Raw genomic sequence first — 55,716 nt, 5'->3', positions numbered from 1 at the left:
GACCCGCCGTACGCGCTCGGCCAAGCCGAGCTGGCCGCCGTGCTGACCGCGCTGGTCGGGAACGGCTGGGCGGCCGACGGCGCGACCGTCGTCGTCGAGCGCGACCGCCGCTCCGGTGAACCCGCCTGGCCGCCCGGCTTCGAGTCGACCAGAACGCGCGCGTACGGCGACACCGAACTGCACTGGGCGGTGATCACCGCCACCCGGTGACGGGGGTGTCCGGCTGCTACCGTCCGCGACATGACCCGCGCTGTGTGCCCCGGCTCATACGACCCGCCCACCAACGGTCACCTGGACGTCTTCGAGCGCGCCGCGAGCCTGTTCGACGAGGTCGTGGTCGTGGTCGCGATCAACAAGAACAAGCGCGGCCTGTTCACCGTCGACGAGCGCATGGGCCTGCTCGCCGACATCACCGGCCACCTCGACAACGTCCGCGTCGACTCCTGGCACGGCCTGCTGGTCGACTACTGCGCCACCCACGACGTCCAGGCGATCGTCAAGGGCGTGCGGGTCGCGGGCGACTTCGACTACGAGCTGCAGATGGCTCAGATGAACAAGGGCCTCACCGGCGTGGAGACGCTGTTCATGCCCACCAGCCCGGTCAACAGCTTCCTGTCGAGCTCGCTGGTCAAGGAGGTCGCCGCGCACGGCGGCGACGTCTCCCACCTGCTGCCCGAGCTCGTCCACAAGCGACTGCTGCGCAGGCTCGCCGAGAACGCCTGACAACCTTCCCCGCCCGGTGCGCGTCGATCTTCCCGACCGACCGAGACAAAGGGGAGAACATGCGCATTTCCACACGCGCCGCCGTGGTGGCCGCCGTGCTCGTCGGAACCGTGGTCCCCGCGGGGACGGCCCAGGCGGCGGGCGCGCGGGGCGCGGGCTACGTGTGGGCCGACCAGCCGACCGCCGCCTCGTACACGCCGTCGGCCGGGTACCAGATGAACAGCACCGGGCCCGCGGTGCGGAACACCATCAGGAGAGCGGGGACCGGCGTCTACGAGGTCCGCTTCACCGCCCTCGGCGTGACCGGCGGCATCGCCCACGCCACCGCGTACGGCACGGGCACCAACCACTGCAAGGTCAGCGGATGGCACGTGTCCGGGTCCGACCAGCTGGTGACCGTCCGGTGCTTCACCCTCGCGGGCGCGCCCGCCGACACCCGGTTCACCGCGAGCTACACAAACCGCACGTCGTGGGCGGGCTTCGATTACGGCCGCACCTACCCTGGCGCCTACGTCTGGGCCGACAACCCGACCGCGGCGGACTACACGCCGACCCGCACCTACCAGTACAACTCCGAGGGCTTCGCCAACCGCGTCACCCGGCTCGGTCGCGGCACGTACAAGGTGCACCTGCCGGAGATCGGCTGGGAGGTGCGCGGCGGGCACGCCGTCGCCACCGCGTACGGCTCGGGGTCCGAGCGGTGCAAGGTCCCGGGCTTCGGCTGGGACGAGGGCTCCCGCTCGGAGATCACCGTCGGCGTCCGCTGCTTCACCGCCGCGGGCGAGCCTGTCGACACCCGGTTCACGCTCACCTTCACCGACCGCACGAACATCCTGGGGTTGGAAAGCTGCTGCAACCCGAACGGCCACCAGTCCGCGCACCTGCTCGCCGACGACGAGGACGCCGCGTCGTACACCCCGGCCGCGTCCTACCTGCACGTCACGCAGGGCGGCGCCGCGACCGGCACGCGCCAGGGCCCGGGCGACTACACGATGCGGCTCACGAACGTGAACCTCGGCGGGGGGACCGTCCACGTCCAGTCGAGCAGCTGGGACGCCGAGTTCTGCACGGTCGGCCACTGGAGCGCGGGCGGGATCAAGGTCCGCTGCCACGACGCGGCGGGCGCCCCGGTCGACACGCCCTACGAGCTGAGCTTCACCGGTCCGTGGCTGCTGGGCTGAGGTCCAGCTTCATCCCGACGTGGCTCGGGACGAAGCCCAGCCGCTCGTAGAAGCGGTGCGCGTCGGGGCGGGACCGGTCGGTGGTCAGCTGCACCAGCGCCGCCGACCGCTCCCGCGCGCGCTCGACGGCCCACTCGACCAGCTCCTGGCCCAGCCCGGCCCCGCGCTGGTCGGACCGCACCCGCACGCCCTCGATGGTCGCGCGCAGCGCGGCGAGCCGGGACAGGCCCGGGGTGAAGGTCAGCTGCAGCGTGCCGACGACCTCGCCGTCGCGCTCGGCCACCACCAGCACCTGGTTGGGGTCGGCGGCGATCTCGGCGAAGGCGGCGGCGTAGCGCGGGTCGCCGGGGCGCTCCCTGGCCGCGCCCAGCGGGTCGTCGGCGAGCAGGGCCACGATGGCGGGGACGTCGGCGGCGCTGGCGGTGCGGATCACGGGCCCGAGCCTGACACACCCCGGCGATCTCCCCGCCCCGGCCCCGCGACCACGGCAGAATCGACGACGGGAGTCCGTCGCGGCGAGGAGGAGTCGATGTACAAGGTCTTCGAGGCCATCGACGAGCTGGTCACCATCCTGGAGGAGGCCAGGGGCGTGCCGATGACCTCCGGCTGCGTCGTGCCCCGAGGCGACGTGCTCGAACTGCTCGACGAGGTCCGCGACGCCATCCCCGCCGAGCTCGACGACGCCCAGGACGTGCTCGACCGCAAGGAGGAGATCGTCGGCGGGGCCGAGCACGAGGCCGAGCAGAAGCTGAGCAAGGCGGCCATGGAGGCCGAGCGGATGGTCGCCGACGCCCGCGCCGAGGCCGAGCGGCTGGTCGCCGAGGCCACCGCGCACGCCGAGCGGCTCGTCGCCGACGCCCGCGCCGAGGCCGACCGCACGGTGGCCGCCGGGCGCGCCGAGTACGACAACCTGGTCGGCCGCTCCCAGGCCGAGGCCGACCGGATGCTGCAGGCGGGCCGGGAGTCCTACGAGCGCGCCGTCGAGGAGGGCCGCTACGAGCAGCAGCGGCTGGTCTCCCAGACCGAGGTCGTCGCCGCCGCGCAGGCCGAGGCCCAGCGCACGGTCGACGCCGCCGCCGACGAGGCCGCCCGCCAGCGCGCCGAGTGCGACGAGTACGTCGACACCAAGCTCGCCGAGTTCGAGGACCTGCTCACCCACACCCTGCGCACCGTGTCCAAGGGCCGCACGCACCTGCGCGGCGCGCCCGTGGCGGCCGTCCCGTACGACTACACCCGCTGAATTTCGCCTCCGGGCGTCCGTCGCGTACCCTGGGCAGGCCGTATCCGGCACTGTCCCGCGTCCGAAAGCCGTGACTCACACAGCCATGTCCGAGTACCGCAAGAGCCACACCCGGCCCGAGGTGTCCAGTTCCTGGGTGATCGACACCCGCGACCTGGGCCGCAGGCCGGGCTCCAGCCGCGCCGTCCGGCGCACGGCGACCGCGGCCCACGACATCGGCCTCGAGGGGGTCATCGCGATCCCGACGGGGGCGTCCGTCGAGCTCGACCTGCTGTTGGAGTCGGTGGTGGAGGGCGTGCTGGTCTCCGGCACCGCCTCCGGCCCGCTGGCTGGCGAGTGCTCGCGCTGCCTCGACCCGATCACCGACGAGGTGACGATCGAGGTGACCGAGCTGTTCGCCTACCCGGACAGCGCCACTGACGAGACCACCGACGACGACGAGGTCGCCCGCCTGGTCGACGACCTCATCGACCTCGAGCCGGTGGTCCGCGACGCCGTCGTCCTCGCGGTGCCCTCGGCGCCGCTGTGCACGCCGGACTGCCCCGGGCTGTGCCCGGACTGCGGTGGCAAGTGGGCCGAACTCGGGCCGGATCACGCGCATGAGACCATAGATCCTCGGTGGGCGGCGCTCCAGGAGCGGTTCCCGCGGGATCAGGGCCACTAGCCCATCGGAAAGCTTCAGGTTTTAGCACGTCAGAGGAGATGCAGTCGTGGCCGTCCCCAAGCGGAAGATGTCGCGTTCGAACACCCGCTCCCGCCGCTCGCAGTGGAAGACCACCGCTGTGCACCTGGTGACCTGCAGCAACCGCGCGTGCAAGGCGCCCAAGCCGCAGCACATCGCCTGCCCGACGTGCGGTCAGTACGACGGTCGTCAGGTCACCCAGCCCGCGTGACCCGTGGGCACTAAGCCGTCCCGCGGTCCGTCGCAGGACCCGCAGACGCTGCTGGCCGCGCTCGGCGTCGAACTCGACGCCGAGCTGCTGCGCCTCGCCCTGACCCACCGTTCCTACGCCTACGAGAACGGTGGGCTCCCGCCGAACGAGCGGCTGGAGTTCCTCGGCGACGCGGTGCTCGGCCTGGTCGTCACCGACCACCTGTACCGCACGCACCCGGACCTGCCCGAGGGGCAGCTCGCCAAGCTGCGGGCCAGCGTCGTCAACATGCACGCCCTCGCGGGCGTGGCACGCACCCTCGGCGAGGGTGGGCTCGGCGCGCATCTGCTCCTCGGCAAGGGCGAGGAGCTGACGGGCGGCCGGGACAAGGCGTCGATCCTGGCCGACGGCATGGAGGCCATCATCGGCGCGGTCTACCTCAGCCACGGCATCGAGGTCGCCCGCGAGGTCGTGCACAAGCACTTCGACCGCCTGCTCGCGGAGGCCCCCCTGCGCGGGGCGGGCCTGGACTGGAAGACCAGCCTCCAGGAGCTGACGGCCGCGCGCGGCCTGGGCGTGCCCGAGTACAAGGTGCGCGAGGAAGGCCCGGACCACCGCAAGGAGTTCACCGCCACCGTCGTGGTGAACGGCCAGGGCTACGGCAACGGCGACGGCCGCACCAAGAAGGAAGCCGAGCAGAAGGCCGCGGAGGCGGCCTGGCGGGAGATCTCCGAGACCCCGCCGCGCCCCGACGATGCCGGAACTGCCTGAGGTCGAGGTCGTCCGGCGCGGCCTCGACGGGCACGTCGCGGGGCGCACGGTCGCAGGCGTCGAGGTCTTCCACCCGCGCGCCGTCCGGCGGCACCTCCCCGGCGCGTTCGACTTCGTCGGCCGCCTGATCGGCCAGACCCTCACGGCCGCGCGCAGGCGCGGCAAGTACCTGTGGCTGGAGCTGGACTCCGGCGAGGCGGTGCTCGCCCACCTGGGCATGAGCGGCCAGATGCTGGTCAGCAGCGCCAAGGCGCCCGCGGAGAAGCACCTGCGGGTGCGGTTCACCTTCGCCGACGGCGGCCCCGAGCTGCGCTTCGTCGACCAGCGCACGTTCGGCGGGCTGTCGGTGGAGGAGATGACGACCGTCGACGGCGCGCTGCTGCCCGTGCCGGTCGCCCACATCGCGCGCGACCCGATGGACCCCGCGTTCGACCTCGACGACGCCGTGCGGGCCGTGCGGCGCAAGCGGACGGAGATCAAGCGGGCGCTGCTGGACCAGACCGTGGTCTCCGGCATCGGGAACATCTACGCCGACGAGGCGCTATGGCGCTGCTCACTGCACTGGGCGCGCCCGACCGACCGGCTGACCGGCCCCGCCGTCGGCCGCCTGCTGACCGCGGCCACCGACGTGATGGCCGCCGCGCTGGCCGTCGGCGGCACGTCGTTCGACGCGCTGTACGTCAACGTCAACGGCCAGTCCGGCTACTTCGACCGCTCGCTGGCCGCCTACGGCCAGGAGGGCAGGCCCTGCCCGCGCTGCGGCACGGCGATCCGCCGCGAGCCGTTCATGAACCGCTCGTCCTTCTCCTGCCCCCGCTGCCAGCCCCGGCCGCGCGCCGCCCGGTAGCGCGGGCGCGCGGCGGAGGCGGGATAGTGGCGTCGTGACCAAGGTGCTGGTTGTCGACGACGAGCCGCAGATCGTGCGGGCGCTGCGCATCAACCTCAGCGCCCGCGGCTACGACGTCGTCACCGCGGCGGACGGCGCGGGCGCCCTGCGCGCCGCCGCCGACACCCACCCCGATGTCGTCGTGCTGGACCTGGGCCTGCCCGACATGGACGGCAACGACGTCATCGCGGGCCTGCGCGGCTGGTCGAGCGTGCCCATCCTGGTGCTCTCCGCCCGCGTCGACAGCGGCGACAAGGTCACCGCGCTCGACGCCGGGGCCGACGACTACGTCACCAAGCCCTTCGGCATGGACGAGTTCCTGGCCCGCCTGCGCGCCGCCGTCCGCCGCTCGGCGGTCGCCGCCGCGGACCAGTCGCCGGTCGTGGAGACCGAGACGTTCACCGTGGACCTGGCGGCGAAGAAGGTGCGCCGCGACGGCGCCGAGGTCCACCTGACGCCCACGGAGTGGGGGATCCTGGAGATCCTGGTCCGCAACCGGGGGCGGCTGGTGGCGCAGAAGCAGATCCTGCGGGACGTCTGGGGCCCGGCGTACGCGACCGAGACGCACTACCTGCGGGTGTACCTCGCCCAGCTGCGGCGCAAGCTGGAGCGCCAGCCGTCGCGGCCCCGGCACCTGATCACCGAGCCGGGCATGGGCTACCGGTTCGAGGGCTAGTAGCCGAACACCTGGGTCCAGTAGTAGCCGTCGGTCTCCAGCCCGATGCCCATCGTCTTGAGGTCGCAGTTGAGGATGTTGGCCCGGTGGCCGGGGGAGTTCATCCACGCGTCCATGACCTGCTCGGGCGTGCGCTGGCCGCGGGCGATGTTCTCCGCGCCCGGGCTGCGGTAGCCCTCGGCCTTGGCCCGGTCCACGAAGGTGCGGCCGTCGAGGCTGGTGTGCGAGAAGTAGTCCTTCTCCGCCATGTCCTCGCTGTGGCCCTGCCCTGCGGCGGCCAGTCGGGCGTCCAGCTTCACCGGGGCGCAGCCGTTCTCGGCGCGCTCGTCGTTGACGATGGCGAGGACCTCGGCGTCGACGGTGAGCGCGGGCTCGGTGGTCGGCTCGGTCGACTCGGCGGCGGCGGTGGTGGTCGTCGGCTTGGCCGACGTCGTGGTCGTGGCCTTGACGGTCGTGGTGCCCGACGGCTTGGCCGAGGTCGCCGCCGTGGTCGGGGACGGCGCCGCGGTGGAGGGCGGGGCTGTCTGGGTGCCTGCCGGGGAGGTCAGGTTCATCGCGACGGGACTGGGCGTGGTGTCCTCGACCGAGGGTGCGGCGAGGACGGTCGTCACGCCCGCGGTGCCCGCGCCCGTTGCCAGGGCGAACAGCACCGCCGGGACTAAGCGGCCACGACTTTTGGTCACGGTTCGGCAACGTACCACGATCGGGTGTAACGCCTACCTCGGGGGTGCGACGGCCGTCACGTTCCGTGGAGCGATCAGGTCAGGGGTCCGACGGCTCGGTCGGCTCGGTGGTCGTCGGCGTGGTCGGGTCGGTGGTCGGGACCGTGGTGGGCGGCTTCGTCGTCGTCGGCTTCGTGGTGGTGGGCCGCGTGGTCGGGTTCGTGGTGGGCGGCTGGCCGCCTCCACCGCCGCCTCCGCCTCCACCACCGGGCGGGGGCTCGTTGCCGCCGCCGGGCGGCGGGTCGACCGGGTCCGCGGAGTCCTCGGTGGTGGTGGATGTCGTGGTCGACGTTCCGGTGGTGGTGCTGGAGGACGTGGGCGTGGTGGTGACCGAGGTGGTCTCGCCGAAGGTGGCGGTCGTGGTCACCTGCACCTCGCCGCCGGGGGTGATCTGCGGGGTCTCGGGGGCCGTCTCGTCGGAGCCGCCCGAGGCGAAGGCGGCCACGGCGGCGAAGACGGTGGAGACGACGACGCCGGACACGCCGAGGACGGCGTACGGGGCGTGGCGGAGGCGTCCGGTGGCGGGCGGGGCGAGTTCGTCCCGGGCGTCAGGCTCGGACATGCAGGCGGACTCCCATCCGCGGGCCGGGGTGCGGCCCGTCTCGGCGCCGGACGGTATCACCCGACCTGGGCACATCCATTCGGGTGTCACACGGTCTCACGCTCCGTTTAGGGCACCATATGTCCTGTGTCGACCGACCACGCCGCGCCCGTGCGCATGACCGCCTTCGTCCGCGGGCACGTGCAGGGCGTCGGTTTCCGCTGGTGGACGCGGTCGCGCGCGCTCGAGTTCGGGCTCACCGGCTGGGCCCGCAACACCGAGGACGGGCGCGTCGAGGTGGTCGCCGAGGGGCCGAGGGAGGCGTGCGACCGGATGCTGGCCGCGCTCACCTCGGGCCGCACGCCGGGCCGCGTCGACGGCGTCGTGGAGCAGTGGGCCGACGCCAAGGGCGACCTGGCCGGGTTCCGCGAACGGTGACCTGGGGCATATTCGACCGGATGGTGAACCGCCGCGCCCGGCGCGGCGTAGAACCGCGCGTGGGACCGCCCGCAGGCGAAGAGGATCTCGTGCGCGAGCTGTACCGCCGGTACCGGCGGCCGCTGCTCGCGTACGCGATGCGCGCCGTGGGCGGGGACCACCAGCGCGCGGAGGACATCGTGCAGGAGACCTTGCTGCGGGCGTGGCGCAACGCCGACACGCTGCACCCGGACCACGCGGGCCCGTGGCTCTACACCGTGGCCAAGAACCTGGTCATCTCCGGGTACCGCAGGCAGAGCGCCCGCGCCACGGAGATCCCCATGGAGGGCTCAGACGCGCTGCGCGTCGAGCACCCCGACGAGTTCGACCGCGTGCTGCAGGGCTGGCAGATCGCCGAGGCCATGCGCAGCCTTTCCCGGGACCACCGCAGCGTCATCGTCGAGCTGTTCTACCGGCGCCGCACGGTCTCCGAGGCCGCCGCCGTGCTCGGGGTGCCCGCGGGCACGGTCAAGTCCAGATCCTTTTACGCCCTGCGCGCCCTGCGCGACGCGCTGGAGGAACGGGGGGTGACCGAGCCGTGAGCTGTCCCATGATCACCAATGTCGGCGCCTACCTGCTCGGTGCGCTCGACCCGGCCGACCGCGCGGTGGTCCAGGCGCACCTGGCGGGCTGTCCGGTCTGCGAGTCCGAGCTGCTGCGGATGGCGCCGCTGCCCGGCCTCCTGCAGCGCGTGCAGGAGGCGGACTTCGCCGAGCCGGAGCCGGACGCGCCGATCACCGAGCCGGTCCCGGTGGCGCCCGCCGCGCCCGCGCGGCGGGCCAGGCTGCCCGTGCTGGTGGCCGCGGTCGCCGTCGTGATCGCCCTCGCCGGGATCGTGGCTGCGCAGACCCTCGGCAGGAAGTCCGACATGGTGACCTGGTCGGCGCACGACCCGGCCAGCGGCATCCGGGCCTACGTCGACCTGACGCAGCGGCCGTGGGGCACCGAGCTGAGCATCCGCATGCGCGACGTGCCGCCGGGCAAGCCGTGCAAGCTCGTCGTGCGGGCCAGGGACGGCAGCCGGGAGACCGCGGGCTGGTGGGCGGCCGGGACCACCGCCGAGGAGGAGATCCCGGGCAGCACGTCGTTCGACCTGTCCGCGATCGCGAAGGTCGAGGTCATCAGCGGCGACAACATCGTGATAGACATCACGCCACCCGATTAGTCGATCGCCACGCGCCGAGGGCGCCTCCCCGGGCGGGCCCGGCGACGCGGGTACGCTCGCCCGAACGCACCCGCACGGACAGGATTCGGCCAGTGCACCTCAAGAGCCTGACGCTGAAGGGCTTCAAGTCCTTCGCCTCGGCGACGACGCTGCGCTTCGAGCCGGGCATCACCTGCGTGGTCGGCCCCAACGGCTCGGGCAAGTCCAACGTCCTCGACGCGCTGCGCTGGGTCATGGGCGAGGGCAGCGCCAAGGGCCTGCGCGGCGGCAAGATGGAGGACGTCATCTTCGCGGGCACCGCGGGCCGCGCCCCGCTCGGCCGCGCCGAGGTGACGCTGACCATCGACAACACCGACGGCGCGCTGCCGATCGAGTACACCGAGGTCTCCATCACCCGTCGAATGTTCCGCGACGGCGCGAGCGAGTACGAGATCAACGGCAGTTCCTGCAGGCTGCTGGACGTGCAGGAGCTGCTGTCGGACTCCGGCATCGGCCGGGAGATGCACGTCATCGTCGGGCAGGGCCAGCTCAGCGCGATCCTGGAGTCCAAGCCCGACGAGCGCCGCGCCTTCATCGAGGAGGCCGCGGGCGTGCTGAAGCACCGCAAGCGCAAGGAGAAGGCGCTGCGGAAGCTCGACGCGATGCAGGCCAACCTGACCCGGCTCACCGACCTCACCGCCGAGCTGCGCCGCCAGCTCAAGCCGCTGGGCAAGCAGGCCGAGGTCGCCCGCCGCGCCCAGGTCATCCAGGCCGAGCTGCGCGACGCCCGGCTGCGCCTGCACGCCGACGACCTGGTCACCCAGCGCGCCGAGATCGCCCGCGAGGAGGCCGACGAGGCCACCGCCCGGCGCAAGCGCGCCGAGGTCGAGCAGGCGCTGGAGATCTGCCAGGCCCGGCAGAACGAGCTGGAGGAGGACCTGGCCACCGACGCGCCGCTGCTGGCCCAGGCCCAGGAGACCTGGTACCGGCTCTCGGCGCTGGAGGAGCGGCTGCGCGGCACGGTCCGGCTGGCCGTCGAGCGCGCCCGGCACCTGTCGGCGTCGGTCGAGGCCCCGCGCGGCGGCCGCGACCCCGACGAACTCGACGCCGAGGCCGAGCACACCGCGGTGCGCGAGGCCGAGCTGGGCGAGGCCGTCACCGAGGCCCGCTACGTGCTGGCCGAGTCGACCGAGCGGCGCGCCGAGCTGGAGCGGATGGTGCAGGCCGCGGAGAAGGCGCACATCGCCGCGGTGCGGGCCATCGCCGACCGCCGCGAGGGCCTGGCCAGGCTGGCCGGGCAGGTCGAGGCGCTGCGCAGCAAGACCAACGCCACGGCCGAGGAGATCGAGCGGCTCTCGGTCGCCCTCGCCGAGGCCCGCGAGCGCGCCGAGGTCGCCGCGGGCGAGCTGGCCGAGGCCCAGGAGGAGACCGGGGTCGAGGAGGGCGACGACGCCGACCTGCGCGAGCGGCTGGCCCAGGCCACCGAGGCCAACGAGGCCGCCAAGGCGCGCGTCGAGGAGCTGGTGCGCGCGGAGCGGACCGCCGAGCGGGAGATCGCGTCCTGGAAGGCGCGGGTCGACGCGCTGTCGCTGGGGCTGTCCCGCAAGGACGGCGCGGGCGCGCTGCTCGCCGCCGCCGACCGGCTGCCCGGGCTGCTGGGCTCGGTCGCGGCGCTGCTGACCGTCGAGCCGGGCGCGGAGGCCGCGCTGGCCGCCGCGCTGGGCCCGATCGCCGACGCGGTCGCCGTCGCCGACCCGTATGGCGCCGTCGCGGCGCTGGAGACGCTGCGCGCCGGGGATTCCGGGCGCGCGGGCCTGCTGGTCGGCGGGTCGAGGACCGAGGTGGACCGCTCGTCGTGGCCCGCGCTGCCCTCCGGCGCGCGCTGGGCGATCGATCTCGTGCACGCCCCCGACGCGCTGCGCCCCGCCGTGCACCGCGCGCTGGACCGCATGGCCGTCGTGGCTGATCTGCGCAGCGCGCAGGACCTCGTGCTGGCTCACCCGGACGTGCGGGCGGTGACCGCCGACGGCGACGTGCTCGGCGCGGAGTGGGCGATCGGCGGCTCGGAGCGCGCGCAGAGCGTCATCGAGGTGCAGGCCGCCGTCGACGAGGCCAGGGCTCGGCTGGGCGCGGCCGAGCGGGCGGTGGAGTCGGCGTCGGCGGCGCTGGCCGGGGCCCGCGCCGAGCAGCAGGCCAGGCGCGCCGAGGTCGGCGCGATCAAGGACGAGATGGGCGAGGCCAAGGTGCGCGCGGCCCGCTCCGCCGAGCGGCTCAACCGGATGCGCCAGGCCCTGCGCTCGGCCGAGGCCGAGGTCGAGCGGGCCGAGCGGCAGCGGGCCAAGGTCGAGCAGGCCCGCGAGGAGGCCCTGGCCAAGCTCGCCGACCTGGAGGAGCGCCTGGCGGTCGTCTCCGAGCAGCCGGTCGACGACGAGCCCGACTCCAGCGAGCGCGACGAGTACACCGCCGCCCTGGCGTCCGCCCGGCAGGAGGAGATGGAGGCGCGGCTGTCGCTGCGCACCGCGGAGGAGCGCCACCGCGCGCTGCAGGGCAAGGCCGAGCAGCTGCGCCGCGCCGCCCGCGCCGAGCGGGAGGCCCGCGAGCGCGCCGCCCGGGCGATGGCCGCCCGCAAGCGCGGCGCCGCGGTCGCCCAGGCCGTGGTGGACGGCGGCGAGCTGGCGCTGGAGCGGATCGCGCTGTCGCTGGCCCGCGCCGCCGAGGAGCGCGACATCGTGCAGGCCCGCCGCGCCGACCGCGAGCGCGTGCTGGCCGAGGTGCGCGCCAAGGTGCGCGAGCTGTCCGTCGAGCTGGAGAAGCTGACCGACGCGGTGCACCGCGACGAGGTCCTGCGCGCCGAGCAGCGGCTGCGGCTGGAGCAGCTGGAGACCCGCATCGCCGAGACGTTCGGCATCGGCCTCGACGACCTGGTCGCCGAGTACGGGCCGGACCAGCCGGTGCCGCCCTCGCCTGCGGAGCTGGCCGAGTACGAGGCCGCCCGCGAGCGCGGCGAGGACGTCAGCGCGCCCCCGCCGCTGCCGTACGACCGCGACACCCAGGCCCGCCGCGCCAAGCGCGCCGAGCGCGACATGGCCACCCTGGGCAAGGTCAACCCGCTGGCGCTGGAGGAGTTCGCCGCGCTGGAGGAGCGCTACAAGTTCCTGTCCACCCAGCTGGAGGACCTCAAGGACACCCGCCGCGACCTGCTCACCGTGGTCAAGGAGGTCGACGAGAAGATCCTGGAGGTCTTCACCTCGGCCTACCACGACGTGGCGCGGGAGTTCGAGGTCGTCTTCGACGTGCTGTTCCCCGGCGGCGAGGGCCGGATGGTCCTGACCGAGCCCGACGACATGCTGACCACCGGCGTGGACGTCGAGGCCCGCCCGCCCGGCAAGAAGGTCAAGCGCCTGTCGCTGCTCTCCGGCGGCGAGAAGTCGCTGGTGGCGGTGGCCATGCTGGTGGCGATCTTCCGCGCCCGCCCCTCGCCGTTCTACGTGATGGACGAGGTCGAGGCGGCGCTGGACGACACCAACATGCGCCGCCTGATCGGCCTGCTCGAGCAGCTGCGGGCCAGCTCGCAGCTGATCATCATCACCCACCAGAAGCCGACCATGGAGATCGCCGACGCGCTCTACGGCGTCTCCATGCGCGGCGACGGCATCACCCAGGTCATCTCCCAGCGCCTGCAACAGCGCCGGGAGGAACCCGTTCCGATCGAGGACTAGGCGGCCGGGCGCTTGGCTGCCTTGAACGACAGGTACGCGCCCGCGACCGACACCCCGGCGGCGAGCAGGGTCAGGAACAGGCCGATGCCCGCCGCGCCCATGAACTCGCCGTAGGTCAGCCAGCGCAGCAGGATGAGCACCGCGGCCGCGCCGGACAGGCCCAGCCACAGCATGGTGCGGTTGCGCACCTCGGTCCCCAGGTGGGGCAGCAGCACCACGACGCCCGCGCCGATCAGCAGCAGCACGGGGAACCAGGCGAGGAAGCCAGCGTTCCACGCCGAGAAGCCGCCGAGGAAGCCGAGCGAGATCCACGGGAAGAAGCTGAACAGGAACGCCGCCGCCCCCGCGCCGATACCGGTCCACTCGATCGGCGTGACGGTCTTGGGGTCGAAGTTGGCCATGGGTGGACCTCTCTGAACTGGGGGTATGACGAAGCGCGCCGTCCGGAGGGCACGCGCGCGCGGCAAGTATGAACCTGATCGTCCCCGGGCGGAATAGCGTGACGGGTAAACCGCTCGCTTCCCGGCGGCGCGACGCGCACGATGCACCCATGTACGCGATCCGCCCAGCATCGGCAGGCGACCGGGACCAGGTCATCGACCTCGTGGTCCGGCTGCAGGCCGACCCCGAGCAGCACATCGGCTACCACGGCGTCACGGCCGAGGAAGTGGCCGACGAACTCGACGGGCTCAAGCCCGACTGGGCGAGCGGCGCCGTCGTGGGGGTGAACGCCGCTGGCGAGATCGGCGCGGTGCTGACCGCCGACGCCGACGCGGAGGTCGGCCGGGCCTGGCTGTTCGGCCCGTACGTCGCGGTGCCGGAGGACCACCCGGTGCGCAGGCAGCTGTGGCACCGCACCGCCGACGAGCTGCTGGACGCCGTCACGGCCCTGCCGCGTCTGGACGGGTTCGCCGACCTGGAGCTGTACGGGCACCGCCAGCACCGCCTGCTCGCCGACTTCGCGGCCCGGCACGGGTTCGCCTCGGGCGAGACGAGTCGGGTGTTCACCTTGTCGGGGCCCGCGCTGCGCGCGGTGCTGGTCAGCGAGGCGGACCCGGACGGGCCGCGCAGGCTGGAGCCGGGCGATCCGCTGCGCGCCGAGGTGATCGACCTGCACGAGCGGTGCTTCCCCAACCGCACCGCGACCGGACGCCAGTTGGTCGACGGCGACCGGGGGCACACCGTGGTCGCGCTGTCGGGCGCGGACGGCCTCATCGGCTACGCCGCGGGCTTCACCCAGCCGGGCGAGTTCTATGTGGACTATGTGGGTGTCGTCCCCGGCATGCGCTCGGCGGGGGCGGGCCGGGCCGTTGTGCGCGGGCTGCTGCGCGAGTTGGCCGTCGTGAATGGTCCCAACCAGCGCGCCGCCGCGGTGATCATGTTGGGCAACGACGCGTCCGAGCGGATGTTCACCGCGCTCGGGTTCGAGCTGCACCTGGAGTTGGTGGGTTACCGGCGGCGCGCGATCACCGGATAGGGTGAATCTGCCTGGGGGACCCTTCTGCACCTGGAGTGTCCGCATGAGAGTGGGTCGGCGTCGATTCCTGGTCACCGGGGCGGCCGCGGTGGTCGCGTTCGATCCGCTGGGGCTGCGGTGGGTGGCGCAGGCGACGCCGGGGACCGTCGCGGTCCCCGACCTCGACGGCGAGCTGCTGACGGACCCGGCGGCGCTCGCCGAGGCGGCCGAGGACTACGGCCAGCTCGTCCACCGGTCCCCGCGCGCGGTGCTGCGGCCCGGGTCCACCCGGGACGTCGTCAGGATGGTGCGGTTCGCCAACCGGCACCGCATCGCCGTCGCCATGCGCGGCCAGGGGCACTCGACGTTCGGGCAGGCGCAGTCGGCGGGCGTGGTCATCGACTCGCGCCCGCTGTCGGACATCGCCGTCCGCGGCACGACGGCCGTCGTCGGCGCCGGGGCGACGTGGGGATCGCTGGTGGACGCCGCGCTCGCGCTCGGCATGACCCCGCCCGTGGCGACGGACTACCTGGGCCTGTCCATCGGCGGAACGCTGTCCGTCGGCGGGATCGGCGGGGCGAGCCAGCACCACGGGTCGCAGGTGGACACCGTCCGGTCGCTCGAGGTCGTCACCGGCACCGGGGACCTCGTCCGCTGCGCGCCCGGCGACCGGCTGTTCGACGCCGTCCTCGGTGGACTCGGCCAGTACGGCCTGATCGTGCGCGCCTGGCTCGACCTGGTCCCCGCCGCCGCGACGGCCCGCGTCTACAAGCTGACCTACGACCACCTGACCGACCTGACCGCCGCCCAGCGCATCGCGGTCCGCGACGGCCGCTTCTCCTATGTGGAGGGCCAGATCGTGCCAGCGGAGGGCGGCTGGGCGTATGTGCTGGAGGCGGCGTCCTACCACGACACCGAGCCCGACGACGCGAAGCTGCTGGCCGGTCTGCCGCCCGCCGACGCCGAGATCACCGACCTGCCCTACCGCGCGTGGCTGAACCGGATCACCGACGTGGTCGACCAGATCCGCCCGCTGCGGCTGCCCAACCCGTGGGTCAACCTGTTCCTTCCCGACGCCGGGACCGACGCCTTCGTCGCGGACGTGCTGTCCCGGCTGACCCCGGCCGAGGTCGGCGGCGGCCCGATCCTGCTGTACCCGGTCCACCGCGCCCGCATGACCCGCCCCATGGTCCGCCTCCCGGACACCGACCTGGTGTTCCTGCTGTCCATCCTGCGCGCGCTCCCGGCCGACGACGCCACCGTCGACGCCCTGCTCGCCGACAACCGCGCGATGTACGACGACGCCGTCCGGATCGGCGGCACGCAGTACCCCATCGGCTCGATCCCGGTCACCCCGGCCGACTGGCAGCGGCACTACGGCGCCCGGTACCGCCGCGTGCTGGCCGACAAGGCGACGTACGACCCGCGCCGCGTCCTCACCCCCGGCCAGCACGTCTTCGGCTAGGCGGCGGGCGCCCGCTCGGGGACGGGGGCGGTCTCCTCGGGACTGCGGCGGCGCAGTGCCAGCAGACCGCCCACCACCAGCGTGATCAGCACGCCGATCGGGGTGTACCAGGGGAAGGCGAGGGCGACGGCCTTGTCGGGGGCGGCGACGAGGCCCGGGTCCGGCTTGCCGAAGTCCACGCCGAGGAACGCGCCGGTCTGCGCGCTGAACTTCAGGCCGAGGATGACGAACGCCATCACCGCCACGGTCGTCACGAACGCCACGATGGCGTCGGACTGGCGGGCGCGGCGGAACAGCAGGCCCAGCAGGAACGCGCCCAGCAGCGCGCCGTAGGTGTAGCCGGTGATCGCCAGGGCGGTCTCCACGATCGGGTTCTTCGTCGTGGTGAACATCGACGCGAACACCACGAGCGCGCCCGCCCAGACCACCGTCCAGATGCGGCCCTGGCGCAGCAGGTCCGCGTCGCTGAGCTTGCGCTTGCTGATCCGCTGGTAGACGTCGGTCACCGTCGAGGAGGCGAGCGCGCCCAGCGACGAGCTCAAAGCGGCGGCGAGGATGCCCGCGATCACGAAGCCGGACAGCCCCGAGGGCAGCTCGGTCACGATGAACGTGGCGAACAGCTCGTCGTTGGCCGCCAGGCCCAGCTCGGAGACCGGGTCCAGTCCCTTGTAGAACGACCACAGCATGGTCCCGATGAACAGGAACAGCGCGAACTGCAGGAACACCACCACGCCGGAGGCGATGAGCGCCTTCTGCGACGCGCGGACGTCGTTGCACGCCATCAGCCGCTGCACGATCAGCTGGTCGGCGCCGTGCGATGCCATCGACAGGACCGCGCCGCCCAGGACCGCCGTGATGAACGCGTAGGCGTTGCTGACCGGCGCCGAACCGAAGTCCAGCAGCTGCGTCTTGCCAGCGTCGACCGCAGCGCCGAACCAGCCGTCCGGGAGTTTGCCCGACAGGACCACGATCACCGCGACCCCGCCGACGACGTACCAGAGCATCTGGATGGCGTCGACCCAGACGACCGCGCGCACGCCGCCGAAGAAGGTGTAGACCACCATCGCCACGCCCAGCACGGCGACGATCTGCCAATAGGCGGCGTCGACCCCGTACGCGTCGAGCACGACCTTGATCGGGATCGCGGTGGCGAACAGCCGCACGCCGTCGGCCAGCAGGCGGGTCAGCAGGAACGTCACCGACGCGGTGCCCTGCAGCCCGGGGCCGAACCGCTTGCCCAGGAAGTTGTACGCCGTGGTCATGTTGCCCGCGACGTAGCGCGGCAGCAGGACGAACGCGACCACGATCCGGCCGATGATGTAGCCGATCGCCAGCTGCAGGTAGGTGAACGCGCCCAGGTACGCCACCGTCGGCACGCTCAGCACCGTCAGCGTCGACGTCTCCGCGGAGACCACCGACAGGCAGGCCACCCACCACTTGATCTTGCCGTCGCCGACGAAGTAGTCGTTCGCCGACTTCTGCCTGCCCCCGATGAGGATGCCCAGCAGCGGCATGCCGACCAGGAACACCGCGATGATCAGCAGGTCAACGGCGCGCACGGGGGCCTCCTGTCGGTTCGGGGACGGTGATCCGCAGTCCGGTCGCCGCTCGGGCGGCAGGCTCGGGCAGCCGCAGCGGCCCGGCGCCGGGGGTGATCGTGCCGTGCACCCGGGGGCCTGCCGCGCCGGTGCCCGGGTCGACGGGCATCCCGTGCCAGGCGAGGTAGCCCAGCAGCGCGGCGAGGTAGGCCTCCTTGGCGTCGGTCGGCATGCCCAGCTCGTCGGTGGTGGTGAGCGTCGCGGGGGCGAGCGCGTCGGCCAGCGCCGCCATGAGCACCGGGTTGCGCACGCCGCCGCCGGAGGCCAGGACCCGGCGCACGCCGAAGCGGCGGCACGCGTCGGCGACCGTGGTCGCGGTCAGCGCGACGAGCGTGGCCATCACGTCGGCGTCGGCCACGACCGGAAGGCGGCCCAGCGTCTCGCCGAGGTACCCGGCGTTGTAGTGCTCCTTGCCGGTCGACTTCGGCGGGTCGGCGGCGTAGTACGGGTCGGCGCGCAGCACGGCGAGCAGGTCGTCGCGGACCCGGCCGCGGGCGGCCAGCGCCCCGCCGCTGTCCTGGTCGGTCCCGAGCAGCGCGCGGGCGGCGGCGTCCAGCAGGGCGTTCGCCGGGCCGGTGTCGAAGGCGACAGCGGGCGCGTCCGGCCGCAGGATCGTCACGTTGGCGATGCCGCCGAGGTTCAGCGCCGCCGTCGGCACGTCCGGGGCGCCGAGCAGGAGCCGGTCGAGCACCGGGGCCAGGGGAGCGCCGTGGCCGCCAGCGGCGACGTCGCGGGCGCGCAGGTCGCTCACCACCGGCAGGCCCGTCGCCTCGGCGATCCACGCCGACCGGCCCAGTTGGAGCGTGCCGCGGCAGCGGGCGCCCTCGACCCAGTGGTAGATCGTCTGCCCGAGCGACGCCACGAGGTCGGCGCCCTCGGCCATGCCCGCCGCCGCGCGCGCGAACGCCTGGCCGACGCCGGTGTCGAGCACGCACAGCCGCTCGGCGGTGCAGCCGTTGGGCGGCAGCGCGTCGACCAGGGCCGAGCGCAGGTCGGCGGGGTACTCGACGGCGGCGTGGCGGACCGGGCGCAGCCGGATCGCGCCGTCGTCGTCGCGGGCGAAGTCGCCGACCGCCACGTCGATGCCGTCCATCGACGTCCCGGAGATCAGGCCGACCACGCGAAGCCACATGGAACTGTGGTCTATTCCACACTCAGCGGAAGCGCAAGAGGTGAGTTGGAAATTTACTGAACTTGCGTCCAAACGGTGCATTAGTGACAGTCGCCGTGCCCATCCCGGCCGGTCCGGGGCGCGGATGCGAGGATGGCCGCGTGTCGAGCACCCAGATCATCATTATCGTCGCCGTCGTCGTGCTGGTGGCCGCCGTGGTCGCGGGCGTGCTGCTGGCCCGCCGCAGGCGCATCGACCTGGGCCAGACGAAGCCGCAGGTCGAGGAGAGGCCGAAGGGGTACCAGGCCACCGGCGGGATCTCGCTGGCCCCGGGCGGGCACCCGGCGGGCGAGCGCACCGAGGTCGACGGCCAGCCCGGCGTCGGCGACGACGCCGCCGTCCCGCGCGACTCCGTCAAGCGCGGCTTCGTCGACGTCGACCTGCCCGAGCAGGACACCCCGGCCACCGACCGCATCCCCGTGCAGGACGCCCCGCCCACCGACCGCATCCCGGCGCAGCCGGGCCCGGTCGTCGATGAGCCGGAGGTCCCGGCCCAGGGTGCGCCCCCGGTGGCCATCCCCGAGGCCCGCGCCGCCGAGGAGATCGCCCCGACCGAGGGCAGGCTGGAGCGCCTGCGCGGGCGGCTCTCGCGGTCGCGCTCGGTCTTCGGCCAGGGCCTGCTCGGCCTGCTCGGCGCGGGCGACCTCGACGAGGACTCCTGGACCGAGGTCGAGGACACCCTGCTGATGGCCGACCTGGGCGCGGCCACCACGATGGAGATCGTCGAGCGGCTGCGCACCGAGCTCTCCAAGCGTGCCGTCCGCACCCCCGAGCAGGCCCGCGCCGTGCTGCGCTCCGTGCTCATCGAGGCGCTGCACCCGGAGATGACCCGCGCCGTGCGCGCCCTGCCCCACGGCGACGGCGACACCCGCACCCCGGCCGTGGTGCTCATCGCGGGCGTCAACGGCACCGGCAAGACCACCACGACCGGCAAGCTGGCCCGCGTCCTGGTCGCCGACGGCCGCACGGTGGTGCTGGGCGCGGCCGACACCTTCCGCGCCGCCGCCGCCGACCAGCTGCAGACCTGGGCCGAGCGAGTCGGCGCCGAGGTCGTCCGCGGGCCGGAGGGCGCCGACCCCGCCGCCGTCGCCTTCGACGCGGTCAAGCGCGGCCGCGAGTCCGGCGTCGACACGGTGCTGATCGACACCGCGGGCCGCCTGCACACCAAGACCGGCCTGATGGACGAGCTGGGCAAGGTCAAGCGCGTGGTGGAGAAGCAGGGCCCGGTCGACGAGGTGCTGCTGGTCCTGGACGCCACGACCGGCCAGAACGGCCTCACCCAGGCCCGCGTGTTCGGCGAGGTCGTCGACGTGACCGGCATCGTCCTGACCAAGCTCGACGGCACCGCCAAGGGCGGCATCGTCTTCCAGGTCCAGCGCGAGCTGGGCGTCCCGGTGAAGCTGGTCGGCCTCGGCGAGGGCGCCGACGACCTGGCCCCCTTCGACCCGTCCGCCTTCGTCGACGCCCTGCTCGGCTGACCCTGACCGTCACGGCCCGCCCCTGGACGGGGGTGGGCCGTTCGGATGTCGGAACGGAGTGCGACCGCGTGGTGGGTACCCGTTCGGCCATCGGCGGGTCACTATGTCCTAATGGCCGACATCCAGGTGCTCGGCGGACCGGTCCGGCGGGGGACGGAGATCCTGACCCCCGAGGCGCTGGGGTTCGTCGCCGGGCTGCATCGTGAGTTCGCGGGCAGGCGGGACGAACTGCTGGCCGAACGGGCAAGGCGGCGCGCGCTGGGGGTGCTCGACTTCCGGGCCGACACCCGGGCGGTCCGGGAGGACGACTGGACCGTCGCGCCCGTCCCCGGGCCGCTGCGGGACCGGCGGGTCGAGATCACCGGGCCGACCGAGCCGAAGATGGCCGTCAACGCCCTCAACTCCGGCGCCCGGGTCTGGCTGGCCGACCTGGAGGACGCCAACACCCCGCACTGGCACAACGTCGTCGGTGGCCAGGTCGTCCTGCGCGACGCCGCCCTCGGCGTGCTCGAACACACCTCGCCGGAGGGCAAGCACTACGCGGTGACGGCCGAGCGGCCCGCGGTGATCGTCGTGCGGCCGCGCGGATGGCACCTGGACGACAAGCACATCGAGGTCGACGGGCGGCGCGTGCCCGCCGCGCTGGTCGACTTCGGCCTGCACTTCTTCCACAACCGCGGCCCGTACTACTACCTGCCGAAGCTGGAGAGCCACCTCGAGGCCCGGCTGTGGAACGACGTGTTCACCAAGGCGCAGGCCGACCTCGGCGTCCCGCACGGCACCATCCGGGCGACCGTGCTGATCGAGACCATCCCGGCGGCCTTCGAGATGGACGAGATCCTCTTCGAGCTGCGCGAGCACGCCGCGGGCCTGAACGCGGGCCGCTGGGACTATCTGTTCAGCGTCATCAAGTTCTTCCGCGACGCCGGTCCGGACTACGTGCTGCCCGACCGCGACAGCGTGACCATGACCGCGCCGATGATGCGCGCCTACACCGATCTGCTCGTCCGCACCTGCCACCGCCGCGGCGCGCACGCGATCGGCGGCATGGCGGCGTTCATCCCGAACCGGCGCGACCCGGAGGTCACCGAGCGGGCGCTGGCGAAGGTGCGCGCGGACAAGGAACGGGAGGCGGGCGCGGGCTTCGACGGGTCCTGGGTGGCCCACCCCGACCTGGTGCCGGTCTGCCGGGAGGTCTTCGACCGCGTCCTCGGCGACGCCCCCGACCAGCGTCACGTCGTGCCCGACGGGACCGTCACCGCGGCCGACCTGCTCGACGTCGCCTCGACCCCCGGCAAGGCGACGGCGGCGGGTCTGCGCTCGGCCGTCGACGTCGGCGTCCGCTACCTGATGTCCTGGCTCGGCGGGACGGGCGCGGCGGCCATCCACAACCTCATGGAGGACGCCGCCACCGCCGAGATCGCCCGCTCCCAGGTCTGGCAGTGGCTGCGCAACGGCGTCGTGCTCGACACCGGCCAGCGCGTCACCGCGGACGTGGTGCGCCACGTGCTGGCCGAGGTCGGCGCCGCGCTGCCCGGCAGCGCGGCGGCCGTCGAGCTGTTCGCCGAGGTCGCCATGGCCGAGCGCTACCCGGACTTCCTCACCGTGCCCGCCTACGAACGGATCTGACCATGCGCACCACGCTCGACGGGGCGCTGCTGACCGGCATCGCCTCCCGACTGTCCACACCGGAGCAGAAGACGGCGGCGGGCCGTCAGCCCGTGCACACCTGTTACGTGCCCGCCGACCGGGCCGACGCCGACCTGCCCGCCCGCTGGGGCGCCGCCGCGCTGGCCGCGCTGGCCGAGCACGCGCCGGACGCCGCCGCGCTGGCCGCGATCGTCGGCCTGCCGCCGGACCTGGCGCCCACGGTGTACGAGCGGGTGCGCGCCAAGCTGGAGACCGAGCCGGTGGAGGACCTGCGCCTGGACTTCGAGGACGGCTACGGCGTCCGGGACGACTCCGTCGAGGACGCGCACGCCGCGCGCGCCGCCGACCTGCTCGCCGGGTGGGGCCTGGCGTCGGCGGGCCTGCGGGTGAAGTCCTTCGACACCACGGCGCTGCTGATGCGGTCCATGCGGACCCTGGACCTGGTGCTGACCCGGCTCGGCCGCCCGCCCGCGGGGTTCGCGGTCACCTTCCCGAAGGTGACGTCGGCCGACCAGGTGGCGGCGCTGGCCGAGGTGCTCGACGTGCTGGAGGAGCGGCTGGACCTGCCGCGCGGGGTGCTGCGGTTCGAGATCCAGGTCGAGACGCCCCGCTCGGTGGTGTCCGCCGACGGGCGCCTCGCCGTGCCCGCGATGATCGCCGCGGGCCGCGGCCGGGTGTCCGGCCTGCACTTCGGCACCTACGACTACACCGCGGCCTGCGGGCTGTCCGCGGCCGACCAGCACTTAGCGCACGCGGCGTGCGACTTCGCGCGCAACGTCATGCAGGTCTCCGCGGCGGGGACGGGCGTGCGGCTGTCCGACGGCTCGACCAACGTCCTGCCGGTCGGCGACCTCGCCTCGGTCCGGCACGGCTGGCAGACGCACTACCGGCTGGTGCGCCGCGCGCTGTCGCACGGGTTCTTCCAGGGCTGGGACCTGCACCCGGCCCAGCTGGTCACCCGCTACGCCGCCGTCTACACCCACCACCTGGAGACGGCCGAGGCCGACGGGCGGCGGCTGGCGGCGTACCTGGGCTCGGGGTCGGGCCCGGTGCAGGACGAGCCCGCCACCGCGGCGGCGCTGGCCGGATCGCTGCGCCGCGCGGTGGACTGCGGGGCGCTGACCGCGGAGGAGGTCGGCGCGCACACCGGCCTCGCGGCCGAGGACCTGGCCGCGCTGGTGCGCCCGTGACCCTGATCCGGGCGCGCCGCTGCGTCACCCCGGCGGGCGAGGTCCCGGCGGCGGTGCGCGTGCGCGCGGGCCGGATCGCCGCGGTCGAGCCGTTCGACGCCGACGCGGGCGCGGACGACGTGGTCGACCTCGCCGACGACGAGGTGCTGCTCCCCGGCCTGGTCGACACCCACGTCCACGTCAACGACCCCGGCCGCGCCGAGTGGGAGGGCTTCCCCACCGCGACCCGCGCGGCCGCCGCGGGCGGGGTGACGACGCTGATCGACATGCCGCTCAACAGCCTCCCGCCGACCACCGACGCGCGGGCGCTGGAGATCAAGCGGGCCGCCGCGCGCGGCCGCTGCCACGTCGACGTCGGCTTCTGGGGCGGGGCGGTGCCGGGCAACGCCCGCGAACTGCCCGCGCTGCACCGGGCGGGCGTGTTCGGGTTCAAGTGCTTCCTGCTCGACTCCGGCGTCGCCGAGTTCGGCTGCCTGCGCCCGGCCGAACTGGAGGAGCACCTGGCGGTGATCGCCGACCTCGACAGCACGATGCTCTGCCACGCCGAGGACGACGCGGTGATCGGCCGCGCCCGAGGCCGCGACTACCCCGGCTTCCTCGCCTCCCGGCCCGCCGAGGCGGAGACCAACGCGGTGGAGCTGGTCATCGCCGCGGCCCGCCGGACCTCGGCCCGCGCGCACGTCGTGCACCTGTCGGCCGCGGGGTCGCTGCCGCTGCTGGCCGCCGCCCAGGCGTCCGGCGTGCGCGTCACCGCCGAGACCTGCCCCCACTACCTGGTCTTCCACGCCGACGACATCCCCGACGGCGCGACCGCGTTCAAGTGCTGCCCGCCCATCCGCGACGCCGCCAACCGCGACGCGCTCTGGCAGGGCCTGCTCGACGGCACGATCTCCATGGTGGTCAGCGACCACTCGCCGTGCACACCCGAGCTGAAGCGGCCCGACTTCGGCGCGGCGTGGGGCGGGATCGCCGGGCTGCAGGTGGGATTGTCTGCGGTCTGGACCGCCGCGCACGCGCGTGGCATCCCGCTGACCACCGTCGTCCGGTGGATGGCCACCGCTCCCGCCGAGTTCGTCGGCCTGCGCCGCAAGGGGCGGATCGCCGAGGGGTGCGACGCCGACCTGGTAGCGTTCGCGCCGGACGAGGAGTCCGTTGTGGACGCCCGGACCCTCTTGCACCGCAACCCCGTCAGCGCCTACCACGGTCTGCGCCTGCGCGGCGTCGTGCGGACAACCTGGCTGCGCGGCGAGCCGGTGGCCGAGCGCCCGCGCGGCGAACTGCTGGAACGGGGAACCGCATGACCGACTGGCTGGCCCTGCCCGACCTCGCCGTCCGCCGCTTCGGCGGCTCCGTCGTCTGGGCCGACGACGAGACCTTCGCCGAGAAGGAGAACCTGATCACCACGGCCCCGCCCGGCTACCAGCCCCACACCTTCGGCCACCGGGGCCAGATCTACGACGGCTGGGAGACCCGGCGCAGGCGCGTCCACGGCGACGACAGCGCGGTCATCCGGCTCGGCATGCCCGGGGTGATCCGCGGCGTCGTGGTGGACACGTCGTTCTTCACCGGCAACTACCCGCCCGCCTGCTCCGTCACCGCGTGCGCCGCGTCCGGCTACCCCGACCCGGCCGAACTCGGGCCGTGGGAACCACTGCTCACCCGGGTGCCGCTGACCGGCGACAGCCGCACGGAGTTCGAGGTCGACAACCCGCGCCGGTTCACCCACGTCCGCCTCACCATGCACCCCGACGGCGGCATCGCCCGGCTGCGCGTGCACGGCCACCCCGTCCCCGACCCGGCGCTGCTCGACCCGGCCGCGCTCGACCTGGCCGCGCTGGAGAACGGCGCCCGCGTGATCGCGTGCAGCGACATGTTCTACTCCTCGCCGAGCAACCTCATCGCCCCGGGCATGGCGGTCTCCATGGGCGAGGGCTGGGAGACCCGCCGCAGGCGCGACCACGGCAACGACTGGGCCGTCGTCCGCCTCGCCGCGGAAGGCGTCATCCGCTTCGCGGAGCTGGACACCACGCATTTCAAGGGGAACGCGCCCGGGTGGGCGGCGCTGTCGGCGGGCCACCCGGAGGAGTCCGACTCCGCGGACTGGGCCCATCTCCTGCCGCGCACGCGCCTGCAACCCGACACGCGCCACCGCTTCCGCATCCCCGACGCGGTCCCGGCCACGCACGTCCGCCTGGACATCTATCCCGACGGCGGCATGGCCCGGCTGCGGCTGTTCGGCTCCCTCACCCCCGCCGGACTCGACCTGATCGAGACGTTCCGCGGCGCGTAGCGACGGGCCTCACATCCACGGCTGTCACAAATCCCGGGTCTGCGTGGTCGTAAGGGCGTACCCATCGACAACGGCAAGGGAGATCACCGTGGACGCGCGTCTGAACCTCATGGCCAACCCGATCGTGCTGAAGGCGATGAAGCACATCATCGCCGCGGGCCGGGCCGTGGAGGACTCGACGGTGCCGCACGCGACGCTGGAGCTGGTGAAGATCCGCGCCAGCCAGATCAACGGCTGCGCGGGCTGCATCGACATGCACACCAAGGACGCCGCGCACGCCGGGGAGACCGCGGTGCGCCTCAACCTGGTCGCCACCTGGCGCGAGGCCACCGTCTACACCGAGGCCGAGCGCGCCGCCCTGGAGCTGGCGGAGGAGGGCACCCGGATCGCCGACGCCGCTGGCGGGGTCAGCGACGAGGTGTGGGCGAACGCCGCCAAGCACTTCGACGACGAGCAGCTCGCCTCGATCGTGCTCACCATCGCCCTCATCAACGCCTTCAACCGGGTGAACGTCATGACCCGCCAGCCAGCGGGCGACTACCAGCCCGGCCAGTACGACCACCTGAAGTAGAACCGCTTACTGTGGACTCTCCCCGAGGACGGGAGAGGCCATGGTGCGGTTGGACCGCCTGGTGAACGTGCTGGGCGGCTACGGCGTCCGTCTGGCGTGCTGTCCGGTCTCGCGCTCGGTCGAGCTGCGCAGCGTCGCCATGCGCGAGGACGCTGGTGATGTCGGCGGCGACGTCTTCCTGGCCATCGGCGCGGAATCCGTCGGCCAGGCCGTGGCGTGGGCGGCGGGCGCGAGCGCGGTGCTCGTCCACGGCGGCGTCGAGGCCGAGCGGGAGGCCGCGGTGGTCGGGGCCGCCGCCGGGATCGCCGTGCTGGTCGTCGATCCCGCCGTCTCCTGGAGCCAGCTCGCGGGCGTGGTCTACGGGCTCGTACTGGAGGGCAGGGAGACCGAGTCGGGGCGGGGGCCGACGGACCTGTTCGCCCTCGCCGACAGCCTCGCCGACGCCGTCGGCGGGGCGGTCACCATCGAGGACCGGTCCTCCCGGGTGCTGGCGTACTCCCGTTCCCAGCAGCGCGCCGACGCCGCGCGCTCGGAGACGATCCTGGGCCGCCGGGCGCCCGAACGGCTGCGCGCGCTGTTCGACGCCCGGGGCGTGACCGCGCACCTGGCAGCGTCCACCGAGCCGCTGTTCGTCGACCGCGCCGCCGAGCACGGCCTGACCGGCCGGATGGTCGTGGCCGTGCGCGCGGGCCGCGAGGTGCTGGGCTCGGTCTGGGTGACCTGCGGCGAGCCCCTGACCGGAGCCCACCGCACCGCGCTGACCGACGGCGCGCGCACCGTCGCCCTGCACCTGCTGCGCTCCCGGGCGAGCGCGGACCTGGAGCGGCAGGTGGAGTCCGACCTGGTCATCCGCCTGCTGGAGGGCACGGCGGACGCGGCGACGGTGGTCAGCAGGCTGGGCCTGCCGCCGGGCCCGCTGCGGGTGATCGCGCTGCGCCCGCACGAGGAGCGCCACGCCGCGCTGCTGCTGGCCTTCGAGCGCGCCACCACCGGCTTCGGCTGGTCGCGCCCCGGTCGCAGCGCCCTGTCCGGGACGACGCTCTACACGGTCCTGCCCGGCGAGGACGTGGCCGCCGCCCGCGAGTGGGTGGCCGCGCTGCACGCGGAGCTGGCCGTCTGGGCCGGGATCGGCGGCTCGGCGTCGGCGGCCGAACTCCCCGCCTGCCGCCAGGAGGCCGACGAGTGCCTGGCCCTCCACGAGGCCCGCGACCCCGCCTCCCCACCCCCGGCCTACGACGAGTCGTGGGACGACATCCTCCTCCAACGCCTCCGCGCCGCCGCCCGCACCGGCCGCACCCCCGCCCGAGGCCCGGTGGCCGAACTCCGCAGACACGATCGCGAACACGGCACCCAGTACGCCGCGACCCTCCGAGCCTGGCTGGAAGCCCAAGGCGACCTGGCCGAGGCGGGAGACCTCCTCGGCATCCACCAGAACACCGTCCGCTACCGCCTCCGCAAGATGTCCGAGGTGACGACCCTCGACCTAGCCGACCCCCGCAAACGCCTAGGCATGATCATCGACCTAGCCGCCACCGGCGAGCTGTAACCGCCCCCACCAGCGCAGACCGGGCGCGCCCTGGGCACGCTGACCGGCAAGGACCGTGCCTAAACCGACCGTCGCCCCACACATGCGTCAGCGACAGGACAGGCGCAGACCGACCTCACTCATCGTCCAGTCGCGCCGAAACCCGCTCATCGGTGCAACGCGCCTTCCGGCCTGCCCGGTCGGGTGCAAGCTGACCTTGCTCAGTGCCGGGTCGTGCCCGAAACCCCACTTTCGCCCTGGGGCGGCGGGTCGGGCGCGGCTCGCCACGGCGCAGCGGGCCCTCATCGCCCACCCCGGCCTGTCCCGTCCCGCCCGGTCGGCGGCAGCGATGGCAACCCACCGCTCCTCTCCAGCCCCGCTCTACCCCCACCCCAGCTGTAGGGAACCGACAGCAGACCCCTTCCGGACTGTAGGGAACGGACAACGGTCCTGTGCGCTTGGCGTTCCATGCTGGTCTGGACGGGCGATTTCTGGAGGTTGGTCATGGTCGGGCGCATCGATGGCGGTCCGCGGTCGGCGGTCGTGGTCGGCGCGGGCATCGTGGGGTTGTCCACGGCCTGGTTCCTGCAGGAGCGCGGGGTCGAGGTGACCGTCGTCGATCGGGCCTCGGTGGCCGCGGGGGCTTCCTGGGGCAACGCCGGGTGGATCGCGCCGGGGCTGGCGATCCCGCTCAACGAGCCGTCGGTGTTGCGGTACGGGTTGCGGTCGCTGTTCAGCCCGACCGCGCCCCTGCACATCCCGGTGACCGCTGACCCGGGCCTGTGGGCGTTCCTCACCCGCTTCGCCGCGAACTGCCGGTGGTCGTCCTGGACGCGCGCGGTCCGGGCGAACCTGCCGTTCAACGAGGAGTGCATCGAGGCCTTCGACGTTCTCACCGCCAACGGCGTGGACGCGCCCACCATCGACGCCCCGATCACCGCCGCCTTCCGGACCCAGCGGCAGGCGCAGGGCCTGCTGCGGGAGCTGCGCAGGATGGCCGACGCGGGCCAGCCCATCGCGCACACCGAGCTGACGGTCGACCAGCTGCGCGAGCACGTGCCGCTGGCCTCCTCCGCGCTCACGACCGGCGTGCGCGTGGAGGGCCAGCGCTACCTCGACCCCGGCGCGTTCGTCCAGGCGCTCGGGCGGGCCGTCGTCGCCCGCGGCGCGACGATCCGGCTGTTCGAGGCCGCGGGCGTGCGCACGCACAGCCAGGGCGTCACCGTGTACCCGCGCACCGGCCCGGCGGTGTCCGCTGACGTCGCCGTCGTGGCGACCGGCGCGTGGCTGTCCCGGATGGCCCGCGAGTGGGGCGTGCGGGTGCCGGTCCGCGCGGGGCGCGGGTACTCGTTCACCGTGCCCGTCGACCACCCCGTCCCCGGCCCGGTCTACCTCCCCGACGTGCGGGTCGCGTGCACGCCCTACCAGGGCGCGCTGCGCGTCGCGGGCACGATGGAGTTCCGCGACCCGGACGCCCCCGGCGTGCCCGCCCGGCTGGACGCGATCATCGCCTCCGCCCGCCCGCTGCTGGACGGCGTGCGCTGGGACGAGCGCACCGACGTCTGGGTGGGCCCGCGCCCGGTCACCCCGGACGGACGGGCGCTGATCGGCGCCGTGCGCGCGCCGAACGTCTACGTCGCGAGCGGCCACGGCATGTGGGGCCTCGCCCACGGCCCGATCACCGGCCGCCTGCTGGCCGAACAGGTCACCACCGGCAAACAGCCCGCCGCGCTGCGCGAGTTCGACCCGCTGCGCTGACCCCGAACCACCTCCCAGTCCGTGCGGTCCGGCGCCGAGAGCCCGGACCGCACGGGCACATCGCCGTCAGGGCGGCCTTACCCCACCGCCCTGACGGCGCCTCAGCACCTGGAGAACACCGATGACGAGCACCCACCGCACCTGGCTGACCCCCGAGGCCCACGACCGCCTCCGCGCCGAACTGGCCGACCTGCTGACCCCACCCACCGCCGCCGACGACGAGCACGGCACCCGCCACCAACGCATCCGCGAAATCCGCGACCTGCTGAACAACGCCGTGGTGGGCGAAGCCCCCGCAGACGACGGCATCGCCGAACCCGGCATGGTCCTGACCGTCCGCTACGACGACACCGGCGAGACCGAGACCTTCCTGCTGGGCGTCCGCCAAGCCGAACACGGCACCCTGGAGGTCTACTCCCCAGACTCTCCCTTGGGCCGCGCCCTAACCGGCACCCGCAAGGGCGACCAGTGCGAATACCAGGTCCCCAACGGCAGCACAGTCAAGATCACCCTGCTGGACGCCGTCCCCTATCGCCAGCCAACTCCTCAGACCTGATCACCAGCCTCACGCGCCCCCACACGTGCAGGCCCCAGTCGATCAGACTCCCCCCTGCTCCCTCGTCCTGGCCGTCTTTAACCCTGGGAGGGCGGTGTCAAGGGCAGGCGAAGCCTGTCGCGCAGCGACGCCGAAGGCGCCCTTTACTCCGCCCTCCCAGGGTTAAACACTTGAGGCCGAGGGAGCAGCACCCCCAGCGATTAATGCACCGACAACGGCACAGACACATCCCCCAACCGCGAGACATCCACCGCCCGCCGAGACCGGATCAACGCCTGCACATCCCCGATCCCCTCATCCCACCGATTGACGTGCATCCCCGCGACCACCCGATCCCCGGCCAGCCAGAACGCGTGGAACTCCGTCCCCTCCCCACGCCGCACCACCCGGTCGTACGACCCAGGCGCCACGAACCCGGCGAACTCCATGCCCACGTCGTACTGATCAGAGAAGAAGTACGGCAGCTCGTCGTACACAACGTCCTGCCCCACCATCGCCTTGGCCGCGGCCTCACCACCAGCAAGAGCGTTGCCCCAGTGCTCAACCCGCAAACGCTTGCCGTACAAGGCGTTCGGCACACTGGCCACATCACCGGCAGCGTAGATATAGGGGTCCTCGGTACGGAGCCCCGAGTCCACGACAACGCCGTTGTCCACAGCGAGCCCGGCCTTCTCCGCCAACTCCGTGTTCGGCCGCGCCCCGATCCCCACGACCACCGTCGCCGCCGCGATCTCCTCCCCGTCGGAGGTCACCGCCACCCCGTCCCGGACAGCGGAGAGCTGAGCGCCGAAGCGGAACTCGACCCCGTGCCCGCGGTGCACGTCGGCGAAGAAGCCGCCGAGCTCCGGCCCCAGCACCGCGTGCAGCGGCGTCGGTGCGGGCTCGACGACGGTGACCGGGCAGCCGCGCGTGCGGGCCGCCGCGGCGACCTCCAGCCCGATCCACCCCGCGCCCGCGATGACGACCGGACCGCCGGTCTCCAGCGCAGCGCGCAGCCGGTCGGAGTCCTCAAGCCTGCGCAGGTAGTGCACGCCGGACAGGCCCGGCGCGCGCTTGGCCGTCGACCCGGTGGCCAGCAGCAGCTTCGTGTAGCCGATCCGCGAGCCGTCGGCCAGCTCGACCACCCGCGCCGCCCGGTCCAGCCCGACCGCCGGGCTGCCGAGGCGCAGTTCGACCGAGTTCTGCCCGTACCAGTCCTCGCCGTGCACGAACACCGCGGCGCGCTCCTGGTCGCCGAGCAGGTAGCCCTTCGACAGCGGCGGGCGCTCGTAGGGCCGGTCGGCCTCGTCGCCGATCACCACCACGCGTCCGGCGAAGCCCAAGTCGCGCAGCGCCTGCGCTGCCTTCGCCGCGGCGAGCCCCGCCCCGACGATCACGAACACCTCGTCCATGTCCTCCTCCTTCACGCGTTGACCCCGGCCAGGGCGAAGAACTCCTGCCGCGACCTCGGATCCTCGCGCAACAGGCCCTGCAGCGCCGAGGTCACGGTGCGCGTCCCCGCCGCCCGCACGCCGCGCAGCGACATGCACAGGTGCTCCGCCTCGATCACCACGCCCACGCCGTGCGGGGCGAGGTGGCGCTGCAGCCATTCGGCCACCTGCTTGGTGAGGCGTTCCTGGACCTGCAGATCGCGGGCGAACAGCTCGACCACGCGCGCCAGCTTCGACAGCCCCAGGATCCGCGCCCCGGGCAGGTATCCCACGTGCGCCACGCCGTGGAAGGGCAGCATGTGGTGCTCGCACAGCGACTGCACGGGGATGTCGCGGGCGAGGACCAGCTCGTCGTAGCCCTCGTCGTTGGGGAACGTCGTCAGGTCGAACTCCCGGGGCGTCAGCATCTCCGCGTAGGCGTGGGCGACCCGGCGGGGCGTGTCGGCCAGGTGCTCGGTGTCCGGGTCGCGGCCGAGGGCGACGAGCAGGTCGGCCACCGCCCGCTCCGCGGCCGCCAGGTCGACGCCGTTGCGGCCGGGCACCACCTGGAGGTGGCGGGTGAGCGCCTCGGTCATGCCGTCTTCCCCGGGGCGTGCTTCACGGCCAGCCTGGCCAGCGCGAGCGCGGCCACCAGCAGGCCGAAGTCGCGCAGCGCGACGTCGTAGTAGCCGGGGAGGGTCAGCAGGTTCACGATGATCCCGGTCAGCCACGCGGCCACGAGCAGCCCGCCGAAGCGCGGCGCGACGGCGACGACCAGGCCCGCGACGATCTCGACGACGCCGATGCCGTACATCGCCTGCTGCGCCGTGCCCGGCAGCAGCCCGTCGATCCACCCGGCGAGGTACACCGGCCACTCGACCATCACGTTGAAGAACTTGTCCAGGCCGAACAGCACCGGCGCGACGGTGAACACCGTCCGCAGCAGCAGGAACGCCTGGTGGCTTGGGTCGGACCGCAGCGCGGAGCGGATGCCGGACACGTCGGTGGCCATGACTCCTCCTTCTAACGACAAGATGGGCTAACGTTAGAACCGCAGGCCGAATTTCGTCAACAGGAGTGGTTTTTAGAATGGGCGACCCGTCCCACGTCTCCGCCGTCGCCGCGCTCGACGAGCCGACCCGGCGCAGGCTGTACGACTTCGTCGTGCGCAGCCCCGCCCCGGTGAGCCGCGACGAAGCCGCCGACGCCGTGGGCGCGCCCCGCACCACCGTCGCGTTCCACCTCGACCGCCTGGTCGGCGAGGGCCTGCTCGAGGTCGTCCACGAACGCCGCACCGGCCGCACGGGTCCGGGCGCGGGCCGCCCGGCCAAGCTGTACCGGCGCTCACCGCGGCAGATCGCGGTGTCCCTGCCCGACCGCCGCTACGAACTGGCCGGACACCTGCTCGCCGACGCCCTCCAGGAGGCCCAGGCGTCCGGCGAGCCGCCGCGCGCCGTCCTCGACCGCCGCGCCCGCGCGCTCGGCCGCGACATCGGGGAGGCCGCGCGCACCGACGACCGGGACGTGCTGGGCGCGCTGGAGGCCTTCGGCTTCGAGCCGCGCACCGCGGGCGGCGAGATCGTCATGGCCAACTGCCCCTTCCACAGCCTGGCCCAGCAGCACACCGAACTCGTCTGCGGAATGAACCTCTGCCTGCTCGACGGCCTGCTCGACGGGATGGCCGAGTCCGGCCTGACCGCCCGCCTCGACCCGGCCCCCGGCCACTGCTGCGTGCGCATCGCCCCCGCCTAGGCTGCCCGCATGGGGGAGACCGACGCCGAACTGGCGGCCAGGGCGGCCGAGGCGGGCGCCGAGGTCGTCCGGTCGCTGCGCGGGCGCGCCCTGCGGCGGTTCGCCAAGGACGCCGACGACTTCGCCACCGAGGCGGACGTGGCGGCGGAACGCGCCATCCTCGCGGTCCTGCGCGCCGCCCGCCCGGATGACGCTGTCGTCGGGGAGGAACTGGGCGCCACCGGCCAGGCCGACCGCACCTGGCTGGTCGACCCGCTGTGCGGCACCCACAACTACGCCGTGGGGACGCCGCTGGTGGCGGTCAACGTCGCCCTGCGCGTCCACGGCGAGATCACCGCAGCCGCCGTCGCCGACCCGTTCTCCGGCGAGGTCTTCCGGACCGACGGCGCCCTCGCCCCGGATCCGGCCAGCCGGATCGTGGACGTCGACATCGACCCGCCGTTCCCCAACCGGGACCGGTTCAGCGCGGCCCGGCTGCTCGCCGACCCGGCGTTCACCGCCCGCTTCCGGCCCCGGGTGCTGTCGACGTCCCTGGCGCTGGCCTGGGTCGCGGCTGGCAAGCGCGCAGGCTACGTCACCGACGGCCACCTCCGCGACAGCGTGCACTTCAGCGCGGCCATCGCGCTCTGCCAGGCGGCCGGGTGTGTCGTCTCCAACCTCGTGGGCGGACCGCTGCACACCGGCGCCCAGGGCCTGGTGGCCGCCGCCGACGCCCGCACCCACGCCGACCTGGTCGCGGTGATCGCCGCCGATCAGGCCGCAGCGACCGACGCGGCACCGTGCACCGGCCGATAGCCCAATTTCGCCGTAGCGGCGGACGAGTCGTAGACGCGGTCGATCCGCTCGGGCACCGGCCACCCGTTGCGCTCGAACACCGCGACGAGTTCCGGCGCGCGGCGGCCGAGGACGGCGGCGGCGTCGCGCCACAGCTCCTCGACATCCGACCGGGTGAACACGACCGGTCCGGCGATGGTGAACACGCCGTCGACCCCGGCGCGATCCACCGCCATCCGGTGCGCCTGAGCCACATCCCGCGGATCGACGCCGCGGTGCAGCCGGTGCGCCGCGCGGATCGGCCGCGGCTCCGGGAAGCAGCGGGCTATCCGCAGGACGACAGGCGACAGGGCCTCGTGGGCGCGGACAAGGGTCTCGGCCGCGAGCTTGGTCTCGTCGTAGATGTCGCGCGGCAGCGGGTCCAGCGTCTCGTCGACCCACACCGCGCGGTCGCGGGGGACCAGCGCGTGCCCGTAGACCGACGTGCTGCTCGTGTAGACGAACCGCCGGACCCCGCAGCGGACGGCCTGGTCCAGCAGAGCCGCCGTGGCCTCGACGTTGACCGACCGGAAGTCCTCGTCCGGCACCCGCCCGACGTGCGGGGCGTGCAGCGCGGCCGCGTGCACCACGGCGTCCGCCCCCGCCAGGGCCCGGGCGCGCAAGGCCGGGTCGCGCAGATCGCCGACGTGGTCGGTCCACCGCCCCGGTCGGGCGTCCCACCCCAGGACCGTCCACCCCGACGCGTGCAGCTCCGCCGCGACGGCCGAGCCCACGATCCCGGACGACCCCGTGATCACCACCCTGCCCATCAGCCCTCCAGCCGCCGTGCGCGCACCTCGGGAGTCTGCCTGGGGCAGCTGACGCACTTCGGCTCGCCCGCCCGGTAGATCAGGCAGCACGACGCCCGCCGCACCACCAGCCGCCCGCCCGCGACCGCGAACCGCGGCACCGGCAGGTCCGGGCCGACGGCAGCGGCGACCGCCACCGCGTGCGCGGGGGTCCCGCCCGCCCACAGCGTCCGGTTGCCCACGGAGTCCGTCGCGATCGCCCACAGCGACCGCGCCGACGCGCCGCTAACCGACGACACCGCGGTGATCCCCGCCGCCAGCACCTCCCGCAGCGCGGGCCCCGGATCGGCCCGGACCGCCCGCGCCCGCGCGTCCGCCACCCGCCCGTCGGGCGTCACCGACAGCACCATCGAGCAGGCGTCGGCGACCGGACCACCGGCGACCGCGCTCTCCACGACCGGCCCCACCAGCGCCGAACTCGCCTCGTACCACCACAGCGTGCCCAGGACCCGGGCGTCGGCCCCCGGGTAGCGCGACCGGGACGACCCGATCCGCCCGGCCACCCACTCCGGGTCGCCCACCGCCGCCACGTCGCTCATCTCGATGGATCACGTTACAGCCGCGCCCACCGTGGCGGAGCACGCACGCAACGTGGCCGTAACACGACGGGACCGACAGTTCACGGCGGCGAAACCTCGCGCGTCATCCGGCGAAACAGGCCACTCCAATGATTCCGGGCAATCGATCGGTGATGGAGGACAGTGTGGACACAGGAGACACGGCCTGGGTGCTGGCCAGCGCCGCCCTGGTCATGCTCATGACGCCGGGACTCGCGTTCTTCTACGGCGGCATGGTGCGGGCCAAGAGCGTGCTCAACATGCTGATGATGAGCTTCATCTCGCTGGCCGTGGTCAGCGTGCTGTGGGTGCTCTACGGGTACTCGCTCGCCTTCGGCGAGGACGTCGGCGGCGGCCTGCTCGGCGGCGGGGACTTCCTCGGCCTCGACGGCGTGCTCGGCACGGCGACCGGGACCCTGCCGCACGTGGTCTTCGTCGTGTTCCAGCTGATGTTCGCCATCATCACCGCGGCGCTGATCTCCGGCGCGATCGCCGACCGCGCCAAGTTCTGGACCTGGACGATCTTCATCGCGATCTGGGCCACCGTGGTGTACTTCCCCGTCGCGCACTGGGTCTTCGACTTCGACGGCCTCACCGGCGAGGTCGGCGGCTGGATCGCCAACACCCTCGGCGCGCTGGACTTCGCGGGCGGCACCGCCGTGCACATCAACGCGGGCGCCGCCGCCCTCGCGCTGGCCCTGGTCCTCGGCAAGCGCAAGGGCTGGCCGCGCGAGCCCATGCGCCCGCACAACCTGCCGTTCGTCCTGCTCGGCGCGGGTCTGCTCTGGTTCGGCTGGTACGGCTTCAACGCCGGGTCCGCCGTCGGCGCCAACGAGCTCGCGGGCGTCGCCTTCGTCACCACCACCGTCGCCACGGGCGCTGCCGTGCTCGGCTGGCTCATCGTCGAGCAGGTCCGCGACGGCAAGCCCACCACGCTGGGCGCGGCGTCCGGCGCGATCGCGGGCCTGGTCGCCATCACCCCGGCCGCCGGGTTCGTCAGCCCGCTGGGCGCCATCGCCATCGGCCTCGTCGCGGGCGTCCTCTGCGCGCTCGCCGTCAGCCTCAAGTACAAGCTCGGCTACGACGACTCCCTCGACGTGGTCGGCGTGCACCTCGTCGGCGGCCTCGTCGGCACGCTGATGATCGGCCTGCTCGCCACGACCGGCGTCAACGCCGCGGGCCAGGACGGCCTGTTCTACGGCGGCGGCGCGACCCTGCTGGGCAAGCAGGCGCTCGCCGCGGCCGTGGTGATGGCCTACAGCTTCGTGCTGACCTTCATCATCGGCTTCATCCTCAACAAGACGATCGGCTTCCGGATCTCCGCAGAGGCCGAGGCCACCGGCATCGACGAGTCCGAGCACGCCGAGTCCGGCTACGAGTTCTCCAGCCTGCGCGGCGGCGGGTCGTCCCTCGGCAAGACCGCGGACATGCTGGCCCAGAAGGTCTCCGCAGGCAAGGAAGGCTGAGCGACATGAAGCTGGTCACCGCGATCATCAAGCCCTTCACCCTCGACGACGTGAAGGCCGCGCTGGAGCAGATCGGCGTGCTCGGCATGACCGTCAGCGAGGTCCAGGGCTACGGCAGGCAGAAGGGCCACACCGAGGTCTACCGCGGCGCGGAGTACTCGGTGGACTTCGTGCCCAAGATCCGCGTCGAGGTCCTCGTCGACGACGTCATGGGCGACAAGGTCGTCGACGCCGTGGTCGAGGCCGCGCGCACCGGCAAGATCGGCGACGGCAAGGTCTGGGTCACCCCGGTCGAGACCGTCGTGCGCGTGCGCACCGGGGAACGCGGCACGGACGCGATCTAGCCCATGACCCAGGGGGAGCACGCCCCGAACGCCGCGGACCTGGTGCTCGCCCGCGACCGGTTGCTCGGTCGCGGGCGCGCCGGGTCCGCAGGCGCGTCCGGGGGACACCGGCTGAGCCCGCCCGCGCTCCGCGAGGCCCTCGCCGACCTGCACGAGTTCTGGCTCACCGCGCACGCGGCGCAGGCCGGGATCGGCGGGCGCGGCGAGGGCGTCGCGCTGCTCGCCGTCGGCGGCCTCGGCAGGCGCGAACTGGTCCCGTACGCCGACCTCGACCTGGTCCTGGTGCACGACGGGCGCAAACCGGTCGCCGACGTGGCCGAACGGCTCTGGTACCCGCTGTGGAACGCCGGGGTCGGGCTGGACCACTCGGTGCGCACCGTCGGCGAGGCGCTGGAGGTGGCCGGGACGGACCTGCGGGTCGCGCTCGGCCTGCTGGACGCCCGGCACATGGCAGGCGACGCCGAGATCGGCGTGCGGCTCGCGCGCGCGGCCCGCGACTCCTGGCGGGCGGGCGCGCGCAAGCGCCTGGGCGAGCTGCTGGAGTCCGTGCGCAAGCGCTGGGCGCGGGCGGGGGAGGTCGCGCACTGGGTCGAGCCGGACCTCAAGCACGGCCGCGGCGGGCTGCGCGACCTCGGCGTCCTCGACGCGCTGGCCGTCGCGCAGCTGGTGGACCGGCCGGGCGAGGACGTCCAGGCGGCCCGGACCCTGCTGCTGGACACCCGCACCGAGCTGCGCCGCGTGGTGGGCCGTCCCCGGGACGTCCTGCGCCCGCAGGACGGCGACGAGGTCGCGTCCGCGCTGGGGCTGGGCGACCGGTTCGCCCTGGTGCGCGCGCTGTCCGGCGCGGGCCGAACCGTGGCGTACGCGGTGGACGTCGCGCTGCGCGCGGTGTCGTCGGCCCAGCCGCAGCGGCGGGTGCTCGGGGTGCTGCGCCGCGCGCCGGAACGCCGTCCGCTGGCCGACGGCGTCGTCCTGCACGCCGGCGAGGTGGTGCTCGCCCGCGACGCCGAGCCCGGCAAGGACCCCGGCCTGCTGCTGCGCGTCGCCGCGGCCGCCGTCCGCACCGGGCACCCGATCGCGCCCGCGGCGCTGTCGCGGCTGGGCGAGACGGCCCCCGAACTGCGCGCCCCGTGGCCCGCCGAGGTCCGCCAGGACCTCGTGGCGCTGCTGGGCGCGGGGGAGGGGCTGACCGACGTGGTCGAGGCGCTGGACCGCACCGGCCTGTGGGCCAGGCTGTTCCCGGAGTGGGGCGCCGTGCGCGACCTGCCGCCCCGCGACATGGCGCACATCTGGACCGTCGACCGGCACCTCGTGCGCACGACGGTCAACGCCGCCCGCCGGGTCACCTCGGTCTCGCGCCCCGACCTGCTGCTGCTCGGCGCGCTGCTGCACGACATCGGCAAGGGCCGCGACGCCGACCACTCCGTCGTCGGCGCGGCGCTGGCCACGCAGGTCGGCCACCGGCTCGGGCTGTCCAAACAGGACGTCGACACGCTCGCCGCCGTGGTGCGCCACCACCTCCTGCTGCCGCACACCGCGACCCGCCGCGACATCGACGACCCGGCCACGGCCGAGCGGATGGCCGAGACCCTGGACCGCGATCCCGTCCTGCTGGACATCCTGCACGCGCTGGCGGAGGCCGATTCCCTCGCCACCGGGCCGGGCGTGTGGACGGACTGGAAGGCGGCGCTCGTCGGCGACCTCGTGCGCAAGACCCGCGCCGCGATGGCCGGTGAGCCGCTGCCCGACGGTGTGCCGTTGGCTGCGGACAAGCGGGCGCTGGCCGAATCGACGGCGGCGTCCGGGAAGCCGGACGTGCTCGTGGCGGGGACACGTCCGGCGACCGTCACCATCGCCACTGTCGACCGCCCGGGCGTGTTGTCGCGCGCGGCGGGCGTGCTCGCGCTGAACTCGCTGGAGGTGCACGCGGCCACGATGGGCGCGCACGCCGGGGTCGCCGTCGGCGTGTTCACCGTGACGCCGCGGTTCGGCTCCATGCCCGACCCGTCGCTGCTGCGCGAGCAGTTCGCCCGCGCCGTGGCCGGGACGCTCCCGCTGGCCGAGCAGCTGGCCGCCAAGGAGCGCGACTACGGCGGCGTCGCGGCCGACCCGCCCGAGCCGAGGGTGCTGTGGTTCGACCACGAGGCGGGCAGCCCGGACGTCGTGGTCATGGAACTGCGCTGCGCGGACCGGATCGGCCTGCTGCACAGCGTCGCCGACGCGCTGGAGGGCCGCGGGGTGGACGTGCGCTGGGCCAGGGTGGCGACCCTGGGCGGGTCGGTCGTCGACTCCTTCGGCATCCCCAAGGGCGCCGGACCGGGGTGGCGGCGGGCGATCGAGAACGCGGTCTTGCGGGCATGCGGATGAGTAGTGCTACTCAGCCGCATACGCGGGCGTCCACGCTGGGGCCGGGCCGGGAATAAGGGCAGGCTTTGCGGTGTCCGAGCGAGAGCGGCCATGCCGGACCGGTTGGGGGACCGGGACGGCTGGAGGGGGCGGACGCAGCCGGGAAGGGGCCCGTCGAGGGGTCGGGCCCCATCCCGGTGACCTAGAGCGCCACCAGCAGGGCCTGCGTCCCGAACACGACGACCAGCGGCACGGCCGCGCTGCGCGCGCAGAGCAGGGCGATCAGCAGCAGGGGGACGATCCAGGCCGGGTTGTCCGGCAACTGCGCGTTCAGCAGGACATCGGTCGGCGTGAGCGGTGCGATCCGCGGCAACTCCACACCCTGGCCGCTGAACGTCCGAGCGGTCATCGCCGCCAGCGTGAACCCGGCCGCCCCGAGCACGACCCCCCGCGCCGCCCGCACCCCGATGGCAACCACCCCAAGGGCGATCAACGGTCCGACCACGGCCAACGGACCCGGCGGGGCCGAAAGGTCAGCGGAGAGCAACCAGGCGAGATCGTGCAGCACCAGCAGCGCGCCCCCCGCCACAACCCCCGCATGCCGGTGCCGCAGCCACAGCGCCGCCACGACAGCGGCCGTCACCACCATCCCGATCGCGGAGAAGAGCACCAACGCCAACTCCAGCAGGGATGAGTCGGTGCTGACCAACCCCAACCGCTGCCAAGGCCCAGTGACCGCGAACCCGGCCAGCACCAACCCCCCGAGCACGCCACCGAGCCGCGTGGGCAACCAGTACGCCACCCCCGCCGCCCCCAGGAGCAACACCAGCCCGATCCCGCCCCGAGCCGCCTGATCCAGCCCTAACGCAGGCACCCCGTACCCCGCGAGCAGGACGGCCACTCCGCCCAACGCGGCGATCAACGCCTCCCGGGAGATCCCGCCCGCGCCGCGCGCCCAGCAGGCCACCCGGTCCGCGAGGCCGCGCAGCGGACCCAGCGCCAGCGCCGCCGCGGCGCCGACCGCGAGCAGGACGACCAGCGGCACGGGACCCGCCCCGGGCGCGGGCGCCGCGAGCGCCGCCGCCGCGGCCAGCCCGCCGGGCAGGTCGCGCCGCACCGCCGCGACCAGCCCCGCCACCACCGGCACGAGCACACCCACGGCGGCCGTGACCGGGTGGATGGGGAGCGGCGCGCCCGCGAGCCCGGTCAGCGCGACGACCGGCGCGGCGCCGCCGCCGACGGCGTGCGCCGCGGCCGTCGCGCCCAGGACGGTCCAGAACGTCCCGGTGACGGCCATCAGCGCGGCCACCACCGCCAGCCCGGCCAGCAGCGCCGCTGCCCACTCCCCGCTGAGCGCCGCCACGATCACCGGCACGACCAGGCCCAACCCGACCCAGCCCACGGTGTCCCACAGCACCAGCAGCGCCACGGCCAGGGGAGCGAGCACCAGCGCCACCGCGAACCGCGGCGCCGGGTCGACTTCGACGACGAGCACCTGCCCCAGCAGCCCGGCCCCGATCAGCACGGCGGCGGTGGCGGCCCCGTGCTCCACGCCGTCCCTGCTGACCGGCCGGACGAGCAGCCCGACGACCACGAACACGGCGGCGACGGCCACCCGCAGGTCGGGCAGCAGGGCGTACCCCGCGACGGCGACCATCCCCAGCAGCGCGGCCGCGGCCGCCTTCGCGTCCAGCATCCCGGGCCCCCTTGTGGATCAAGGGCCGGAAGCTACCACTGGGCGGGCCGGTAGACCTGCAGTACGACGTGCGGCCCGACCGCCCGGCACTCGACCAGCTCGAGCTCGGTCGTCCCGCCCTCCCACAGCCGCCTCCCGGAGCCGAGGACGACCGGGTGCACGATCAACCGGTACTCGTCGACCAGCCCCCGCTCCCGCAGCGCGTGCACCAGCCGCGCGCTGCCCGGGACGATGATGTCCCGGGCGTGCCACTCCTTGACCGCCGCGACCTTATCGAGCGGGATCACCTCGGTGTTGTTCCACGTCGCCGCCTTGAGCGTCGACGACACGACGTACTTCGGCATCGAGTTCATCCGCTCGGCGAACCCCGCCGCGTCCCGCCGCTGGGGCCACGACGCCGCGAACGTCTCGTAGGTCGCCCGGCCGAGCAGCTGCGCGTCCGCCGCCATCAGCTCGTCGAGCTTGAACCGCAGGCCGTCGGGGGCGTCGGCCCGGAAGCTCCACGCCCCGTGCGGCGACCCCTCCACGCCCGCCGGGTCCTCGATGACCCCGTCGAGGGAGATGAACTGCGTGACCACCAGCTTGCCCACCACGGTCTCCTTCATTCGATCCGTCACCGGGCCGACGAACGGGAGCGAGCGGAATCGACAGCGGCCACGTTCGGTCTACGTGAGTGCCGTCCCGCTGACCCCCGGTACGCTCGGGGGACGTCCCGCAACAGCTATGGAGTGCCGCACCCGTGTTCGACACCCTCTCCGACCGGCTCTCATCGGTCCTGCAGAACCTGCGTGGCAAAGGCAGGCTGAGCGACGCCGACATCGACACCACCGCCCGCGAGATCCGCATCGCGCTGCTGGAGGCCGATGTCGCCCTGCCGGTGGTGCGCGCCTTCATCGCCAAGGTCAAGGAACGGGCGAAGGGCGCGGAGGTGTCCGCCGCGCTCAACCCGGCGCAGCAGGTCGTCAAGATCGTCAACGACGAGCTGATCGCCATCCTCGGCGGCGAGACCCGGCGGCTCAACCTGGCCAAGACCCCGCCGAGCGTGATCATGCTGGCCGGTCTCCAGGGCGCCGGTAAGACGACCCTGGCAGGCAAGCTGGCCCGCTGGCTCAAGGCCCAGGGCCACGCCCCGCTGCTGGTCGCCTGCGACCTCCAGCGCCCCAACGCCGTCACCCAGCTGCAGGTCGTCGGCGAGCGGGCGGGCGTCACCGTCTTCGCGCCCGAGCCCGGCAACGGCGTCGGCGACCCGGTCGAGGTCGCGCGCCGCTCCATCGATGAGGCCAAGCGCTCCCACTACGACGTCGTCGTCGTCGACACCGCGGGACGTCTCGGTGTCGACGAGGAGATGATGCGCCAGGCCGCCGACATCCGGGCAGCCACGAACCCCGACGAGGTCCTCTTCGTCGTCGACGCCATGATCGGCCAGGACGCGGTCACCACCGCCGAGGCGTTCCGCGACGGCGTCGGCTTCACCGGCGTGGTCCTCACCAAGCTCGACGGCGACGCCCGCGGTGGCGCGGCGCTGTCGGTCCGCGAGGTCACCGGCGTCCCCATCCTCTTCGCCTCCAACGGCGAGAAGCTGGAGGACTTCGACGCCTTCCACCCCGACCGGATGGCCAGCCGCATCCTCGGGATGGGCGACCTGCTGACCCTGATCGAGCAGGCCGAGCAGCACTTCGACCAGGCGCAGGCGGAGAAGGCCGCGGCCAAGATCGGCACCGGCGAGCTCACGCTGGAGGACTTCCTCGAGCAGATGCTCGCCGTCCGCAAGATGGGCCCGATCGCCAACCTGCTGGGCATGCTGCCCGGCGCGGGCCAGATGAAGGACGCGCTCGCCCAGGTCGACGAGAAGCACATCGACCGCCTGCAGGCGATCATCCGCGGCATGACCCCGGCGGAGCGGCAGGACCCGAAGATCATCAACGCCTCCCGCCGCGTGCGCATCGCCAACGGCTCCGGCGTGCAGGTCCGCGACGTCAACGACCTGGTCAACCGGTTCTACGAGGCCCGCAAGATGATGCAGCAGATGGCGGGCCGCTTCGGCATGCCCGGCGGGCGCAGCGCCACCAAGAAGCAGCCCAAGGGCCGCAAGGGCAAGAAGGGCAAGGGCAAGGGCCCGACCCAGCCGAGGGTGCGCGGCGGCTTCCCCGCGGGCATGCCCGACCTGTCCGGCATGCCGCCGAGCCTGCAGCAGCTGCCGCCCGGCTTCGGCGGCATGGATCAGCTCCCGCCCGGCTTCGACCCGTCGAAGCTCAAGTTCCCGAAGAAGTGACCGCGCTGCACCTGCGCGGCGCCGTCCTGCCCGACGGCGTCGAGCGGGACCTGTGGGTCGTCAACGGCCGGGTCCGCACGACCGAGGTCCCGGGCGCGATAACGGTCCTCGACGGCGGCTACCTGATCCCCGGGTTCGTCGACGCGCACTGCCACGTCGGCATCGGCCCCGAGGGGCCGGTCGACCTCGACACCGCGGCCGGGCAGGCCGAGATCGACCGGGACGCGGGCACGCTGCTCATCCGCGACTGCGGCTCGCCGATCGACACCACGCCGCTGCAGGAGCGCCTGGACCTGCCCAGGATCATCCGCGCGGGCAGGCACATCGCCCGCCCCCGCCGCTACATCCGCCACCTCGGGGTCGAGATCGAGCCCGACGACCTGCCCGACCAGGTCGCCAGGCAGGCGGCGGCGGGCGACGGCTGGGTCAAGCTGGTCGGCGACTGGATCGACCGGGAGAAGGGCGACCTCGCCCCGCTGTGGTCCGACGACGTGCTGGCCGAGGCCATCAGGGTCGCCCACGACGCGGGCGCCAGGGTCACCGCGCACGTCTTCGGCGAGGACGCCCTGCCCGGCCTGATCGAGGCGGGCATCGACTGCATCGAGCACGGCACCGGCCTCACCCCGGAGACCACGGCCGAGATGGCCCGCCGCGGCACCGCGCTGGTCCCGACCCTGATCAACATCGAGAACTTCCCCGGCATCGCGGCGGGCGCCGAGCGGTTCCCGTCCTACGCCCGCCACATGCTCGACCTCTACGAGAACGTCACCCGCACCGTCGCCCACGCCATCGAGGCGGGCGTGCCGGTCTACGCGGGCACGGACGCAGGCGGCGGCATCGCCCACGGCCGGATCGTCGACGAGGTCATCGCCCTGCACCGGGCCGGGATGAGCGCGGAGCAGGCCATCGCGGCCGGTTCGTGGAGTGCGCGCGCCTGGCTGGGGTACTCGGGACTGACCGAGGGCGCCGCAGCGGACCTGCTGGCGTTCGCCGACGACCCCCGGGAAGACTTGGAGACATTGCGCAACCCCGCTCTCGTCGTGTTGCGGGGACGGGTGGTCCGCCAAACCGTACGGTGATCCCGTTGGCCTCGGACCGCCCGGGGGAGCCGGACTGTCGGAGGTGTGATGGTGTCGCTGCCGGACGCCGCGTCGGCGGCCCCGCCGCCGCCCGCCCGGGACCACCGCTGGGGCTTCGGGGCCTTCCTCGCGGTGTACGCGGTCTTCGTGATGTCCGCGGTCGTCATCGGCGTGCTGATCGGCAACCCGAGGCCCGGCGCGGAGGACTCGATCACCGTCATCCTGGTCGGCACGATCGTGCCCACCCTGCTCGCGACGGGCACCGCGCTGCTGGTCACCAAGCTGCGCGGCAACGGGCCGAGAGCCGACCTGCGCTGGTCGTTCCGCCGCGACGACCTCAGGGCGGGGTTCAAGTTCGGCGTCATCGGGCTGGTCGTGACCACGGCCGCCGCCGCGGTGTGGACCCGCGTCGTCGGCGAGGACAACGCGACGTCGTCGCTGGGCAGCCTGGTCGACGACCAGCGCATGCCGGTCATCGCCGCGGTCACCCTGTTCCTCTACGTCTGGCTGGTCGGCCCGCTCTGCGAGGAGATCATCTACCGCGGCCTGCTCTGGGGCGCGCTCGAACGGCTGCACTGGGGCCGCTGGGCCGTGTTCGGCCTCACCACCGTGATCTTCGCCATCAGCCACCTCGAACCGCTGCGCACCTCGCTGCTGCTCGTCATCGGCATCCCCATCGGCCTGGCCCGGCTCTGGACCGGCCGCCTCGGCGCGAGCATCGTGGCCCACCAGGTCAACAACTTCCTGCCAGCGCTGGCCGTCCTGCTGATCTCCCTCGGGGTGATGACCCCGTGACGATCGACCTCAACGCCGACCTCGGCGAGGGCTTCGGCGTCTGGCGCCTCGGCGACGACGACGCCCTGCTCGACGTCGTCACCTCGGCGAACGTCGCCTGCGGCTTCCACGCGGGCGACGCGTCCACGATGCGCGCGGTCTGCGCGTCCGCCGCGCGCCGGGGCGTGGCGGTCGGCGCGCAGGTCTCCTACCGCGATCTCGCGGGTTTCGGCCGCCGGTTCATCGATGTGGACCCCGTCACGCTCGCCGACGAGGTGCTGTACCAGATCGGGGCGCTGGACGCGTTCGCCAGGGCGGCGGGCACGCGGGTGGCGTACGTCAAGCCGCACGGCGCGCTCTACAACGCGACCGTGCACCACCAGGCCCAGGCAGACGCCGTCGTGGCCGGTACGCGCGCGTACGGCGACCTCCCGGTGCTCGGCCTGCCCGGGTCGCGACTGCTCGCCGCCGCCGGGGACGCCGCCGTGCCCGAGGCGTTCGCCGACCGCGGCTACACCCCCGAGGGCACGCTCGTCCCCAGGTCGCAGCCGGGTGCGCTGATCACCGAGACGGCCGCGGTCGTCGAGCGCGCGGTGCGCCTGGCCACCCGCGGCGAGCTGGTCGCCGTCGACGGGACGGTGCTGCGAGCGGCGGCCCGCTCCCTCTGCCTGCACGGCGACACGCCCGGCGCGGTCGCCCACGCCCGAGCCGTCCGCAGCGCCCTGAACGGCACCGGGGTGGAGGTGATTCCGTTCGCCGGGTAGTCGTCTGGCACAATTGGCGGCTGTCCGCGGCGGCCGGACCCTCTCACCGTGCCGCGGCGCCCACGCACCACCGGATGTGACGGCTCGACCCCACGGGGCCACCCGCGTCCAGACCCGACGTCGAAACACAGGAGCAAGCAGACCCGTGGCTGTCAAGATCAAGCTGCAGCGCCTCGGCAAGATCCGCGCGCCGTTCTACCGCATCATCGTCGCCGACGCCCGTACCCGCCGCGACGGGAAGGCCATCGAGACGATCGGCCGCTACAACCCCAAGACCGAGCCGAGCCTGATCGAGGTCGACTCCGACCGCGCCCAGTACTGGCTGGGTGTCGGCGCGCAGCCGACCGACGCGGTGAAGCACCTGCTGGAGGTGACCGGCGACTGGCAGAAGTTCAAGGGCCTGCCGGGCGCCGAGGGCACGCTGCGCGTCGCCGAGCCGAAGCCGACCAAGCAGGAGCTGTTCGAGGCCGCGCTGAAGGCGGCGGGCGAGGAGCCCACCACCGAGGCGATCAGCCCGAAGAAGAAGTCCGCCCCGAAGAAGGCGGAGAAGGCCGAGCAGGCCGAGCCCGCCGCTGAGACCGAGGCCGCGGCCGAGTGAGCGCCCTCGCGGACGCCCTGGAGCACCTGGTCCGAGGCATCGTCGATCACCCCGACGACGTCCAGGTGGAGCTGGTCACGACCCGTCGCGGCCGCACGCTTGAGGTGCACGTCAACCCCGAGGACCTGGGCAAGGTCATCGGCAGGGGCGGGCGCACCGCGACCGCGCTGCGCACGGTGATGGCCGGGGTCGGCGGGCGCGGCATCCGCGTCGACGTGGTCGACACCGACCACTGATATGGCCGAGGTCGTCGTCGGCCGGGTCGCCAAGGCGCACGGCATCCGCGGGGAGCTCTCCGTGGACGTGCACACGGACTCGCCCGAGGTCCGCTTCGCCGAAGGCGCCCCCGTCGACGCCCGGCTCAAGGACGGCACCGTCCGCGCACTGACCATCGCGGCCGCCCGGTGGCACACCGGGCGGCTGCTGGTGCGTTTCGACCAGGTGCCCGACCGCGACACCGCGGAGACCCTGCGCGGCGCGCTGCTGCTCGCCGACCCCGCGGCGCTGCCCGCGCCGGAGGACCCCGACGAGTTCCACGACCACGACCTGATCGGCCTGGCCGCCGTGCTGGCCGACGGCGCGGTCGTGGGCCGGGTCTCCGACATCCAGCACGGCCCCGGCGGCGACCTGCTCGTCGTGGCCCGCGACGGCGCCGACGACGTGCTCGTCCCGTTCGTGTCCGCGATCGTCCCCGAGGTGGACGTCGCGGGCGGGCGGATCGTGCTCGACCCGCCAGAGGGATTGATCGAGTAGCCGTGCGCGTCGACGTCCTGACGATCTTCCCCGAGTACCTGGAGCCGCTGCGCGCGGCGCTGCTGGGCCGCGCCATCGAGCGCGGCCTGTTCAGCATCGAGGTCCACGACCTGCGCAAGTGGACCCACGACGTGCACCGCGCCGTGGACGACAGCCCGTACGGCGGCGGTCCGGGCATGGTCATGAAGCCCCAGGTCTGGGGCGAGGCGCTGGACGAGGTCTGCGCGGGCGAGCCGCCGAGGCTGGTCGTGCCGACCCCGGCCGGGCGCCCGTTCACCCAGGCGATGGCCCGCGAGTACGCCCAGGTCCCGCGCCTGGTGTTCGCCTGCGGCCGGTACGAGGGCATCGACCAGCGGATCATCGAGGACGCCGCCCGGCGCATGCCGGTCGACGAGGTGTCCATCGGCGACTACGTGCTGGTCGGCGGCGAGGTCGCGGTCATGGTGATCGTCGAGGCCGTCGCCCGGCTGCTGCCCGGCGTGCTGGGCAACCCGCAGTCGGCGGAGCAGGACTCGTTCTCCGACGGGCTGCTCGAAGGCCCCAGCTACACCCGCCCGGAGGTCTGGCGCGGCCTGTCCGTGCCCGACGTCCTGCGTTCGGGCAACCACGCCGCCATCGACCGCTGGCGGCGCGACCGGGCGCTGGAACGGACCCTGGACCGGCGGCCGGACCTGCTCGCCGCGTTGCCGGAAGGCGCCCTCGACCAGCGGGATCGCGCGCTGCTGCAGTCGCTGACGGGGGTCGATTTCGAATCCGGTGAGTCCGTCTGACATACTTTCCGGGTTGCCGCGCCCGGCACCAGCCGATGCGCGCCGCAGACCACCCCATGGCCGGCTGTTCGGTTGCACGCCGTCCCGCGGTCGGTCTGGCAGACGACCCAGTTGCTTAAGGACGGATTACCCCATGAACACCCTGGATGCCCTGGACGCCAAATCGCTGCGTTCCGACGTCCCGGACTTCCGCCCGGGTGACACCCTCAAGGTTCACGTCCGCGTCATCGAGGGCACGCGCGAGCGCGTCCAGGTGTTCCAGGGCGTGGTCATCCGCCGCCACGGCGGCGGCGTCCGCGAGACCTTCACGGTCCGCAAGATCTCCTTCGGCGTCGGCGTCGAGCGCACCTTCCCGGTGCACACGCCGAACATCGCCCAGATCGAGGTCGTCACCCGAGGCGACGTGCGCCGCGCCAAGCTGTACTACCTGCGCGAGCTGCGCGGCAAGGCCGCCAAGATCAAGGAGAAGCGCGAGCCGCAGCGCACTTCCTGACACGGGGAGCACATCGGCTCACGTACCCTGACGTGCGTGGTCGACCGTCCCTCTCGTCGCGTGCCCCCGGGTGCCCGCTCACCCCAGGAGCGCCCGGGAGGCCCGGACGACCGTAAGCCCGAGGCCCACACACCACCCCACAACGGGACACCGGTGAACGGCGCCTCGGGCTTTCGCCGTCCCCCGGCAGACGCCACCTTCTGGTTCGGCGACCCCCTGCCGGAGGACTCCCTCCCTCCGCTGGACAAGCCCCGCAACGGCCACCCGGTCCCGCAGGGCATGCTGCCCCCCACCCCCGCGGACACCCGCTACCCACCCCCGGCCCCACCCCGCCCCGACACCGGCGCCCCCGGCGACCGAGGCCGCCGCGGCCCGGCCGACCTGGGCAAGCCCTCGGTCTTCTTCACCCCGGTAGACCCACCCAACGGCGCGCCCCCGGCCCCCTTCCACCCCAACGGCACCACCTCGGCCCGAAGCGCCCCCACCGACTCCGGGGCTCCCTTCCGCCCGAACAGTCGAGCCACGGTCGACGCTGGCCCAGCCGCTTTCCACCAGGACAACCGCACCCCGGCCGCAGGCCCACCCACTCTCCGCCGCGACCACGCAGGCCCCACTGGCCCAGCCACCCTCCACCGGGACCCGGCCGATGTGGGCCCGTCCGCCCTCCACCGCACCCCCGGTGGCCCTGTCGATCCGACCGCCTTCTTCGCCCCCACCCACCGGGGCAACGGCCGTCCCGCCGACGCAGGCCCGCCCTCAGCCTTCTTCACCCCGGTAGACCCGGCAGACCACGACGACACCGGCGCCCCCACCGGACCACCGTCCGCCTTCTTCGCGCCCGTGCACGGCAACGCCCCCACCGACACCGAGTCCGCCTTCTCCACCCCGGACCACCCCACCGAAGCCGGACCACCCTCCGCGCTCTTCACCCAGCCCAACGCGGCGACCCACCCTGACGACGCCGGACCTCCGTCCGCGTTCTTCACCCCACCCGCCCCCACCGAAGCCGGACCACCCTCCGCGTTCTTCACCGCACCCGACCCCGAAGACCCCGGACCCCCGTCCGCGTTCCTCACCCCATCGACCCCCACAGACCAGCCCGACCCCGAAGACCCCCCACGCTGGCCCACCCCAGCCGACTCGCCCTCCCTGCGGTTCTCCCCCCTCGACCACCGCACCGAGCCCGTCGCCCGCAAGACCCCCGATGACGAGAACACCGCCGTCATCCCCACCGTCCCCCGCCCCGAGCCCGCCGACCCCACCGCCTACACCCCCCGCCGCGCGACCCCCGAACCCGAGCCGGAGCCCGCCGAGCAGGACGACGACCAACCCCGCCACGGCAAGCACCGCAAGCACAAGAAGCAGCCGCTGTGGCGCGAGCTGGTCACCCTGGTCGGCGTCGCCCTCCTGTTGACCTTCCTCATCCAGCACTTCGTCGGCCGCGTCTACTCCATCCCCTCCGGCTCCATGGAGCAGACCCTGCACGGCTGCCCCGGCTGCACCGGCGACCGCGTCTTCGTCGACAAGATGGTCTACGACTTCCGCGACCCGCTGCCCGGCGACGTCGTCGTCTTCCAGGGCCCGAACTCCTGGACCGGCGAGCAGGTCGACGCCACCGGCGACGAGGACAACCCGGTCGTGAAGGGCCTGCAGTACATGGGCTCGCTGATCGGCATCGCCCCGCCGGACGAGCGGGACTTCGTCAAGCGGGTCATCGCGATCGGCGGCCAGACCGTCGAGTGCTGCGACGACAAGATGCGCGTCATGGTCGACGGGAAGCCGCTCGACGAGCCCTACATCTACTGGGAGAGCGGCGGCCCCGACGAGCGCCAGCGCTTCGCACCCGTTACGGTGCCGGAGGGAACCCTGTGGGTCATGGGGGACAACCGGGCCAACTCGGCCGACTCGCGCATCCAGGGCGGCGGCGGCATCCGCGGCGTCGTCCCGATCACCAAGGTCATCGGGAAGGTCCGGGCCATCGTTCTGCCGCCATCGCGCTGGCAGGGCGTCGGCGACCACAACCCGCAGGCGCCCCCGGCGATCGCCGCGCCCGCATGGCAGCAGGGGCTGCCCGCCGGGCTCGGGTTCGCCGCGGCGTGGCCGGTGCTGTGGCTCGGCCGCCGCGTCAAGAAGTCCCTGACCAGCAGGAAGGCGGAATAGGTGTCGGACGCAACCGGTGCCGGGGAAGACTCCGACCACGGCGCCGAGCAGGTGGATGTCGCCGAGCCGGAGAAGAAAGCGAAGAAGAAGCGCCCCTTCTGGGTGGAGTTGCCGATCCTGCTCGGCGTGGCGCTGGTGCTGACCATCCTGATCCAGACGTTCATCGCGCGCGTCTTCGTGATCCCGTCGGAGTCGATGGAGCGGACCCTGCACGGCTGCCCCGGCTGCACGGGCGACCGCGTGCTCGTCGACAAGATCACTTATCTGTTCCGCGACCCCAGTCCCGGCGACGTCGTGGTGTTCGAGCGCCCGGGGACCTGGGACCACTTCGGTGGCGCGTCCCGCTCGGATAACCCGATCGTGTCATGGTTCCAGGACTTCGGCGCCCAGTTCGGTCTCGCCGAGCCCAGCGAGGACGACATCGTCAAGCGCGTGATCGCCGTCGGCGGCCAGACCGTCGAGTGCTGCGACGAGCGCAACCGCGTCCTGGTCAACGGCAAGCCGCTGGACGAGCCGTACGTGTACCTGCCGGACCCGGGCATGGAGCAGTCGCAGTTCGAGCCGATCACCGTCCCCGAGGGGATGCTGTTCGTGATGGGCGACAACCGCAACAACTCCCGCGACTCGCGCTCGCAGGGCGGCGGCGGGCTCAACGGCATGGTCCCGATCGACAGCGTCATCGGGAAGGCGCGCACGATCATCCTGCCGCCGTCGCGCTGGCAGGGCGTGGGCGACCACGACCCGCAGGCGCTGTCCGCCCCGGCGTGGCAGGCGGGCATCCCGGCGGGCGTCGGGCTCGCGCTGGCCTTCCCGGTGGTGGCGCTGGGACGCCGCTTGCGCAGGTAGGCGGCCGTGTCGGAGGAATCCGCACCGGAGGAGCCGCCTGCGGGCCGGGTCAGGAAGAAGCGCCCGTTCTGGATCGAGCTGCCGATCCTGCTGGGCATCGCGCTGGTCCTGACGATCGTCATCCAGACGTTCTTCGCCCGGGTGTTCCTGATCCCGTCGGAGTCGATGGAGCGGACCCTGCACGGCTGTCCGGGCTGCTACGGCGACCGCGTGCTGGTCGACAAGGTCGTGTACTGGTTCGGCGAGCCGACGCCGGGCGAGGTCGTGGTGTTCGAGCGGCCCGCCACCTGGACGCGGGGGTCGGACGAGTCGCAGAACGCGTTCGTCGACTGGCTGCAGGACATGTTCGCCCCGTTCGGGCTCGCCGAGCCGGACGACGACGACGTGGTCAAGCGCGTGATCGCGGTCGGCGGGCAAACCGTCGAGTGCTGCGACGACCGCAACCGCGTCCTGGTCGACGGCAAGCCGTTGAACGAGCCCTACATCTTCTGGGACGCCGACCGCGGCAGCGCCCGCCAGGCCGAGTTCGCGCCGGTGTCGGTGCCCGAGGGGATGCTGTTCGTGATGGGCGACAACCGCAACAACTCCGGCGACTCGCGGACCCAGGGCGGGGGCGGGCGCAACGGGCTCGTGCCGGTGGAGAATGTCATCGGGAAGGCGCGTGCGATCATTCTCCCGCCGTCCCGCTGGGGCGGCGTCGGCGACGACAACCCGCAGGCGGCGGGTCTGCTGCCCGCGGGCATCGGCCTGGTGGCCGCCGTGCCGGTGTGGTGGCTGCTGCGCAGGAGAGGAGGGCTCGGGTGACCACGGCGTTCCGTCCGCCCCGCGCCATTCTCCGGCGCGACGCGGGGAACTGGGGCCTGCAGACCGCTCTGCACCGCCGCGGGCTCGGGCCCGTCGCGGGGGTGGACGAGGCCGGGCGGGGTGCGTGCGCCGGGCCGCTGGTGGTCGCGTCCTGCGTGCTGCGCCCAGGAGACGCCGCCCGCCTCGACGGGCTCACCGACTCCAAGCTGATGACGGCGGCCGCCCGCGACCGGATGTTCGACCTGGTCAAGGCGCGTGCCGTCGACTACGCCGTCGTGGTCATCCCGCCAGCGGAGGTCGACGGTCGCGGCGTGCACGCGGCCAACATCGAGGGCATGCGCCGGGCGGTCGCCCGGCTGACGGTGCACCCGGGGTACGTGCTGGTCGACGGTTTCCGCGTGCCGGGGCTGACGGCCCCGCACATGCCGGTGGTCAAGGGAGACCAGGCCGCCGCCTGCGTCGCCGCGGCGTCGGTGCTGGCCAAGGTGACCCGCGACCGGATCATGGAAGACCTGCACTCCCGGCTGCCCGAGTACCACTTCGACGTGCACAAGGGCTACTGCACGCCGCTGCACGCGCGGGCGCTCGACGAGCACGGGCCCACCCCGGAGCACCGCTGGTCGTTCGTCAACGTCGCGTCCGCCGGGCGCAAGCACGGGCTTCGCGCGCCACACCGGGTGGCGCTGAGTGTCGCGGCGGCGGCCGTGGTCCAGAATGGGACGTCGCCGCAGTGAGCGGCGGTCCCGGAGTACGACCAGGAGGGGCGCGCGGCACATGAGCGCGGAGGATCTCGAGAAGTACGAGACCGAGATGGAGCTGCAGCTCTACCGGGAGTACCGGGACATCGTCGGCCAGTTCGCCTATGTCGTGGAGACCGAGCGGCGCTTCTACCTGGCCAACGGCGTGGATGTGCAGGTCCGCGACGCCGAGGGCGAGGTCTACTTCGAGGTGCGGATGTCCGACGCCTGGGTGTGGGACATGTACCGCCCGGCGCGCTTCGTCAAGAACGTCCGGGTGATCACCTTCAAGGACGTCAACGTCGAGGAACTCGACAAGCCGGACCTGCGCCTCCCGGAGGACGGCCCCTTCAACGGCTGAGTTATCCACAGCCCCGGAGTTGCCCGTGCGCGGGTGACCCGGGGTTCGGCACGCTCGAAATCAGTGATCCCGCGATGAAGGGAACTGATGATGAGCGATCACCGCGAACTCGGCGCCGCCGGGGAGTCCGTCGCCGCCCGCTATCTGCAGCGGCTCGGCATGCGCATCCTCGGCCGCAATTGGCGCTGTCCACTCGGCGAACTGGACATCATCGCCGCGGACGGCGCGCAATTGGTCGTCTGCGAGGTGAAAACGCGCCGCTCGACCGCTTATGGCACGCCTGCTGAATCGGTGAGCGCGGAGAAGGCGAGCCGTATCCGCGCGCTCGCCCTGCGCTGGCGGCGGGATCACGGCATACCGCCGTGCCCGACGAGATTCGACATCGTCGCGATCCTCTGGCCGCGCGGCGGGCTCCCGTCCGTCCGCCACCTGATCGGGGCGTTCTGATGGGCCTGACCCGCGTGTGGTCCGTCGCGCTCGTGGGCGTCGACGGCGTCCCGGTCGAGATCGAGGCCGACATCGGCGGCGGCAAACCCCGGACCCAGATCGTCGGCCTGCCCGACGCCGCACTCAACGAGGCCAAGGACCGGGTCCGCGCCGCGACCCGCAACTCCGGCCTGCTCTGGCCCGATCAGGCGATCACCCTGGCCCTGTCCCCGGCCGCGCTGCCCAAGGGCGGCTCCGGCTACGACCTGGCCCTGGCCGTCGCGGTCCAGATAGCCGACAACCCCGCCGAATGCCGACCGCTGTCCGACACGGTCTTCATCGGCGAACTGGCGTTGGACGGCCGCCTCCGCGCGGTCCGCGGCGTCCTGCCGTGCCTGATGGCGGCCCGCCGATCCGGCATAACCCGAGCCGTCGTGCCGCGCTCGGTCCTCCCGGAAGCCGCACTCGTGCGGGACATGGCCGTCCTGGGCGCCGACCAGCTCACCGAGGTCCTCCGCTGGATCCGCGGCGCCGAGGACACGCTGCACCACCCCACCGAATCCGCGCCGCGCCCGGCCCCCGCAGTGCCGGACCTGTCCGACGTGGTCGGTCAACAGGAAGGCAAATGGGCCCTGGAAGTCGCCGCGGCCGGTGGCCACAACCTGCTGTTCATCGGCCCACCCGGCGCGGGCAAGTCGATGCTCGCCCGCCGCCTCCCCGGCATCCTGCCCGACCTGACTCCCGAACAGGCCCTGGAGGTCACCGCGGTCCACTCCATCGTCGGCGGCCTGTCGACGGACAACCCCCTGATCACCGTCCCCCCGTTCATCGCCCCCCACCACACCACCTCGGTAGCCGCCCTAACCGGCGGCGGCGTAGGCCTAGCCAAACCCGGCGCGATGAGCAAGGCCCACCGGGGAATCCTGTTCCTCGACGAGGTCTGCGAGTTCGCCGCCGACCGCCTGGAATGCCTGCGAACGGCCTTGGAGGAAGGCGAAGTCCGCCTAGCCCGCCGAGACGGCATCGTCCGCTATCCCGCCGCCTGCCAGGTGGTCATGGCCACCAACCCGTGCCCGTGCGCGCCCATCAAGGACCGCGACTGCATGTGCACGGCAGTGGCCAGAAGGCGTTACCTGACAAGGCTTTCCGGCCCACTACTGGACCGAGTGGACCTCCAGATCCGCATCCCCGCCATCACCGCCATGGCCCCCCACGAGGACACCCCCGAAACGTCCGCAACCGTAGCCGCCCGAGTCCGAGCCGCCCGCGCCCGCGCCACCCACCGCTGGCGCGAGAACGGCTGGCACACCAACGCCGAAGTCCCCGGCCCCGCCCTCCGCCGCGAGTTCCCACCCCCACCCGAAGCCATGGTCATGCTCGACCGAGCCCTAGCCACCGGCGCCCTAACCGCCCGAGGCGCCGACCGCTGCATCCGAGTCGCCTGGACCCTCGCCGACCTAGCCGAAGCCCCCACCCCCACCGCCGACCACATAGCCGCCGCCCTCCACTTCCGTGACCGCCTAACCCTCCAACCAACCCCCTCCTACCCCACCCACCCCAAATCAAGAGCCCGCTATGGCTAAACCCCACCCCTATCCCCACGAATTCCAACCCAAGCCCAGAACTCCACGCAACCTCGCCGCCCCAACCCCTCCGCCCGCAGCCCGCCCCGCCGCCCGCCGCCCCTAACCCGTCCCGCCGTCCCCCAGACCTGTCCCGCGTCCCGCCGTCTCCACACCCGTCCCGCCGTCTCCACACCCGTCCCGCCGTCTCCACACCTGCCCCGTCTCTGCCGCCCCCAACCCCGTCACATGCCGTCCCAACCCGCCAACCCGCCGCCCCTCAACCCAGCCCCGTCTTCGCCGCGCCAAACCCCGCCACACCGAACCGGACCCGGGCCCCGCCCCCCCAACCCGCCACACCCCAACCCCGCCCCGTCGCAACCCCCCGTCTCGGCCCCGCCCCGCCCCAACCCCGCCCCGCCCCAACCCCGCCCCAACCCCGCCCCGCCCCAACCCCGCCCCGCC

The 55,716-nt window shown here is 73.4% G+C and carries 58 protein-coding genes (1 of these 58 only partly in view); 45 read left to right on the top strand and 13 right to left on the bottom strand.

Annotated features, from left to right (window positions below):
* The 3 genes in view from rsmD to IEY98_RS26430 are tightly spaced (at most 59 nt apart) and all read left to right on the top strand, a layout consistent with a single transcriptional unit that may run on beyond the window.
* Positions 1-210, top strand: the 3' portion of a protein-coding gene (gene rsmD, locus IEY98_RS26440; protein ID WP_189213368.1) for a 16S rRNA (guanine(966)-N(2))-methyltransferase RsmD. It extends 354 nt beyond the left edge of the window; the window shows 210 of its 564 coding nt (coding positions 355-564); the start codon falls outside the window, past its left edge; it ends in the stop codon at positions 208-210.
* A gap of 30 nt (positions 211-240) precedes the next feature.
* Positions 241-723, top strand: a complete 483-nt coding sequence (gene coaD, locus IEY98_RS26435; protein ID WP_189213367.1) for a pantetheine-phosphate adenylyltransferase — start codon at positions 241-243, stop codon at positions 721-723.
* A gap of 59 nt (positions 724-782) precedes the next feature.
* Positions 783-1,904, top strand: coding sequence for a hypothetical protein (locus IEY98_RS26430; protein WP_189213366.1), 1,122 nt, complete (start codon positions 783-785; stop codon positions 1,902-1,904).
* Here the strand turns inward: IEY98_RS26430 and IEY98_RS26425 are convergent.
* Positions 1,879-2,337, bottom strand: a complete 459-nt coding sequence (locus IEY98_RS26425) for a GNAT family N-acetyltransferase (protein ID WP_189213365.1) — start codon at positions 2,335-2,337, stop codon at positions 1,879-1,881. The two genes, IEY98_RS26430 and IEY98_RS26425, sit on opposite strands and share 26 nt — an antisense overlap.
* Before the next feature lie 96 nt (positions 2,338-2,433).
* Between IEY98_RS26425 and IEY98_RS26420 the strand changes: the two genes are divergently transcribed.
* The 6 genes from IEY98_RS26420 to IEY98_RS26395 all read left to right on the top strand — a co-directional run bounded on the left by IEY98_RS26420 (position 2,434) and on the right by IEY98_RS26395 (position 6,349).
* The gene (locus IEY98_RS26420) at positions 2,434-3,144 is read left to right on the top strand and encodes a DivIVA domain-containing protein (RefSeq protein ID WP_189213364.1); all 711 of its coding nucleotides are present in this window, start codon (positions 2,434-2,436) and stop codon (positions 3,142-3,144) included.
* A gap of 85 nt (positions 3,145-3,229) precedes the next feature.
* On the top strand, positions 3,230-3,808 hold the full coding sequence (locus tag IEY98_RS26415) for a YceD family protein (protein WP_189213363.1): 579 nt from the start codon (positions 3,230-3,232) through the stop codon (positions 3,806-3,808).
* Between the two features lie 46 nt (positions 3,809-3,854).
* Positions 3,855-4,037 carry a 50S ribosomal protein L32 gene (gene rpmF / locus IEY98_RS26410; RefSeq protein ID WP_189213362.1) on the top strand — a complete coding sequence of 61 codons (183 nt, stop codon included), beginning with the start codon at positions 3,855-3,857 and terminating at the stop codon, positions 4,035-4,037.
* Between the two features lie 3 nt (positions 4,038-4,040).
* On the top strand, positions 4,041-4,787 hold the full coding sequence (gene rnc / locus IEY98_RS26405; RefSeq protein ID WP_189213361.1) for a ribonuclease III: 747 nt from the start codon (positions 4,041-4,043) through the stop codon (positions 4,785-4,787).
* Positions 4,771-5,634 (top strand): bifunctional DNA-formamidopyrimidine glycosylase/DNA-(apurinic or apyrimidinic site) lyase, encoded by an 864-nt coding sequence (mutM, locus tag IEY98_RS26400; RefSeq protein ID WP_189213360.1) that lies wholly within the window; start codon positions 4,771-4,773, stop codon positions 5,632-5,634. The genes rnc and mutM overlap by 17 nt, the downstream gene beginning before the upstream one ends.
* 34 nt (positions 5,635-5,668) lie before the next feature.
* The gene (locus IEY98_RS26395) at positions 5,669-6,349 is read left to right on the top strand and encodes a response regulator (RefSeq protein WP_189213359.1); all 681 of its coding nucleotides are present in this window, start codon (positions 5,669-5,671) and stop codon (positions 6,347-6,349) included.
* On the opposite strand, the gene IEY98_RS26390 is transcribed toward IEY98_RS26395, so the two are convergent.
* Both IEY98_RS26390 and IEY98_RS26385 read right to left on the bottom strand, forming a co-directional pair.
* Entirely contained in the window at positions 6,346-7,032 is a 687-nt protein-coding gene (locus tag IEY98_RS26390) for a CAP domain-containing protein (protein WP_229787518.1), read from the bottom strand. The two genes, IEY98_RS26395 and IEY98_RS26390, sit on opposite strands and share 4 nt — an antisense overlap.
* A 79-nt stretch (positions 7,033-7,111) precedes the next feature.
* On the bottom strand, positions 7,112-7,633 hold the full coding sequence (locus tag IEY98_RS26385; protein ID WP_189213358.1) for a hypothetical protein: 522 nt from the start codon (positions 7,631-7,633) through the stop codon (positions 7,112-7,114).
* 156 nt (positions 7,634-7,789) lie between these two features.
* Here IEY98_RS26385 and IEY98_RS26380 point away from each other — a divergent pair, with 156 nt between their 5' ends.
* The 4 genes from IEY98_RS26380 to smc all read left to right on the top strand — a co-directional run bounded on the left by IEY98_RS26380 (position 7,790) and on the right by smc (position 12,952).
* Entirely contained in the window at positions 7,790-8,050 is a 261-nt protein-coding gene (locus IEY98_RS26380; RefSeq protein WP_189213595.1) for an acylphosphatase, read from the top strand.
* A gap of 20 nt (positions 8,051-8,070) precedes the next feature.
* Entirely contained in the window at positions 8,071-8,631 is a 561-nt protein-coding gene (locus IEY98_RS26375; RefSeq protein WP_189213357.1) for a sigma-70 family RNA polymerase sigma factor, read from the top strand.
* 8 nt (positions 8,632-8,639) lie between these two features.
* Entirely contained in the window at positions 8,640-9,254 is a 615-nt protein-coding gene (locus tag IEY98_RS26370; RefSeq protein WP_189213356.1) for an anti-sigma factor family protein, read from the top strand.
* A gap of 92 nt (positions 9,255-9,346) precedes the next feature.
* On the top strand, positions 9,347-12,952 hold the full coding sequence (smc, locus tag IEY98_RS26365) for a chromosome segregation protein SMC (protein ID WP_189213355.1): 3,606 nt from the start codon (positions 9,347-9,349) through the stop codon (positions 12,950-12,952).
* On the opposite strand, the gene IEY98_RS26360 is transcribed toward smc, so the two are convergent.
* Entirely contained in the window at positions 12,949-13,353 is a 405-nt protein-coding gene (locus tag IEY98_RS26360; protein ID WP_189213354.1) for a hypothetical protein, read from the bottom strand. The two genes, smc and IEY98_RS26360, sit on opposite strands and share 4 nt — an antisense overlap.
* A gap of 149 nt (positions 13,354-13,502) precedes the next feature.
* On the opposite strand from IEY98_RS26360, the gene IEY98_RS26355 reads away from it, so the two are divergent.
* Both IEY98_RS26355 and IEY98_RS26350 read left to right on the top strand, forming a co-directional pair.
* On the top strand, positions 13,503-14,429 hold the full coding sequence (locus tag IEY98_RS26355) for a GNAT family N-acetyltransferase (protein ID WP_189213353.1): 927 nt from the start codon (positions 13,503-13,505) through the stop codon (positions 14,427-14,429).
* Positions 14,430-14,472: 43 nt separating this feature from the next.
* Entirely contained in the window at positions 14,473-15,873 is a 1,401-nt protein-coding gene (locus IEY98_RS26350) for an FAD-binding protein (RefSeq protein WP_189213352.1), read from the top strand.
* Here the strand turns inward: IEY98_RS26350 and IEY98_RS26345 are convergent.
* Positions 15,870-17,432, bottom strand: a complete 1,563-nt coding sequence (locus tag IEY98_RS26345) for a sodium:solute symporter (protein WP_189213351.1) — start codon at positions 17,430-17,432, stop codon at positions 15,870-15,872. The genes IEY98_RS26350 and IEY98_RS26345 overlap by 4 nt on opposite strands.
* On the bottom strand, positions 17,419-18,603 hold the full coding sequence (locus IEY98_RS26340; protein WP_189213350.1) for an anhydro-N-acetylmuramic acid kinase: 1,185 nt from the start codon (positions 18,601-18,603) through the stop codon (positions 17,419-17,421). The genes IEY98_RS26345 and IEY98_RS26340 overlap by 14 nt, the downstream gene beginning before the upstream one ends.
* A gap of 140 nt (positions 18,604-18,743) precedes the next feature.
* Here IEY98_RS26340 and ftsY point away from each other — a divergent pair, with 140 nt between their 5' ends.
* The 9 genes from ftsY (at position 18,744) to IEY98_RS26295 (ending at position 29,660) form a co-directional block, all read left to right on the top strand.
* Positions 18,744-20,120, top strand: coding sequence for a signal recognition particle-docking protein FtsY (gene ftsY, locus IEY98_RS26335; protein ID WP_189213349.1), 1,377 nt, complete (start codon positions 18,744-18,746; stop codon positions 20,118-20,120).
* A 111-nt stretch (positions 20,121-20,231) separates the two neighbouring features.
* Entirely contained in the window at positions 20,232-21,749 is a 1,518-nt protein-coding gene (gene aceB, locus IEY98_RS26330) for a malate synthase A (protein WP_189213348.1), read from the top strand.
* Positions 21,750-21,751: 2 nt separating this feature from the next.
* Complete coding sequence (locus tag IEY98_RS26325; RefSeq protein WP_189213347.1) at positions 21,752-22,960, top strand: DUF6986 family protein; 1,209 nt, start codon at positions 21,752-21,754, stop codon at positions 22,958-22,960.
* On the top strand, positions 22,957-24,261 hold the full coding sequence (gene allB, locus IEY98_RS26320) for an allantoinase AllB (RefSeq protein WP_505606722.1): 1,305 nt from the start codon (positions 22,957-22,959) through the stop codon (positions 24,259-24,261). The genes IEY98_RS26325 and allB overlap by 4 nt, the downstream gene beginning before the upstream one ends.
* Positions 24,258-25,250: an allantoicase gene (alc, locus tag IEY98_RS26315; protein ID WP_189213346.1), complete on the top strand. Its 993-nt coding sequence runs from the start codon at positions 24,258-24,260 to the stop codon at positions 25,248-25,250. The genes allB and alc overlap by 4 nt, the downstream gene beginning before the upstream one ends.
* An 88-nt stretch (positions 25,251-25,338) precedes the next feature.
* Entirely contained in the window at positions 25,339-25,821 is a 483-nt protein-coding gene (locus tag IEY98_RS26310) for a carboxymuconolactone decarboxylase family protein (RefSeq protein ID WP_189213345.1), read from the top strand.
* A 40-nt stretch (positions 25,822-25,861) separates the two neighbouring features.
* Entirely contained in the window at positions 25,862-27,367 is a 1,506-nt protein-coding gene (locus tag IEY98_RS26305) for a PucR family transcriptional regulator (RefSeq protein ID WP_189213344.1), read from the top strand.
* A gap of 483 nt (positions 27,368-27,850) precedes the next feature.
* Positions 27,851-29,104: an NAD(P)/FAD-dependent oxidoreductase gene (locus tag IEY98_RS26300; RefSeq protein ID WP_189213343.1), complete on the top strand. Its 1,254-nt coding sequence runs from the start codon at positions 27,851-27,853 to the stop codon at positions 29,102-29,104.
* A gap of 121 nt (positions 29,105-29,225) precedes the next feature.
* The gene (locus IEY98_RS26295) at positions 29,226-29,660 is read left to right on the top strand and encodes a GreA/GreB family elongation factor (protein WP_189213342.1); all 435 of its coding nucleotides are present in this window, start codon (positions 29,226-29,228) and stop codon (positions 29,658-29,660) included.
* A gap of 200 nt (positions 29,661-29,860) precedes the next feature.
* Here the strand turns inward: IEY98_RS26295 and IEY98_RS26290 are convergent, their stop codons facing one another.
* The 3 genes from IEY98_RS26290 to IEY98_RS26280 are packed head-to-tail and all read right to left on the bottom strand — an operon-like array spanning position 29,861 to position 32,081.
* Positions 29,861-31,051 (bottom strand): NAD(P)/FAD-dependent oxidoreductase, encoded by a 1,191-nt coding sequence (locus tag IEY98_RS26290; protein WP_189213341.1) that lies wholly within the window; start codon positions 31,049-31,051, stop codon positions 29,861-29,863.
* Positions 31,052-31,062: 11 nt separating this feature from the next.
* A complete protein-coding gene (gene folE / locus IEY98_RS26285; protein ID WP_189213340.1) occupies positions 31,063-31,665 on the bottom strand; it encodes a GTP cyclohydrolase I FolE in 603 nt (200 codons plus the stop codon).
* Positions 31,662-32,081 (bottom strand): hypothetical protein, encoded by a 420-nt coding sequence (locus IEY98_RS26280; protein ID WP_189213339.1) that lies wholly within the window; start codon positions 32,079-32,081, stop codon positions 31,662-31,664. Before IEY98_RS26280 ends, folE begins: the two co-directional genes overlap by 4 nt.
* Positions 32,082-32,158: 77 nt before the next feature.
* Between IEY98_RS26280 and IEY98_RS26275 the strand changes: the two genes are divergently transcribed.
* Both IEY98_RS26275 and IEY98_RS26270 read left to right on the top strand, forming a co-directional pair.
* Complete coding sequence (locus IEY98_RS26275) at positions 32,159-32,821, top strand: helix-turn-helix transcriptional regulator (protein WP_189213338.1); 663 nt, start codon at positions 32,159-32,161, stop codon at positions 32,819-32,821.
* A 9-nt stretch (positions 32,822-32,830) separates the two neighbouring features.
* Positions 32,831-33,616: an inositol monophosphatase family protein gene (locus tag IEY98_RS26270; RefSeq protein ID WP_189213337.1), complete on the top strand. Its 786-nt coding sequence runs from the start codon at positions 32,831-32,833 to the stop codon at positions 33,614-33,616.
* Here the strand turns inward: IEY98_RS26270 and IEY98_RS26265 are convergent.
* A complete protein-coding gene (locus IEY98_RS26265) occupies positions 33,574-34,404 on the bottom strand; it encodes an NAD-dependent epimerase/dehydratase family protein (RefSeq protein ID WP_229787514.1) in 831 nt (276 codons plus the stop codon). The genes IEY98_RS26270 and IEY98_RS26265 overlap by 43 nt on opposite strands.
* Positions 34,404-34,982, bottom strand: a complete 579-nt coding sequence (locus IEY98_RS26260) for a (2Fe-2S)-binding protein (protein WP_189213336.1) — start codon at positions 34,980-34,982, stop codon at positions 34,404-34,406. Before IEY98_RS26260 ends, IEY98_RS26265 begins: the two co-directional genes overlap by 1 nt.
* 164 nt (positions 34,983-35,146) lie before the next feature.
* Here IEY98_RS26260 and IEY98_RS26255 point away from each other — a divergent pair, with 164 nt between their 5' ends.
* From IEY98_RS26255 to IEY98_RS26245, 3 genes are read left to right on the top strand one after another with little or no spacing between them, the layout of a single operon-like run.
* The gene (locus IEY98_RS26255) at positions 35,147-36,466 is read left to right on the top strand and encodes an ammonium transporter (protein WP_229787512.1); all 1,320 of its coding nucleotides are present in this window, start codon (positions 35,147-35,149) and stop codon (positions 36,464-36,466) included.
* Positions 36,467-36,471: 5 nt separating this feature from the next.
* Positions 36,472-36,810, top strand: coding sequence for a P-II family nitrogen regulator (locus IEY98_RS26250; RefSeq protein WP_189213334.1), 339 nt, complete (start codon positions 36,472-36,474; stop codon positions 36,808-36,810).
* A 3-nt stretch (positions 36,811-36,813) separates the two neighbouring features.
* The gene (locus IEY98_RS26245) at positions 36,814-39,177 is read left to right on the top strand and encodes a [protein-PII] uridylyltransferase (protein WP_189213333.1); all 2,364 of its coding nucleotides are present in this window, start codon (positions 36,814-36,816) and stop codon (positions 39,175-39,177) included.
* A 181-nt stretch (positions 39,178-39,358) separates the two neighbouring features.
* On the opposite strand, the gene IEY98_RS26240 is transcribed toward IEY98_RS26245, so the two are convergent.
* Both IEY98_RS26240 and IEY98_RS26235 read right to left on the bottom strand, forming a co-directional pair.
* A complete protein-coding gene (locus IEY98_RS26240; protein WP_189213332.1) occupies positions 39,359-40,852 on the bottom strand; it encodes a hypothetical protein in 1,494 nt (497 codons plus the stop codon).
* 32 nt (positions 40,853-40,884) lie between these two features.
* Positions 40,885-41,469 (bottom strand): dihydrofolate reductase family protein, encoded by a 585-nt coding sequence (locus IEY98_RS26235; RefSeq protein WP_229787510.1) that lies wholly within the window; start codon positions 41,467-41,469, stop codon positions 40,885-40,887.
* 122 nt (positions 41,470-41,591) lie between these two features.
* Between IEY98_RS26235 and ffh the strand changes: the two genes are divergently transcribed.
* From ffh to IEY98_RS26155, 16 genes are all read left to right on the top strand, one after another.
* Positions 41,592-43,124, top strand: a complete 1,533-nt coding sequence (gene ffh / locus IEY98_RS26230; protein ID WP_189213331.1) for a signal recognition particle protein — start codon at positions 41,592-41,594, stop codon at positions 43,122-43,124.
* Entirely contained in the window at positions 43,121-44,203 is a 1,083-nt protein-coding gene (locus IEY98_RS26225) for an amidohydrolase family protein (RefSeq protein ID WP_189213330.1), read from the top strand. Before ffh ends, IEY98_RS26225 begins: the two co-directional genes overlap by 4 nt.
* Positions 44,204-44,251: 48 nt before the next feature.
* Positions 44,252-44,998 (top strand): CPBP family intramembrane glutamic endopeptidase, encoded by a 747-nt coding sequence (locus IEY98_RS26220; protein ID WP_189213329.1) that lies wholly within the window; start codon positions 44,252-44,254, stop codon positions 44,996-44,998.
* Positions 44,995-45,741: a LamB/YcsF family protein gene (locus IEY98_RS26215; RefSeq protein WP_189213328.1), complete on the top strand. Its 747-nt coding sequence runs from the start codon at positions 44,995-44,997 to the stop codon at positions 45,739-45,741. The genes IEY98_RS26220 and IEY98_RS26215 overlap by 4 nt, the downstream gene beginning before the upstream one ends.
* Positions 45,742-45,886: 145 nt before the next feature.
* Entirely contained in the window at positions 45,887-46,339 is a 453-nt protein-coding gene (rpsP, locus tag IEY98_RS26210) for a 30S ribosomal protein S16 (protein ID WP_189213327.1), read from the top strand.
* Positions 46,336-46,575, top strand: a complete 240-nt coding sequence (locus tag IEY98_RS26205; protein WP_054050002.1) for an RNA-binding protein — start codon at positions 46,336-46,338, stop codon at positions 46,573-46,575. Before rpsP ends, IEY98_RS26205 begins: the two co-directional genes overlap by 4 nt.
* Position 46,576: 1 nt before the next feature.
* Positions 46,577-47,092, top strand: a complete 516-nt coding sequence (gene rimM / locus IEY98_RS26200) for a ribosome maturation factor RimM (RefSeq protein ID WP_189213326.1) — start codon at positions 46,577-46,579, stop codon at positions 47,090-47,092.
* A gap of 2 nt (positions 47,093-47,094) precedes the next feature.
* On the top strand, positions 47,095-47,862 hold the full coding sequence (gene trmD, locus IEY98_RS26195; protein WP_189213325.1) for a tRNA (guanosine(37)-N1)-methyltransferase TrmD: 768 nt from the start codon (positions 47,095-47,097) through the stop codon (positions 47,860-47,862).
* Between the two features lie 133 nt (positions 47,863-47,995).
* Complete coding sequence (rplS, locus tag IEY98_RS26190; protein WP_189213324.1) at positions 47,996-48,355, top strand: 50S ribosomal protein L19; 360 nt, start codon at positions 47,996-47,998, stop codon at positions 48,353-48,355.
* Positions 48,356-49,579: 1,224 nt separating this feature from the next.
* Positions 49,580-50,515 (top strand): signal peptidase I, encoded by a 936-nt coding sequence (lepB, locus tag IEY98_RS26185; RefSeq protein WP_189213591.1) that lies wholly within the window; start codon positions 49,580-49,582, stop codon positions 50,513-50,515.
* Between the two features lie 51 nt (positions 50,516-50,566).
* Positions 50,567-51,361 carry a signal peptidase I gene (gene lepB / locus IEY98_RS26180; RefSeq protein WP_229787575.1) on the top strand — a complete coding sequence of 265 codons (795 nt, stop codon included), beginning with the start codon at positions 50,567-50,569 and terminating at the stop codon, positions 51,359-51,361.
* A 6-nt stretch (positions 51,362-51,367) separates the two neighbouring features.
* Positions 51,368-52,165 (top strand): signal peptidase I, encoded by a 798-nt coding sequence (gene lepB / locus IEY98_RS26175; RefSeq protein ID WP_189213322.1) that lies wholly within the window; start codon positions 51,368-51,370, stop codon positions 52,163-52,165.
* Positions 52,162-52,899, top strand: a complete 738-nt coding sequence (locus IEY98_RS26170; protein ID WP_189213321.1) for a ribonuclease HII — start codon at positions 52,162-52,164, stop codon at positions 52,897-52,899. The genes lepB (IEY98_RS26175) and IEY98_RS26170 overlap by 4 nt, the downstream gene beginning before the upstream one ends.
* Before the next feature lie 40 nt (positions 52,900-52,939).
* The gene (locus IEY98_RS26165) at positions 52,940-53,263 is read left to right on the top strand and encodes a DUF2469 domain-containing protein (RefSeq protein WP_189213320.1); all 324 of its coding nucleotides are present in this window, start codon (positions 52,940-52,942) and stop codon (positions 53,261-53,263) included.
* Between the two features lie 90 nt (positions 53,264-53,353).
* A complete protein-coding gene (locus tag IEY98_RS26160; RefSeq protein ID WP_189213319.1) occupies positions 53,354-53,710 on the top strand; it encodes a YraN family protein in 357 nt (118 codons plus the stop codon).
* Positions 53,710-55,272, top strand: a complete 1,563-nt coding sequence (locus IEY98_RS26155) for a YifB family Mg chelatase-like AAA ATPase (protein WP_189213318.1) — start codon at positions 53,710-53,712, stop codon at positions 55,270-55,272. The genes IEY98_RS26160 and IEY98_RS26155 overlap by 1 nt, the downstream gene beginning before the upstream one ends.
* Positions 55,273-55,716: the final 444 nt, after the last annotated feature.

Origin of the sequence: Actinokineospora fastidiosa (assembly GCF_014648415.1) — a bacterium.
Lineage (GTDB): Bacteria > Actinomycetota > Actinomycetes > Mycobacteriales > Pseudonocardiaceae > Actinokineospora > Actinokineospora fastidiosa.
The sequence above is the reverse complement of the archived record's forward strand: the minus strand, read 5'-3'. Positions and strand labels throughout refer to the sequence as shown.

Excerpts from the sequence above, each read along its gene's own strand:
- IEY98_RS26350 (WP_189213352.1), top strand. The coding sequence starts at position 14,473 with ATGAGAGTGGGTCGGCGTCGATTCCTGGTCACCGGGGCGGCCGCGGTG.
- IEY98_RS26250 (WP_189213334.1), top strand. The coding sequence starts at position 36,472 with ATGAAGCTGGTCACCGCGATCATCAAGCCCTTCACCCTCGACGACGTG.
- IEY98_RS26300 (WP_189213343.1), top strand. The coding sequence starts at position 27,851 with ATGGTCGGGCGCATCGATGGCGGTCCGCGGTCGGCGGTCGTGGTCGGC.
- IEY98_RS26385 (WP_189213358.1), bottom strand. The coding sequence starts at position 7,633 with ATGTCCGAGCCTGACGCCCGGGACGAACTCGCCCCGCCCGCCACCGGA.
- IEY98_RS26270 (WP_189213337.1), top strand. The coding sequence starts at position 32,831 with ATGGGGGAGACCGACGCCGAACTGGCGGCCAGGGCGGCCGAGGCGGGC.
- IEY98_RS26160 (WP_189213319.1), top strand. The coding sequence starts at position 53,354 with ATGAGCGATCACCGCGAACTCGGCGCCGCCGGGGAGTCCGTCGCCGCC.
- IEY98_RS26265 (WP_229787514.1), bottom strand. The coding sequence starts at position 34,404 with ATGGGCAGGGTGGTGATCACGGGGTCGTCCGGGATCGTGGGCTCGGCC.
- mutM (WP_189213360.1), top strand. The coding sequence starts at position 4,771 with ATGCCGGAACTGCCTGAGGTCGAGGTCGTCCGGCGCGGCCTCGACGGG.
- IEY98_RS26340 (WP_189213350.1), bottom strand. The coding sequence starts at position 18,603 with ATGTGGCTTCGCGTGGTCGGCCTGATCTCCGGGACGTCGATGGACGGC.
- IEY98_RS26305 (WP_189213344.1), top strand. The coding sequence starts at position 25,862 with ATGGTGCGGTTGGACCGCCTGGTGAACGTGCTGGGCGGCTACGGCGTC.
- IEY98_RS26355 (WP_189213353.1), top strand. The coding sequence starts at position 13,503 with ATGTACGCGATCCGCCCAGCATCGGCAGGCGACCGGGACCAGGTCATC.
- IEY98_RS26325 (WP_189213347.1), top strand. The coding sequence starts at position 21,752 with ATGCGCACCACGCTCGACGGGGCGCTGCTGACCGGCATCGCCTCCCGA.
- IEY98_RS26240 (WP_189213332.1), bottom strand. The coding sequence starts at position 40,852 with ATGCTGGACGCGAAGGCGGCCGCGGCCGCGCTGCTGGGGATGGTCGCC.
- IEY98_RS26360 (WP_189213354.1), bottom strand. The coding sequence starts at position 13,353 with ATGGCCAACTTCGACCCCAAGACCGTCACGCCGATCGAGTGGACCGGT.
- IEY98_RS26380 (WP_189213595.1), top strand. The coding sequence starts at position 7,790 with ATGACCGCCTTCGTCCGCGGGCACGTGCAGGGCGTCGGTTTCCGCTGG.
- IEY98_RS26420 (WP_189213364.1), top strand. The coding sequence starts at position 2,434 with ATGTACAAGGTCTTCGAGGCCATCGACGAGCTGGTCACCATCCTGGAG.
- IEY98_RS26155 (WP_189213318.1), top strand. The coding sequence starts at position 53,710 with ATGGGCCTGACCCGCGTGTGGTCCGTCGCGCTCGTGGGCGTCGACGGC.
- IEY98_RS26245 (WP_189213333.1), top strand. The coding sequence starts at position 36,814 with ATGACCCAGGGGGAGCACGCCCCGAACGCCGCGGACCTGGTGCTCGCC.
- alc (WP_189213346.1), top strand. The coding sequence starts at position 24,258 with ATGACCGACTGGCTGGCCCTGCCCGACCTCGCCGTCCGCCGCTTCGGC.
- IEY98_RS26220 (WP_189213329.1), top strand. The coding sequence starts at position 44,252 with ATGGTGTCGCTGCCGGACGCCGCGTCGGCGGCCCCGCCGCCGCCCGCC.
- IEY98_RS26375 (WP_189213357.1), top strand. The coding sequence starts at position 8,071 with ATGGTGAACCGCCGCGCCCGGCGCGGCGTAGAACCGCGCGTGGGACCG.
- rimM (WP_189213326.1), top strand. The coding sequence starts at position 46,577 with ATGGCCGAGGTCGTCGTCGGCCGGGTCGCCAAGGCGCACGGCATCCGC.
- IEY98_RS26430 (WP_189213366.1), top strand. The coding sequence starts at position 783 with ATGCGCATTTCCACACGCGCCGCCGTGGTGGCCGCCGTGCTCGTCGGA.
- IEY98_RS26280 (WP_189213339.1), bottom strand. The coding sequence starts at position 32,081 with ATGGCCACCGACGTGTCCGGCATCCGCTCCGCGCTGCGGTCCGACCCA.
- IEY98_RS26370 (WP_189213356.1), top strand. The coding sequence starts at position 8,640 with ATGATCACCAATGTCGGCGCCTACCTGCTCGGTGCGCTCGACCCGGCC.
- IEY98_RS26260 (WP_189213336.1), bottom strand. The coding sequence starts at position 34,982 with ATGAGCGACGTGGCGGCGGTGGGCGACCCGGAGTGGGTGGCCGGGCGG.
- coaD (WP_189213367.1), top strand. The coding sequence starts at position 241 with ATGACCCGCGCTGTGTGCCCCGGCTCATACGACCCGCCCACCAACGGT.
- IEY98_RS26290 (WP_189213341.1), bottom strand. The coding sequence starts at position 31,051 with ATGGACGAGGTGTTCGTGATCGTCGGGGCGGGGCTCGCCGCGGCGAAG.
- IEY98_RS26165 (WP_189213320.1), top strand. The coding sequence starts at position 52,940 with ATGAGCGCGGAGGATCTCGAGAAGTACGAGACCGAGATGGAGCTGCAG.
- IEY98_RS26415 (WP_189213363.1), top strand. The coding sequence starts at position 3,230 with ATGTCCGAGTACCGCAAGAGCCACACCCGGCCCGAGGTGTCCAGTTCC.
- IEY98_RS26275 (WP_189213338.1), top strand. The coding sequence starts at position 32,159 with ATGGGCGACCCGTCCCACGTCTCCGCCGTCGCCGCGCTCGACGAGCCG.
- folE (WP_189213340.1), bottom strand. The coding sequence starts at position 31,665 with ATGACCGAGGCGCTCACCCGCCACCTCCAGGTGGTGCCCGGCCGCAAC.
- rplS (WP_189213324.1), top strand. The coding sequence starts at position 47,996 with ATGAACACCCTGGATGCCCTGGACGCCAAATCGCTGCGTTCCGACGTC.
- IEY98_RS26295 (WP_189213342.1), top strand. The coding sequence starts at position 29,226 with ATGACGAGCACCCACCGCACCTGGCTGACCCCCGAGGCCCACGACCGC.
- aceB (WP_189213348.1), top strand. The coding sequence starts at position 20,232 with ATGGCCGACATCCAGGTGCTCGGCGGACCGGTCCGGCGGGGGACGGAG.